This window comes from Zhongshania aliphaticivorans (assembly GCF_902705855.1).
Classification (GTDB): domain Bacteria; phylum Pseudomonadota; class Gammaproteobacteria; order Pseudomonadales; family Spongiibacteraceae; genus Spongiibacter; species Spongiibacter aliphaticivorans_B.
Window position 1 is genome coordinate 287,617 of sequence record NZ_CACSIJ010000013.1, and the last position, 57,671, is coordinate 345,287.

At 47.6% G+C, this 57,671-nt stretch carries 52 protein-coding genes and 1 pseudogene (2 of these 53 only partly in view); 39 read left to right on the forward strand and 14 right to left on the reverse strand.

The window, feature by feature from the left end:
- From GVJ32_RS10960 to GVJ32_RS10975, 4 genes are all read right to left on the reverse strand, one after another.
- Positions 1–346, reverse strand: the 5' portion of a protein-coding gene (locus GVJ32_RS10960) for a DUF6491 family protein (RefSeq protein ID WP_159240099.1). 68 nt of this gene lie to the left of the window's left edge; 346 of the gene's 414 nt are visible here — the first part of the coding sequence; the start codon lies at positions 344–346; its stop codon lies beyond the left edge, outside the window.
- A gap of 139 nt (positions 347–485) precedes the next feature.
- Positions 486–2,222 (reverse strand): potassium/proton antiporter, encoded by a 1,737-nt coding sequence (locus GVJ32_RS10965; RefSeq protein WP_159240100.1) that lies wholly within the window; start codon positions 2,220–2,222, stop codon positions 486–488.
- Positions 2,223–2,376: 154 nt separating this feature from the next.
- Complete coding sequence (locus GVJ32_RS10970) at positions 2,377–3,567, reverse strand: winged helix-turn-helix domain-containing protein (RefSeq protein ID WP_159240101.1); 1,191 nt, start codon at positions 3,565–3,567, stop codon at positions 2,377–2,379.
- A 97-nt stretch (positions 3,568–3,664) separates the two neighbouring features.
- Positions 3,665–3,937: a metal-sensing transcriptional repressor gene (locus tag GVJ32_RS10975; protein ID WP_159240102.1), complete on the reverse strand. Its 273-nt coding sequence runs from the start codon at positions 3,935–3,937 to the stop codon at positions 3,665–3,667.
- Between the two features lie 250 nt (positions 3,938–4,187).
- Between GVJ32_RS10975 and GVJ32_RS10980 the strand changes: the two genes are divergently transcribed.
- Both GVJ32_RS10980 and GVJ32_RS10985 read left to right on the forward strand, forming a co-directional pair.
- Entirely contained in the window at positions 4,188–4,631 is a 444-nt protein-coding gene (locus GVJ32_RS10980; RefSeq protein WP_159240103.1) for a hypothetical protein, read from the forward strand.
- Between the two features lie 128 nt (positions 4,632–4,759).
- On the forward strand, positions 4,760–5,656 hold the full coding sequence (locus tag GVJ32_RS10985) for an alpha/beta hydrolase (protein WP_159240104.1): 897 nt from the start codon (positions 4,760–4,762) through the stop codon (positions 5,654–5,656).
- Here the strand turns inward: GVJ32_RS10985 and GVJ32_RS10990 are convergent.
- A complete protein-coding gene (locus GVJ32_RS10990; protein ID WP_159240105.1) occupies positions 5,653–7,218 on the reverse strand; it encodes a long-chain-fatty-acid--CoA ligase in 1,566 nt (521 codons plus the stop codon). The genes GVJ32_RS10985 and GVJ32_RS10990 overlap by 4 nt on opposite strands.
- Before the next feature lie 192 nt (positions 7,219–7,410).
- Between GVJ32_RS10990 and GVJ32_RS10995 the strand changes: the two genes are divergently transcribed.
- A complete protein-coding gene (locus tag GVJ32_RS10995) occupies positions 7,411–8,439 on the forward strand; it encodes an AraC family transcriptional regulator (RefSeq protein WP_159240106.1) in 1,029 nt (342 codons plus the stop codon).
- 10 nt (positions 8,440–8,449) lie between these two features.
- Here GVJ32_RS10995 and GVJ32_RS11000 read toward each other — a convergent pair whose 3' ends face one another.
- Complete coding sequence (locus tag GVJ32_RS11000; protein ID WP_159240107.1) at positions 8,450–9,337, reverse strand: LysR family transcriptional regulator; 888 nt, start codon at positions 9,335–9,337, stop codon at positions 8,450–8,452.
- 197 nt (positions 9,338–9,534) lie between these two features.
- Here GVJ32_RS11000 and GVJ32_RS11005 point away from each other — a divergent pair, with 197 nt between their 5' ends.
- The 4 genes from GVJ32_RS11005 to GVJ32_RS11020 are packed head-to-tail and all read left to right on the forward strand — an operon-like array spanning position 9,535 to position 13,345.
- Positions 9,535–10,221, forward strand: a complete 687-nt coding sequence (locus GVJ32_RS11005) for a histidine phosphatase family protein (RefSeq protein ID WP_159240108.1) — start codon at positions 9,535–9,537, stop codon at positions 10,219–10,221.
- A gap of 60 nt (positions 10,222–10,281) precedes the next feature.
- Positions 10,282–11,505 carry an acyl-CoA dehydrogenase family protein gene (locus GVJ32_RS11010; RefSeq protein ID WP_123181219.1) on the forward strand — a complete coding sequence of 408 codons (1,224 nt, stop codon included), beginning with the start codon at positions 10,282–10,284 and terminating at the stop codon, positions 11,503–11,505.
- A gap of 12 nt (positions 11,506–11,517) precedes the next feature.
- Positions 11,518–12,546, forward strand: a complete 1,029-nt coding sequence (locus GVJ32_RS11015) for a phosphotransferase (RefSeq protein WP_159240109.1) — start codon at positions 11,518–11,520, stop codon at positions 12,544–12,546.
- A 19-nt stretch (positions 12,547–12,565) separates the two neighbouring features.
- Positions 12,566–13,345 carry an SDR family NAD(P)-dependent oxidoreductase gene (locus GVJ32_RS11020; RefSeq protein ID WP_123181217.1) on the forward strand — a complete coding sequence of 260 codons (780 nt, stop codon included), beginning with the start codon at positions 12,566–12,568 and terminating at the stop codon, positions 13,343–13,345.
- Positions 13,346–13,380: 35 nt separating this feature from the next.
- Here the strand turns inward: GVJ32_RS11020 and GVJ32_RS11025 are convergent, their stop codons facing one another.
- Positions 13,381–14,307 carry a LysR family transcriptional regulator gene (locus GVJ32_RS11025; RefSeq protein ID WP_123181216.1) on the reverse strand — a complete coding sequence of 309 codons (927 nt, stop codon included), beginning with the start codon at positions 14,305–14,307 and terminating at the stop codon, positions 13,381–13,383.
- 90 nt (positions 14,308–14,397) lie between these two features.
- Here GVJ32_RS11025 and GVJ32_RS11030 point away from each other — a divergent pair, with 90 nt between their 5' ends.
- Positions 14,398–14,586 carry an IS3 family transposase gene (locus GVJ32_RS11030; protein ID WP_159240110.1) on the forward strand — a complete coding sequence of 63 codons (189 nt, stop codon included), beginning with the start codon at positions 14,398–14,400 and terminating at the stop codon, positions 14,584–14,586.
- 187 nt (positions 14,587–14,773) lie between these two features.
- On the opposite strand, the pseudogene GVJ32_RS11035 reads toward GVJ32_RS11030, so the two are convergent.
- Positions 14,774–15,188, reverse strand: a pseudogene (locus GVJ32_RS11035) (transposase); the annotation flags it as partial.
- Positions 15,189–15,465: 277 nt separating this feature from the next.
- Entirely contained in the window at positions 15,466–17,766 is a 2,301-nt protein-coding gene (locus tag GVJ32_RS11040) for a TonB-dependent receptor (protein ID WP_159240111.1), read from the reverse strand.
- Between the two features lie 418 nt (positions 17,767–18,184).
- Here GVJ32_RS11040 and GVJ32_RS11045 point away from each other — a divergent pair, with 418 nt between their 5' ends.
- From GVJ32_RS11045 to tadA, 5 genes are all read left to right on the forward strand, one after another.
- Positions 18,185–18,676: a hypothetical protein gene (locus GVJ32_RS11045; protein ID WP_159240112.1), complete on the forward strand. Its 492-nt coding sequence runs from the start codon at positions 18,185–18,187 to the stop codon at positions 18,674–18,676.
- Positions 18,677–19,160: 484 nt separating this feature from the next.
- Positions 19,161–19,907 carry a hypothetical protein gene (locus GVJ32_RS11050; protein WP_159240113.1) on the forward strand — a complete coding sequence of 249 codons (747 nt, stop codon included), beginning with the start codon at positions 19,161–19,163 and terminating at the stop codon, positions 19,905–19,907.
- Positions 19,908–20,560: 653 nt separating this feature from the next.
- Entirely contained in the window at positions 20,561–21,433 is an 873-nt protein-coding gene (locus tag GVJ32_RS11055) for a metal-dependent hydrolase (protein WP_159240114.1), read from the forward strand.
- 75 nt (positions 21,434–21,508) lie between these two features.
- Positions 21,509–22,342, forward strand: coding sequence for a hypothetical protein (locus GVJ32_RS11060; protein WP_159240115.1), 834 nt, complete (start codon positions 21,509–21,511; stop codon positions 22,340–22,342).
- Between the two features lie 259 nt (positions 22,343–22,601).
- Entirely contained in the window at positions 22,602–23,087 is a 486-nt protein-coding gene (gene tadA, locus GVJ32_RS11065) for a tRNA adenosine(34) deaminase TadA (protein WP_159240116.1), read from the forward strand.
- Positions 23,088–23,112: 25 nt separating this feature from the next.
- Here tadA and mltF read toward each other — a convergent pair whose 3' ends face one another.
- Entirely contained in the window at positions 23,113–24,573 is a 1,461-nt protein-coding gene (mltF, locus tag GVJ32_RS11070; RefSeq protein WP_159240117.1) for a membrane-bound lytic murein transglycosylase MltF, read from the reverse strand.
- 141 nt (positions 24,574–24,714) lie between these two features.
- Between mltF and purL the strand changes: the two genes are divergently transcribed.
- The 3 genes from purL (at position 24,715) to secF (ending at position 31,542) form a co-directional block, all read left to right on the forward strand.
- Positions 24,715–28,602 carry a phosphoribosylformylglycinamidine synthase gene (gene purL / locus GVJ32_RS11075; RefSeq protein ID WP_159240118.1) on the forward strand — a complete coding sequence of 1,296 codons (3,888 nt, stop codon included), beginning with the start codon at positions 24,715–24,717 and terminating at the stop codon, positions 28,600–28,602.
- Positions 28,603–28,737: 135 nt separating this feature from the next.
- Positions 28,738–30,609 (forward strand): protein translocase subunit SecD, encoded by a 1,872-nt coding sequence (gene secD / locus GVJ32_RS11080; RefSeq protein WP_159240119.1) that lies wholly within the window; start codon positions 28,738–28,740, stop codon positions 30,607–30,609.
- A gap of 9 nt (positions 30,610–30,618) precedes the next feature.
- Positions 30,619–31,542, forward strand: a complete 924-nt coding sequence (gene secF / locus GVJ32_RS11085; protein ID WP_159240120.1) for a protein translocase subunit SecF — start codon at positions 30,619–30,621, stop codon at positions 31,540–31,542.
- A gap of 81 nt (positions 31,543–31,623) precedes the next feature.
- Here secF and GVJ32_RS11090 read toward each other — a convergent pair whose 3' ends face one another.
- Entirely contained in the window at positions 31,624–32,427 is an 804-nt protein-coding gene (locus GVJ32_RS11090) for an inositol monophosphatase family protein (RefSeq protein ID WP_159240121.1), read from the reverse strand.
- A 188-nt stretch (positions 32,428–32,615) separates the two neighbouring features.
- On the opposite strand from GVJ32_RS11090, the gene GVJ32_RS11095 reads away from it, so the two are divergent.
- The 11 genes from GVJ32_RS11095 to rpoS all read left to right on the forward strand — a co-directional run bounded on the left by GVJ32_RS11095 (position 32,616) and on the right by rpoS (position 42,813).
- Entirely contained in the window at positions 32,616–34,238 is a 1,623-nt protein-coding gene (locus tag GVJ32_RS11095; RefSeq protein WP_159240122.1) for a CTP synthase, read from the forward strand.
- 35 nt (positions 34,239–34,273) lie between these two features.
- Positions 34,274–35,125 (forward strand): 3-deoxy-8-phosphooctulonate synthase, encoded by an 852-nt coding sequence (gene kdsA / locus GVJ32_RS11100; protein WP_159240123.1) that lies wholly within the window; start codon positions 34,274–34,276, stop codon positions 35,123–35,125.
- A gap of 33 nt (positions 35,126–35,158) precedes the next feature.
- Positions 35,159–36,442 (forward strand): phosphopyruvate hydratase, encoded by a 1,284-nt coding sequence (gene eno, locus GVJ32_RS11105; RefSeq protein ID WP_159240124.1) that lies wholly within the window; start codon positions 35,159–35,161, stop codon positions 36,440–36,442.
- 113 nt (positions 36,443–36,555) lie between these two features.
- Complete coding sequence (locus GVJ32_RS11110; RefSeq protein WP_159240125.1) at positions 36,556–36,834, forward strand: septum formation initiator family protein; 279 nt, start codon at positions 36,556–36,558, stop codon at positions 36,832–36,834.
- A gap of 44 nt (positions 36,835–36,878) precedes the next feature.
- Positions 36,879–37,589, forward strand: a complete 711-nt coding sequence (ispD, locus tag GVJ32_RS11115) for a 2-C-methyl-D-erythritol 4-phosphate cytidylyltransferase (protein WP_159240126.1) — start codon at positions 36,879–36,881, stop codon at positions 37,587–37,589.
- Positions 37,590–37,594: 5 nt separating this feature from the next.
- A complete protein-coding gene (ispF, locus tag GVJ32_RS11120; protein WP_159240339.1) occupies positions 37,595–38,077 on the forward strand; it encodes a 2-C-methyl-D-erythritol 2,4-cyclodiphosphate synthase in 483 nt (160 codons plus the stop codon).
- A complete protein-coding gene (gene truD / locus GVJ32_RS11125; RefSeq protein WP_159240127.1) occupies positions 38,067–39,077 on the forward strand; it encodes a tRNA pseudouridine(13) synthase TruD in 1,011 nt (336 codons plus the stop codon). The genes ispF and truD overlap by 11 nt, the downstream gene beginning before the upstream one ends.
- A gap of 67 nt (positions 39,078–39,144) precedes the next feature.
- Positions 39,145–39,786, forward strand: a complete 642-nt coding sequence (locus GVJ32_RS11130) for a protein-L-isoaspartate(D-aspartate) O-methyltransferase (protein ID WP_159240128.1) — start codon at positions 39,145–39,147, stop codon at positions 39,784–39,786.
- Between the two features lie 42 nt (positions 39,787–39,828).
- Positions 39,829–40,731, forward strand: a complete 903-nt coding sequence (locus tag GVJ32_RS11135; protein ID WP_159240129.1) for a DUF368 domain-containing protein — start codon at positions 39,829–39,831, stop codon at positions 40,729–40,731.
- Positions 40,732–40,961: 230 nt separating this feature from the next.
- A complete protein-coding gene (locus GVJ32_RS11140) occupies positions 40,962–41,747 on the forward strand; it encodes a peptidoglycan DD-metalloendopeptidase family protein (protein WP_159240130.1) in 786 nt (261 codons plus the stop codon).
- A gap of 73 nt (positions 41,748–41,820) precedes the next feature.
- On the forward strand, positions 41,821–42,813 hold the full coding sequence (gene rpoS, locus GVJ32_RS11145; RefSeq protein ID WP_159240131.1) for an RNA polymerase sigma factor RpoS: 993 nt from the start codon (positions 41,821–41,823) through the stop codon (positions 42,811–42,813).
- A gap of 71 nt (positions 42,814–42,884) precedes the next feature.
- On the opposite strand, the gene fdxA is transcribed toward rpoS, so the two are convergent.
- Positions 42,885–43,208, reverse strand: coding sequence for a ferredoxin FdxA (gene fdxA / locus GVJ32_RS11150; RefSeq protein WP_159240132.1), 324 nt, complete (start codon positions 43,206–43,208; stop codon positions 42,885–42,887).
- A gap of 322 nt (positions 43,209–43,530) precedes the next feature.
- On the opposite strand from fdxA, the gene GVJ32_RS11155 reads away from it, so the two are divergent.
- The 6 genes from GVJ32_RS11155 (at position 43,531) to GVJ32_RS11180 (ending at position 48,088) form a co-directional block, all read left to right on the forward strand.
- The gene (locus tag GVJ32_RS11155) at positions 43,531–43,890 is read left to right on the forward strand and encodes a response regulator (protein WP_159240133.1); all 360 of its coding nucleotides are present in this window, start codon (positions 43,531–43,533) and stop codon (positions 43,888–43,890) included.
- Between the two features lie 14 nt (positions 43,891–43,904).
- Complete coding sequence (locus tag GVJ32_RS11160; RefSeq protein ID WP_200841405.1) at positions 43,905–45,977, forward strand: chemotaxis protein CheA; 2,073 nt, start codon at positions 43,905–43,907, stop codon at positions 45,975–45,977.
- 18 nt (positions 45,978–45,995) lie between these two features.
- A complete protein-coding gene (locus tag GVJ32_RS11165) occupies positions 45,996–46,508 on the forward strand; it encodes a chemotaxis protein CheW (RefSeq protein WP_159240134.1) in 513 nt (170 codons plus the stop codon).
- A 6-nt stretch (positions 46,509–46,514) separates the two neighbouring features.
- Positions 46,515–46,973, forward strand: a complete 459-nt coding sequence (locus GVJ32_RS11170) for an STAS domain-containing protein (protein ID WP_159240135.1) — start codon at positions 46,515–46,517, stop codon at positions 46,971–46,973.
- Positions 46,974–47,077: 104 nt separating this feature from the next.
- Entirely contained in the window at positions 47,078–47,470 is a 393-nt protein-coding gene (locus tag GVJ32_RS11175) for a hypothetical protein (RefSeq protein WP_159240136.1), read from the forward strand.
- A 30-nt stretch (positions 47,471–47,500) separates the two neighbouring features.
- Entirely contained in the window at positions 47,501–48,088 is a 588-nt protein-coding gene (locus GVJ32_RS11180; RefSeq protein WP_159240137.1) for a chemoreceptor glutamine deamidase CheD, read from the forward strand.
- Between the two features lie 43 nt (positions 48,089–48,131).
- Here the strand turns inward: GVJ32_RS11180 and GVJ32_RS11185 are convergent, their stop codons facing one another.
- Complete coding sequence (locus tag GVJ32_RS11185) at positions 48,132–48,986, reverse strand: HDOD domain-containing protein (protein WP_159240138.1); 855 nt, start codon at positions 48,984–48,986, stop codon at positions 48,132–48,134.
- Between the two features lie 183 nt (positions 48,987–49,169).
- Here GVJ32_RS11185 and GVJ32_RS11190 point away from each other — a divergent pair, with 183 nt between their 5' ends.
- The 5 genes from GVJ32_RS11190 to GVJ32_RS11210 are packed head-to-tail and all read left to right on the forward strand — an operon-like array spanning position 49,170 to position 54,824.
- Positions 49,170–49,529, forward strand: a complete 360-nt coding sequence (locus GVJ32_RS11190; RefSeq protein ID WP_123182284.1) for a response regulator — start codon at positions 49,170–49,172, stop codon at positions 49,527–49,529.
- A 34-nt stretch (positions 49,530–49,563) separates the two neighbouring features.
- Positions 49,564–50,022, forward strand: a complete 459-nt coding sequence (locus GVJ32_RS11195) for a hypothetical protein (RefSeq protein WP_159240139.1) — start codon at positions 49,564–49,566, stop codon at positions 50,020–50,022.
- Between the two features lie 41 nt (positions 50,023–50,063).
- A complete protein-coding gene (locus GVJ32_RS11200; protein ID WP_159240140.1) occupies positions 50,064–50,903 on the forward strand; it encodes a CheR family methyltransferase in 840 nt (279 codons plus the stop codon).
- A gap of 30 nt (positions 50,904–50,933) precedes the next feature.
- Entirely contained in the window at positions 50,934–53,717 is a 2,784-nt protein-coding gene (locus GVJ32_RS11205) for a methyl-accepting chemotaxis protein (protein ID WP_159240141.1), read from the forward strand.
- Between the two features lie 48 nt (positions 53,718–53,765).
- Positions 53,766–54,824 carry a protein-glutamate methylesterase/protein-glutamine glutaminase gene (locus GVJ32_RS11210; protein WP_286187614.1) on the forward strand — a complete coding sequence of 353 codons (1,059 nt, stop codon included), beginning with the start codon at positions 53,766–53,768 and terminating at the stop codon, positions 54,822–54,824.
- A 62-nt stretch (positions 54,825–54,886) separates the two neighbouring features.
- On the opposite strand, the gene GVJ32_RS11215 is transcribed toward GVJ32_RS11210, so the two are convergent.
- The gene (locus tag GVJ32_RS11215) at positions 54,887–55,165 is read right to left on the reverse strand and encodes a late competence development ComFB family protein (RefSeq protein ID WP_159240142.1); all 279 of its coding nucleotides are present in this window, start codon (positions 55,163–55,165) and stop codon (positions 54,887–54,889) included.
- A gap of 296 nt (positions 55,166–55,461) precedes the next feature.
- Between GVJ32_RS11215 and GVJ32_RS11220 the strand changes: the two genes are divergently transcribed.
- On the forward strand, positions 55,462–57,671 hold the 5' portion of the coding sequence (locus GVJ32_RS11220; RefSeq protein ID WP_159240143.1) for a methyl-accepting chemotaxis protein. Its footprint extends 424 nt past the window's final position; the window shows 2,210 of its 2,634 coding nt (coding positions 1–2,210); it begins with the start codon at positions 55,462–55,464; its stop codon lies beyond the right edge, outside the window.

The window sequence follows — 57,671 nt, forward strand, 5'->3', positions numbered from 1 at the left end:
CACAGGATGCACCAGGCAAAAATCCAGAACCGACGCTATTTAACACGGTAATCACATCGACGTTACACAATTCACTAAGTGAGGTGCGGTACATTACTGTTCTGTGTCGAGATAGGCCGTTGCAGGAGTGGGGGAGGTCGTTCAAATAAATTTCTTTGCCGTTCATATAAAACAGAATACTGCGTTTGTCGACGACATCCATGCGCTCTATTCGGCGCAGATTTACACAGCGCTCCGGGTCGCCAGATACCAGTTGTCTATATGGGTTTTCCGGTGTTTCCTCGGCGTGTGTGAACGTGGCTAAACACAGGCTCAGGAGTAGGCTAATTAGAGGTAGTGTTTTCATCGGTATTCCCCTATGTCTTACTTGTGGGTGAGTGGCCATGATTTCTGAAATGGGCGAAAAATGCGAGCAGTGCCTAGCGGCTGTTTGTCACTACTTTTCGTAATAGGCGTTTTGTAGATGATAGACACTATATGGTTACTCACTCAGAAGCTTGTAGTTTTAAGCCCACGGATACAATTCGCTCGCCCTCTATATTTTTAACGATGAGTTTTATCGCTCCCAGCCGAACATGGTCGCCCACAACCGGTTTGCCGTGAAATTGATGAATAATAAATTCTGCGACTGATTTGTTTTCTACCTCAGGGTCTACCGCAAAACCATAGGCTTGGGCGATATCGGATAATTTTGCGTCTGGGTTCAGGGCAAATTCGCCAAAGAAATAGCTGGTTTCAATCGGTGGGGTAGGAAGCTGTTTCGCGAATACGCGACTCAGTGCCGATTTCGCATTGGTCGACGACAGCAGCACAACCTGATCGTCGTCCGCCAGCATTGTTTCCGTAGTTTGGCCTATTAGGATTCCTTTGCGAATAATACCAACAAGTTGGCTGCCTTCTTTTGTGGGTAAATTTTTTGCCGCTAATCCGGCTGCGCGACTGTCTGGGACGACGCTGTATACCAGCAACTCTTTGTCTTCATCATGCTTTAATTTTAGATGCTGATGTTCTGGTTCTTTGTCTGATGGAGGTAGCTCAATCTGCATCCATTTTGCCATCGGCGCAATGGTCCAACCCTGTAATACAAGGGAAATTAGCACGACGAAAAATACCAATTCAAAATAGGTCTGGGTGTGCTCAAGTCCGGCCAATGAGGGGAACAGGGCGAGAATGATAGGAACCGCGCCCCGCAAGCCGCACCAGCCAATGAAAACCTGCTCTCGCCATGGAAAATGGAACGGCAGTAAAGACAGCCAAACCGCGATAGGTCGTGCCACGAAGATAAGTACAAAGGCGATGCCAAGGGCGGGCAAAATGATAGGGATTAGATTGCTTGGCGTGATAAGCAAACCCAGCATGAGGAACATGCCAATCTGGCTCAACCAGGCCATGCCGTCGTGAAAGCGGTGAACGTCGTTGCTAAAGGGCAGCGAGGCATTGCCAATCATGGCGCCAGCAATAAATATGGCGAGAAAGCCGCTGCCGTCAATTATTGTGGTTGCGCCGAATATACTCAGTCCGCCAGCAAGGCTAAGCAGGGGGTAAAGCGATGGCGTGAGCTGCAGGTTCTTTAGCAGTCGAGTCAGTAAGTAGCCACCGGCAAGGCCAATGATGATGCCTAATCCCAATTGGCTGACTAATTCTTGGGCTACCGTCCAGCCTGGGCTCGCGTCACTATTATTAATTTGCAGTATTTGCACCATTGTAATGGTGAGGAATATCGCCATTGGGTCGTTTGATCCCGACTCTATTTCCAGTGTTGCGCCGGTGCGTTCCTTTAGCTCTAAGCCTGCTGTTCTTAGTAGCCCAAACACGGCTGCGGCATCGGTGGAGCCGACAATAGCACCTATTAAAAGACCTTCCTGCCAAGATAAGTCTAATATCCAGTGCGCTGCAAAGCCGGTAATCGCGGCAGTTGCAAATACGCCGACGGTGGCGAGGGAAAGCGCTGGTTTTAGGCTGACCCTAAAGCTGTCTTTGCGTGTGCCTAGTCCACCGTCAAATATAATGACGGCCAGTGCAAGGTTGCCGAATAAAAAGGCGAGGCTGAAGTCATCAAATTTGATCCCTCCAAAGCCATCTTCGCCGGCAAGCATCCCAAGTAAGAGAAATACCAATAATAATGGCGCGCCGACGCGGCGTGAAAAAACGCTCGCAATGACACATAAAAAGGCGAGTAGCGCGCCTCCGAAGATATATTGGTAAATTAACTCTATAGTCACTCAGTAATCCTAGTTGGTGTTCTTCGTCTTCGAAGGATGTTGGTACAGGTGCTTTATACTGCAGAAGGGGCTCTATTTTTCTCCTTGGAGTGGCTTAGCGCTATATTGTAATGCAAATACAGGGCGCGTAGATGCGCTAGAAAAATTATTCGTTTTAGAGGCTGGTAATATAAGCCGCTAGCGATGGAAAATTTTTCGGTGTGGTTTTATGAAGAGTTAGTTGCTCGCAATTATTGAACTTCATAAAGGCAGGGAGCGTTTTGCTGAGTGCCTGTGAGAAATCGTCGGTATTTTTTAGTGATGATTCCAAGGCCAAATGATGGATGTGCAAATGTGACTCTCGTCGATCTGCCTTGCAATCCATTCTCGCCACTAGCCGGCCATCCCATAAAATAGGGAGTGAGAAATAGCCGAACTGGCGCTTTTTCTCTGGTACATAGCATTCAATCAAATAGTCGAAATCGAATAGGGCCTGCATGCGCTTGCGCTGGATGAGCAGATTGTCGAAAGGCGATAATATGGCGAGCTTATTGCGAGCCAAAGGCTTATTTAGGAGGTCGAGTGAGGTGGGCAGGCTATAGAGCTTTTTCCCCGCCACATTAATCTCTAGTAGCTCACCGCTAGCTGTCATGTCTTGCGCCGTAGCGGCGAGTAATGGTTTGATGTTTTTAAGTAAATAGCTCATTTCTGCGAGTTGCCCAAGACCATTTGCTTGCAGATAGCGGGTGATGAGAAAGCGGGCGTACTCCTCTGGTGATGGCGTCGTCGTGTTGATGTCGGGCGGCAGCACCCGCTCAGTTAGGTCGTATACCTTATGAAAATTTATCCTGTTTGAAATCATCAGCTCGCCCTGCATAAACAAACTTTCCAGTGCGCGCTTTGCTGGCTTAGTATTCCACTCGTCGAGTTTTTTACCGCTATGCTCAAAGTCTTTTGCCATTAATGGGCCTTCGAGGGTGATGCGCTTGAGTACAGCGTTCATCAGCTTTTTGTCTGGTGCATACCAGTGGCGTTGCTCGCCACTTGCGATGGCTTTTTTGCGAGGTAAGCTGTAGCGATAGTCACGCATTGGTAAATAAGCTGCCGCGTGTGACCAGTATTCAAACACTTTTTTGTCGGTGACTAGCTGTTCTAATTGCGTAGTGTCGTAGCGAGGATTGCGATTCCACAAAGTATGGTGGTGTGCGCGTTGAATAGCGGAGATGGTGTCTATTTGAATATAGCCAAGGTGTTCAATCGCCTGAAGCGTGATAGCCGTGGCGTTGCCGATTTGTTTTAGCGCGGGCAGGAGCTGGGAATGTAATATCAACTTTCGAGCTTGTTCAAGAGAGAGCGAAGGAGTCATATTGAAAGGCTTGCTTTGGTGTATTAGGTGTTGGCTTATTGATAAACCACGATTCTAGCGATCTGAGGTATTGATCTACAGTTGGCTATCACTGGGTTTAAGCGTACTTCGCTAGTATTCGGGTGATGTCTTCGACGCCGCTTTCCATGTCTTCAGTTAGCGCAGTATGTCTTTCTAATTCTTGAGTGACCGCACAAGACATCATAGTAAAAAAGGCCTTGTCCATGGCCTTGCGGGCGGCGGACATTTGCGCTGCCACGGCTTCGCACTCCTCACCGTTTTCGAGCTGGCGCTGAATGCCCCGAATTTGCCCTTCAATGCGGCGTAGGCGATTATTCAGATCTTTGCGTTTTTTGTCCCACTTATCCATAGCTGGCTCCGAGTTTTGCTCGTGATTGGCTGGCGTAGTCATTGCCGTCGCGGCGAAAACATAGCGAATATGATAACTGGTGATTATACGCCTATGGGTATATTAGTCAGATCTTATTTTTGGGGGTTAGCGAATTATCGATGTCCGCAATTCGTATTGTTTACCCGCTGAGGAATGGTACTATGCCAGCGATAGAATGTGTATTTGGTGAGCTTATAGTTGCCGCCGTTGATGTTGAGAACAAATATTTATGCGTTTGCCCGCTTTTTTATTGCGTCGCCTGCAGGCGAAAGCTGAAGAGATTACCCGCCGCACGCCTAGCAAAGTAATCGGCACAGATTATCTGACTCGTTGGTATGTTATTCCACGCAATCGGGTTTTTAATATGTATCTTCACCATGTCACCGGTGATGATCCAGACATCAATTTGCACGACCATCCGTGGGTGTTTAATTCGTCGGTGGTGTTGCGCGGCAGAATATTAGAAGAAATGCCTGCCAAGAATAGAATTCTAGAAACCGGAAGTTTTACAACGCGGTTGGGGCGGGCGCCACACCGCTTGGTTTTACATACACCCGACAGTTTGACCTTGTTTATTACTGGCCCAAAAATTCGGAAATGGGGCTTTTATACGCCTGCAGGATGGGTGAAAGTAAGGCGTATTTACGGGCAGATGGCAATGGTCGTAATGTGACTACGCTGTATGCTGTGCCAACAAATAATGAGCTTGTATCGCAAGCAAGTGTTGAGAAAAAGTCAGCCTAAGGGCTTGTCGAGTGTAGTTGGAAAAGAAGAATATATTTTTAATAATAAGAATATTATATGAAATCAAAACTTAAAGCCGTCGCGATACGGAATGTCATAAAAGTAGATGTTTGGATGCGCTGGTTGGGTAAAACCGTCAAGCATATTACTGTTCGCAAATCGAGTATCGAAACCGCCCACGGCGATATCCCTCTTCGTATTTATCAACCGCCAGGTGAGGGCCCCTTTCCGGTGGTAATGTATTACCACGGCGGTGGCTGGGTGATTGGTGATTTGGACGTTTACGATCCTCTGTGTAGAGACTTGTGCAATCGCAGTGATTGTATCGTGGTGGCGGTGGATTATCGCTTAGCTCCCGAACATCCGTTTCCCGCTGCGCCGGAGGATTGTTTGGCCGCTCTTAAATGGACCTACGAGCATATCGCCTTGTATGGCGGCATGCCGAGCTCGATTGCCGTGGCGGGCGATAGCGCCGGTGGTAATCTCGCAGCGGTGACGAGCTTGCAAGCGCGGGAGTGTTTGCCAGGGGTGGTAAAAGGACAGGTATTAATTTATCCAGCTACCGACCACTACGAGCCAGGTACGCCGTCGTATACAGAAAATGCGAATGGCCCAGTGCTGACACGCAAATTAATGATGTGGTTCTGGGATACTTATTTGCAAAACAGTCCGCTGTTGGAGGTAGGGCAGACGCGGCATCCCCGCGCTACGCCGTTGATGCGAAGTGATTTAGATAATTTACCCCCGACCTTGCTTATTACTGCAGAGCGCGATCCGCTACGTGATGAAGGTGCTAATTACGCCGCGCGTCTGAGCCAGCATGACAATACGGTGCAATACAGTTTATACGCCGGTGCTTGTCATGGCTTTGTGGGCTTGCAGGGCCCGAATCGGCATCACAACAAAGCCGTAGATGAAATCAGCGCGTGGTTGACGGCCTTATTCGGTGTTTAATTAATATTGCGTTCACGGTCTTTCCAATAAGGTTCACGCAGGGTTTTCTTCAGAATTTTCCCTGAGGGGTTGCGAGGCAGCACCTCGTAAAGTTCTAGACGGCGCGGTATTTTGAAACCGGCGAGTTTGTCTCGGCAAAACGCAATTAACTCTTCAATAGTGATGGTTTGATCCGCCGCACAAACAATGCAGGCAAGTGGTGTTTCACCGTATTTGTCATCGGGAATGCCAATCACCGCAACGTCGGAAACGGCTGCGTGCGTACTCAATACGTTTTCAATTTCGATGGGGTAAATATTTTCCCCGCCGCTGACAACCATGTCTTTCATTCTGTCGCGCAGAAATATATAGCCGTTTTCATCGATCATGGCTGAGTCGCCAGTGTGTACCCAACCGTCTACGACAGTGTCGCGGTTGGCTTGCTCTAAATTGAAATAACCTTGCATATTAGATTCTGAGCGAATCAATAACTCACCGGTAACGCCGCTAGGCAATATTTCGCCCTGTTTGTTTATTACTTTTACTTCAACGCCGGCTAGTGGGCGACCGCAGGATTGTAATAACTCTGGTCTGCCTTTAAGAGCCAGCGCGTGGTCGGCGGGGGAAAGTGATACCACGGTACCCGTGGTTTCTGTCATGCCGTAGCATTGATAAAAATCACATTTGAAGATACGTGTCGCTTTTTCGAGTAGACCGGTGCTGATTGGTGAAGCGCCGTACAGGAGTTGTTTTAGGTGACTAAAATCCCGTTGCTCAATATTCGGCACGTATTCAAGAATGGCCATGATCATGGCTGGCACAATAAACATATTGTCTATTTGCAGCTGTTCTAGATCGTCGACGATGGCGAGGGGGTTAAAGCTGCTATGTAAAACTACACTGGCTCCAGCCAGAATGGGTAGCAATAAAGTGCCTGAGCCACCGATGTGAAAATTGGGTGCGCAGACCAAGTCACGGGTGCCGATACCCGATTTCACCGGCAGCGAGGTTTGGCTCATGGTGTATAAGGCAACAATATTGTGATGACTGATAACAACGCCTTTAGGATTGCCTGTGGTGCCGCTGGTATATAACTGTAGAAAGGCGGAGTAGGTGTTGGATTCAGAGTTGCTGCTAGTTGTATGGTGTTCGATGTCTTGCTGTAGCCAGTGCTGCCAGTTGTGTTTACCTTGCTCCGTGCTAGAAATAATTGTTAATTCGTTAATCAATGGTCGTAGACCATCGACTAATTCGCTGAGCTTGCCGTCCGGTGCGAGCAGCAATTTGGCTTGAGCATCACGTATAACATACAGCACCTCTGCGGGTGCAAGCCGATAATTGATAGGTACTAGCACTGCGCCAATACGGCTACAGGCCATCATTAAACTTAAATATTCAGGGCAATTCTCGCATAGCACCGCCACTCGATCGCCGTGGCTTACTCCTTCAGCAAGCAGAGCTTGCGCCAGTTGCTGTGATTGTTTTGCGATATCTTGGTAACTGTAATGCTGTCCTGCAAATATCAAGCATATATTGTCGGGATTACGCTGGCAGTGAAAATCAAAGAACTGATGAATTAGCATTTAGAAACCTTCTCGCGGTGTTTTATTTTTATGGTTTGTTTGATTGTACTGCAATTATTTGCGTCGACAAGCTCAGCATAGATTATTGCGCTCTGCGTTCCGGTTTTATTGTTTGCGCTGTGGCATGCTGGCATAGTTATCTGGCTATGCTGGATGTCTTTTATATAAAGTTAAACAGGTGAGGGTTGTGTCGTGCGTACACCGACGGTGTGTTCTGAATATCTGGTGGATTTACTCCAGTACATAGAAAATCACGGTATTGATGCCAAGAGCCTGATTTCTGCCGTGGGGTTCACGCCAGAGCAGCACCTGACTGTGCAGGGGCGATTTCCGCTGCGTCTATTTGAAGTCATTTTAGATGTGGCGAGTGTCATGTTGGATGACACATTTTTGGGCGCCCACGCAGGGGCGGATTCGTCGCCGACGGCGTGGGGAATGGTGAGCTATATCGGAATGAGCGCGCCAAATTCTAGGGCGGCATTTGATGCGGTGGCGAATTTTTCGCGCTTGTTAATCGATCACGGCGATGTGATGTATAGCGAGACAGAAGATGAATGGACCTGTTTAACCTGGGTGGTGCCCGAGCGTAAGCCGGTGTCGCGACAGTTGACGGAGTTCTTTTTTACAAGTTGGTATCGCGCGAATAAGGTGATTTTAGATCGCTGGTGTAATCAGCGTGAAGTGTATTTCAGTCATTCTGGGCCGGCCGCAAAGGGTGAGATTGAACGTATTTTAGAGGCGCCGGTAAAATATGACAGCGACACCAATGTGGTGAAATTTGATAGCCATTTTCTTGAGCGGCCAACACGCTTCCCTCATACCGGCATTTATAATTCCTTGGTGCAGACAGCGCGTTCCGAACTGGCAAAGCTGCAAATGGAAGATCGCATCGTCAAAGATGTTATTGCCTGTGTTGTGCGGCAGCTACCTAATGGCGTACCTAAATTAGATGATGTTGCCGCTGAGCTGGGTATGGCGCCGCGCACTCTGCAGCGGCGTTTAAATAATACTGATACCAATTTTAAAAGTCTTGTTGACGATGCTCGCAAGCAGCGTTCAAAACAGTTGGTGAATGAGGGGGAGTTGGCGCTGCTGGAAATTTCGGCGGAGCTGGGGTTCAGTGATCAAAGCTCGTTTCAAAAAGCCTTTAAACGCTGGTTTGGATTGGCGCCTGGGCGGTATCGAATGAATCAGCAGCTATCAAATAATTCTATAAGCTAAGCTTAAATTGCTACTGGCCCACGGTCATAGTGAACTTCCGTAACCATAATACTGCAGGGTCGTATTCTACGCTTTTATGCCAAAACAATTGCAGTTCCAATTTTGGCGTTTCGAAGGGCAGAGGGCGGCTCGCTAATTGCCAATGCTTGGCGACAGTTGCAGGTACTGCGGCAATAAAATCAGACTGCGCTAGCAGTGCTGGCAGCGCGGCATAGTGCTGCAGCCGCAGGGCGATGCGGCGCTTTTGGCCAATAGATCGCAGTGCTAGATCAATATGCCCCGAGCCTTTCATGCGGCTGGAAACATGAATGTGCTCATGCTCTAAAAAGTCGTCTAGATTTAAGTGGGTGGCGTTTAGCGGATGGTTTTCGCGCATTACGCATACATAGTCGTCTGCCTGCAGGGGCTGGCTAATTAATTCTGGATGACTGAGCAGTGGCGCGTCGACGGCGAGGTGTATATTACCGCTGGCCATTTCATAGGCAACCTCTCTCCGGTCTATAAATACAACCTCTAAATCTATTTGCGGTGCGCTCTGCTTAAGTTGTTTAAGTAATGCAGGCAGTAAAATTAGTTCGGCATTTTCGGTGGCGTGTAATCGGAAGGTGCGGCTTGCGGTGCTAGCCTCGAAGGGAATGCGCGTGGCAATGCAATTATCTAAACTCTTTAAGGATTCCCGTACTGTGGTGACGAGTTGTCGCGCGAGTGGTGTTGGTGTCATGCCGGAGCTCGTGCGGACAAACAGTGGGTCGTCGAAAATGCTGCGCAATTTCGCAAGCGAACTGCTGACGGCGGGCTGGCTGACATGCAGAACACCTGCGGCGCGGGTCAGGCTTTGCTGTGAGTAGATGGCGTCAAAGACAGTAAACAGATTTAGGTCTATCTTTGAGGTGTTCATAAAATCCGCCTTAATACGTGATACATCTGATTCTTAATAAGTGTAGCTTATTATGCTTGATAAAAATAATAAATTTCAATAATGATGCTGCGGCCGTTATGATGTTGCCTGTATGGAATTATTCACGCCGATAGCCGAATTTGTGGCAAAGGTGACGCGGGCGACAAGATAGCGCGCACTTATAGCAGGAGACAGCTGTGGCTGAAGTGATAGTAGTTCGGCACGGGCAAGCCGCCTTTGGTACGGATGATTACGATCGTCTAACGGAAGTGGGCTGGGAGCAGTCGCGTTTGCTAGGGGAGCATTTTGCTAGTGCAGGGCAGTGTTTCGATGCGGTATTTACCGGCACGATGCGGCGTCATCGCGAAACCTTGGCGGGAATTCGCGATGTTTTAGCGCAAGCAGATATTGTTACGCCTAATGCCGTCGAGCTGGCGGGGTTGAACGAGTATGACTTTCATAGTTTGGTAGATGCATATATTGCACTGAATGGCGGTGCCCTAGACGGTGTAAAGATCGATCTGTCTGATTCGAAGATGTTTTATCGCATTTTACGGCTAGCGCTGATGGCGTGGAGTCGTGATGAATTGATAAATGTTGCGGAGCCTTGGCAGGAATTTGAACAGCGAGTGCGTAGCACCTTGGCGGCATTGTCCGCGGGGTCTGGCCGGGTGTTAGTCGTTACATCTGGTGGCCCGGTAAGTGCCATGCTTCGAGAGGTATTACATCTCGACGTAGAAACTATGGTGAATACCAATCTGCAGGCTAAAAATACCGGTGTGACGCGTTATTTCACCCGTGGCGATTATTTTAATTTGAATATGTTTAATGCGGTGCCGCATTTAGAAGGCGCCGCGTATCGACATTTAATTACTTACACTTAAATAACACTTTTCACTTGAATCGGCACTTTGTCGCCGCGTAACGCTAATGAGGATTTAATCATGGATCTTACTCCCAGCCCGAAAGGACAAGCGCTTTTAAAGAAACTCAGCGTGTTTATGGATGAGCATATTTATCCAAACGAAAAAGCCTACGCTGAACAATTGCACGGCGCTAAAGACCGTTTTGCAATTCTGCCACTAATGGATGAATTAAAAGATAAGGCGAAACAGGCTGGTTTGTGGAATTTGTTTTGCCCAGAAGAATACCCCCAGTACTGTGAGCATGGCGGATTAAGTTTTGTTGACTACGCGCCGTTAGCCGAATTGATGGGCCGCGTGTTGTGGGCACCTGAGGTGTTTAACTGCAATGCACCTGACACTGGGAATATGGAAGTATTCATGAAATACGCCACTGACGCCCAGCGCGAAAAGTGGTTAACCCCGTTGTTGAATGGCGATATTCGCTCGTCCTATGCGATGACCGAGCCTCAAGTTGCGTCTAGCGATGCCACCAATATTGAATTGAGCATTGTTAAAGAAGGCGACGAATGGGTACTAAATGGTCGCAAGTGGTTTATTACCGGCGCGATGAACGAGCGCACCAAAATCTTTATTGTGATGGGTAAGTCTGATCCTGAAAATCCAAGCCGCCATAAGCAGCAGACGCAGGTTTTAGTACCCAAAGACACGGCAGGTTTATCTATCATTCGGCCCTTAACTACCCTCGGCTATGATGACGCGCCTATCGGTCACGCTGAAATTGTATTCGACAATGTGCGGGTGCCATTAGAAAACGTATTGTTAGGTGAAGGTCGCGGTTTTGAAATCGCCCAAGGCCGTTTGGCTCCCGGACGTATGCATCACTGTATGCGTTTGATTGGCGCTGCGCAGCGTTCCCTTGAATTAGCCTGCAAGCGTGCTGTGTCACGTACTACGTTTGGTAAACCGCTGAGCAAGCACCAGTCAGTGCGCGAAGAAATTTCTCGCAGTTTTTCTGAAATTGAAATGGCGCGTTTGTTGGTCATGAAAACCTGTAAGCAAATTGACGAGCAGGGCCCCATGCAAACCACCGACATGATTGCGGCGACGAAAACGACGGTTCCGCTGCTTGTGCAGAACGTGATTGATCGCTGCATGCAATTGCATGGTGCGGGCGGTTTGACTGAAGATTATTTCATGGCAGAAGCCTTTAACTATGCGCGCTGGTGCCGTCAGGCCGATGGCCCAGACCAAGTGCATCAGATGGCGCTGGGCAAACAAATTATTGACCGCTACGCGGGTTAAGGGAGGAGCACGATGGCAAACGAATTTGAGCTCGATATTGCCTCATTGACGGTGTATTTCGAAGCGAATGTCGACGGATTTAAAGGGCCACTCACCGCAGAGAAATTTGCGGGCGGGCAGTCTAATCCAACCTATTTGATAGAGGCTGCCAGTGGCAAATATGTGTTGCGTCGCAAGCCACCAGGTGAATTGCTTAAATCGGCTCATGCGGTAGACAGAGAGTTTCGGGTAATGCAGGCATTGGCGTCAACCGAGGTGCCCGTGCCTAAAATGCGCGTCTTGTGTGATGACGACAGCGTAATTGGCTCGATGTTTTACCTCATGGATTTTTTAGATGGTCGCATCATGTGGGACGCGGCTTTGCCAGAGCAAACACCCGCTGAGCGCACCGCCATTTACGACGCCATGAATAAGGTGTTAGCTGATCTGCATAATGTTGATATCGAAAAAGCAGGTTTAAGTGATTACGGCAAGCCCGGCAATTATTTTGAACGTCAGCTAAGCCGCTGGACAAAGCAGTACCGCGCGAGTGAAACCGAAACCGTCCCATCTATGGAAAAAATGATGGTATGGCTAAGTGACAATCTACCTGAAGATGATGGTTTGGTATGCATCAATCACGGTGACTTCAGACTAGACAATATGATGTTCGCCCACGACAGCAGTGAGGTTTTGGCATTGCTTGATTGGGAGTTGTCTACCCTTGGTCATCCTTATGCGGATCTGGCATACCAGTGTATGCAACTGCGTATTCCTAGCGATGCGGCCATTCCTGGCTTGGGTGATGTCGATCGCGAAGCCTTGGGTATCCCGTCTGAGAAAGCCTATGTTCAGCAGTATTGTCAGCGTCGCGGCATTGCCGAAATCGACAATTGGATATTCTATTTGGCATTTTCTTTTTTCCGTTTGAGTGCCATTTTGCAAGGCGTTTATAAGCGTGCTTTAGATGGTAATGCGTCCAGCAAAAAAGCGATGGATTATGGTGCACTAGCCGCGCCATTGGCTGATTTAGGTTGGGCCTTGATCGAAAAGGGCGAATAGTAATTTAGAGAATTGATGTATGAATGAAGCAGTGTTGAAAAGTCTCGATTTGTCTGGGCAAATTGCCTTGGTCACGGGAGCCTCTAGTGGTTTAGGGGCACATTTTGCCAAGGTATTGGCGCAGGCTGGGGCGACTGTTGTGGCAGCCGCTCGTCGCGTTGATCGACTTGAAACCCTCGTGTCTGATATTGATGCGGCGGGGGGCAAGGCGATGGCGGTGGCAATGGATGTAAATGACAACAGCTCTGTCGTTGCCGCATTTTCGCAAGTTCAAGCTAGCCTTGGCACGGTGACTATTCTTGTTAATAATGCGGGCGTTGCCGACCCTAGCCGCTTTGTCGACAGTACCGAGGAAAAGTGGGACTTTACCGTCGATACTAATTTAAAAGCGGTGTGGCGGGTGTCGCGGGAAGCGTCGGAGCGAATGATTCAAGCAGGCGCTGCCGGCAGCATTATTAATATTTCATCGATTCTTGGCTTGCAGCCAAGTTCAAATAATACCTTGTATGCAACCGCCAAGGCGGGTGTTATTCAGCTTACGAAAAACAGTGCTCAAGAATTGTGGCGACATAATATTCGGGTCAATGCCTTGTGTCCCGGATATTTTGAAACTGAAATTAATTCTGATTTTTTTAAGTCTGAAAAAGGTGAGCAGTACTTAAGCAAAATACAGCCGCGTCGCTTGGGGCAAATGGACGAATTGAGCATGCCTTTGCTGATGCTTGCGAGTTCGGCTGGGTCGTTTATCAGTGGTGTCGCACTGCCGGTAGATGGCGGTCATTTGGTGCAATCGCTGTAATGAAAATACTGAACCCTGAAACACTGCTTTAGGGTTCAGTCTAATCCCGTTTGTTTTCGCAGTTTGTTTATCTCATCTTGACTCATCCGTCCCTCAATAAGTGGGATATACGGTTGGATTGCCTCAAGCATAAAATCTCTAAAAATTCGGATTCGCGCAGTGGTACGCAGGTCTATATGAGACAGCAACCAGAAGTCTAAACCTGGCTCGATGTAGTCACTCTCAATTCGCGTCAGCTTGGGATCTGAATCCCCTAGGCCACAGGGCAGCAATGCAAAACCAAAACCCTGTGCAACCAAATCGTAGGCGATGCTTAGGGAGTTTACACGGTAGCGAACCAGCATATTTGGAAAGGTCTTTTGCATCCACGCCGGTACGGTGTGGCCGTCGCCCATCCAGGTGATTCCGCATATGCCTTGCTCGCCGTTCAAATAGCGTTCATAAAGTGCTTTGTTGCCGTATATGGCATAGGCAAATTTAGTGATCTTGGTGCCAAGTACATTTGGCGGTGGCTCATTCGTCGTCCGAAAGGCGATATCTGCTTCGTGGCCGGCCAGATTAAAGGTGTTCTCAGAAGCGATAAGCTCTATGTTGATGTCGGGATAGCGCTCTGAAAATGCCTTGAGCCCAGGCATTAATATGCGTTGTATGCACACATCTAAGGCTGTGACCCTGAGCTTGCCACTCAATTCCTGACGGTCAACTTGCACCGTGCGCTGAATGCCGAGCACCTGTTCATTTATCTGCTCAGCGGATTTTAGTACCGCTTCTCCCACTGGGGTAATCAACCAGCCGCTGGTAGAGCGATCAAACAAGATTGCGCCCAAGGCCGCCTCGAGCCCGCTAATACGCCGTGACACCGTGGCGTGATTCACGTCTAGCTTCTTAGCGGCTGCGGTAACCGAGCCTTCGGTGACTACCGCAAGGCAAAAGCGAATATCGTCCCAGTTGATGGAGTCCATGACAGATAGCCTATTTTAGGGTGAGTATTTTTGCACGAGAGGTGGATTCTTATATTTCTGTACGCAGATATAAATAATAGACGTCGTGCTATGTGTGAGCAAGTCACCAAAAAGGTATATTCTGATATTGATGAGTTACAAAAAGATCTGGGCGAATGGATTGAATATTACAACTATGAGCGAGCTCATCAGGGCAAAGTGTGTCGTAGTAAAACACTATTGGCAATTTTACTTGAGGGTAAAAAGATCTGGGATGAGAATAATTTAGCTCAGATCTAAATTGACAGACACGGGATTGAAAACAGGTAACTGTCAGATCGAGCCTGAGTTATTGCAGCCGTGACAGAGCTAACTCGTAGTCATAGGTTTTGTTGGGCCTGTAGATAATTCTGTGTAACTGCCGAGGTTAAATATAATCCGCTAAGCGGTCTTCAAATTCAATCATAAATCGATTGAGTGCTGGCTTTCAATTCCTGATCGGCATCGTCCATTTTTTGAGGCCTCTGTATTGTCAGATAAATAACTTTCTTCGCCACATCGTCCGTAGGAAACAGCTTACGCTTTTTAATTGCCTTGCGGATAACACTGTTTAACGACTTAATTGCGTTGGTGGTGTAGATGACTTTCCTGGTGCCAGCAGGATAATTAAACAAGGTATTGAGGTTATGCCAGTGTGCTAGCCACGACTTACTGATCTGGGGGTACAGATTATCCCAGTGCTCGGTAAATTGATTCAGCGCAATTAGGGCAACTGATTGATATATCTGCTTTAAATTAGCCGTGACAGCCTTGTAGCCCTTCCAAGGTATATATTTGACCGAGTTGCGAACCATGTGAACGATACAGAGTTGAATCTGCGCGGCAGGGAAGGCAGTGCTGACGTGTGGCGTATGTTTGAATTCACCCCATACTCTTTGTTTGCATAAAGGCGATTAAGTTGGCCGTTTTGTTTTGGTTTCTAGTATCAGTTGAGAAATTAACTTATCTTTTTGATTTCTGGCGTATGAAATTCGTATTTCTGATGTTGTCAAAACTGTGTTGTGGCGGTGTGTTTGAGTTTTTAAAAGTGCGGTAGGGTGGCGTCTATCTGATGAAAATTGAGATATAAAAAAGCCCGCAATTGCGGGCAAAAAATCAGATTAATTTAATTGAATGAGATTAGTATTCCCATTCAAGGCCTACACCCCACATCCGTGGGCGGGCGTAGGATTCGCCAACACCAAAGTCTTGGCGGAAACGTTGCATGTGGCTAACTTCGTTGGTTAGGTTTGAACCCCAACCATATAGCTTCATGTTCGTCTTGGTGTCTCTAACACTAAACCTTGCGTTAATTTTTGTGTATGCCTCTTCAGGAACATTATTGGTTGGGTCAAACCAGAAACCTGAGTTGTGGTAAGCGCCTAATCCAAGTTCATTTTCTAGACGGCCTATATCAAAGCGATAGCTTACATCCACTACGCCAGCGAAATCGGCAGTTCGAATAGTGGTATTTCCAGAGCAGTCGAATGTCGCTTCTAATCCAGTATCTGGATCGAAGTTAGTACACTCATAGTCGTCATATGAACCGTCAAGCCAAGTGCCAGAGAAGGTAACTATTAGGCCTTCAATAGGGGTGTTGTAAGTCATCTCCAATTCGCCACCAGCAATGGTGTATTCTGCCGCGTTTTCGAGGCGAGTTACACCGCCGCTTGTTAGCGACAGAATCTGAGCATGACCATTTTCAACAGTAGTTGAGAATAGGGCGGCATTTACCCGAAGGCTACCGTCTAGCCAATCAGACTTGATACCAATTTCGTGTGACTCGGCTTCTTCTGGCTCGATTCTAGATGGGGGCGCATTAATGTTAAGTCCGTTGAAGTTACCACTCTTAAATGCAGTGGTGTAGCTGTAGTAGACCATAGCATCATCAGATAGGTCGAAGTCTATGCCAAAGCTAGGGGTGAAGTCAGTCCACGTGGCGCTATCTTCCTCATAATCAAATGCCCTTACCCAATCGGTGGTGCCTAGGATTGGTAGGTTTTGAATTCGCGCGTCTACTGTAGAAGTCGGAATTACTCGGGTTTCGTCAGAGTAACGGCCACCAAACTTAATAGATAGGTAATCGGTAATATCTATGTCAAATTCAGCAAAAGCTGCTTTTGCGTCGGTATCTACACCTCCATATAGTAAAAGGTGAACAGGATTTTCTGGCAGCCCAGTAAGCCCAAGCGCTCCCAACCCTAACGACTCAACTAAACCGTTAAGGAGGTTAGGGTCGAGTCCGATAAGCTGTTGGCCTAGTGTTAGGGCATCAACGTAAATCGGTGTTGTTTGATCTTTGTAAGTGTCTTCAATATAGATACCGGCAATCCAGCTTAACCACGATGGTCCCCAGTCAGAGCTGGTGAACGAGATGTCGATGGAGTCGGTTTCAGATGTATTTGGGATCGCCTCGATGATCAGTAATTTTTCATAGGCCATATCGTAATCCCAGTAAGTGCCGCTCGTGGCTTCTGAGTGTCCGAAAATTGCCTTTGTATTGAAGTACTGATTTGAAATATCGAATTCAAGCTTAGACGCCTGAGATTCCATCTCTGTATAGACTTCTGTTCCCACGCCAGTTTCCCAGGGGTCGGGATTCCCAGTGATTACTGATGCGAACAGGGGCGAGGGGGTGTCGTTGGTTAACGGGGCAGAGTCGCCAGAACTATGGCGGATCTTATAATGGCTTGCGTTTACTTCAAGCCAGTCGGTTGGGGCTAAGCGAGCTTCAAATTTAACGCCGCGATCATCGTAATCTAAGTGCTTTTGCGATGGGTCGGGCGTATAAATCATATACGTTTCTCGGTTTGTGTACAGTCCGGAAATACCTAAAGCGAAATTATCACCTACAGGGCCAGATAAATGAACTTTACCTTTTAGAAGGTTGTAATTCCCGCCTTCAACGGTGATGTTTGCTTGTACTTCTTCAAAGCTGGGTTTCTTTGTTTCGACTACAATCGCACCACCTACCGCATTACGACCATAGAGAGTACCTTGGGGGCCTTTTAGCACTGTAACTGATTGCACATTACCTAAAGATTGGGCTTGGTTCGATGTCAGTGTTATATATAAGCCATCTATATATGTTGCGACACTTGAGTCTATTGGCCCCTGAAATGAGTCGGAGCCTACACCACGAATGAATATTAAGCTATATGCCGCCATCTCCGTAACGGTTAGGGCGGGTGTTACATTCATTAAATCCTTGATGTCGGCAACACCCATAGCGTCTAGGGCTGCGCCTGTATGTGCGGTCAAACTTGCAGAAATATCTTGCAAATTTTCCGTTTTTTTACGGGCCGTAACTACAACCTCCTCAAGTTGGTTACTGCTCCTTTTTGATTTATTAGTAGGGGTAATGTCGTCTTGCGCGTACGCCATTCCCCCTAGAACAAAGGGTAACGTCGATAACAACGTTATTATGTAGTTGTTTTTCATTGCTTAAAAATCCCCGCTTAATGAGGTTGTTATATAGTAAATACAAGAATTCTGCATAGTTGCATTACTCCTGTGTATGCCTTCTGACATGCGGTAGACACCGATTCAATGAGAGCATTTATTGATCTTAGAGTCAATAGAAGGGTGTGTCAAATCAAAAGAGTAAGTTCCATATTTTATGAAGAAATAAGAGGGATTTATTTTAACTCTTTATTTATCAGTGGGTTGGGTGTTTATTTTGTGTAATGACTTAAATTTTCCGTCTTGAAATTACTATTGAGTGGTACTTAGATAGCGGTGTGGTGCGAACAGGGTCACAATTATTACCAGTTATTCGCAACAAATATTATTCGTTATTGACTTGTAGGTCAGTTGGTGGGTAGACTGAATTGGTAATCAAATTTTTGGAGTGGTTGTTATGAAGAAAAATAAAATGTTAACGAGATTGGCTGCGTCAGCTATTTTGAGTGGCATGGTTGGTATGGCTAGTGCCCAAGATTTGCCTATTATTGGCGGTTTACTGGGTGGTGGTCTTCCTTCAACGGGTGGTTTAGGTGGTGGCGGCTCCCTTCCGTTGGTTGGCGGTTTGCCGGTTTTGGGTACCTTTTTGCCATTTGTTTTGGGTGAGTTGCCTATGAGTTTGACGGCAATTGATTTGCCTATTGAGAAAACTTTGGCGGGTCTTGGGCAGGTTGGCGGTTTGGTGGGGCCAATTTCTGGAAACCCTGAGTCACTTATACGTCCAGTTCAGCACCTGGCGCTTCCCGTAGCTTTTGATGTTATTCCTTTAACAGAGGTTTTGTTTAGTAATCCAGCTGGGCTACTTGACTTTCTAACAAGTGGGGGTGTGCTGCTTATGCCTGATATATCGCTGGTACCACGCACCCCCTTGGTAAATCAGCCGTTGTAAGAGATGTTTTGTGTTGGCTAGCTTGGGGTATTCTGAGCTAGCTAATGTTGGTTGGTGTGTCTTAAATGCCTGTATTTCTGATTTTATAGGGGATTTGGTTTTTTTGTTGTGTTGCTTGAAAACCCTGCTGGAATTATAGACTTTTTCATGGGTGGGGGGACGATCTTGACTCAGGCCCTTAATGGCTCGGGTGGTAATTCTGTCGTTCCAGGAATACCACTTTTAACTCAGCCTTTGGATTTGTAAGAGTTTAGGTTGTTAGTGTTACAGGGCGACAAGCTTTTGCTTGTCGCCTTTTTTGTATTTAGTGCAGGCAATTGAAAGCAAATTTAAAGATATTTCAAGCGCTTAAATATTTACGTATATTTATCTGAATTAGCAATCTATCTTCATTTGACAGCGGCCTTTTATTGGTGGATTATAGGTATTGATTTTAAGGTCAATATAGATATATAACCATAAGATATTAATTGAGGTAAAAAACATGCATCTTGGATATTTAGAAGAAGGTCATAAGCTCGCTGAGCAGGCGAAAGAAGATAATGAAAAGGCAGGTCGCCGTTCATTTCTTAAAAAAGCCGGTGCGGCCATCATGGTGGGTGGTGTTGCTCCCTCTGTGGCATTTGGTATGTCGTCTGCTGCAGAGGCAAGTGACTCTGTGAAGGGGTTTAAAGGACAGGGACGTATGGGTATGTCCACGGGTGAGGACTGGATTGACACATTCTTCAACGAGGGCGCTGCGGGAATTATTCACTACTACGCAGATGATTTTGTTTTTGAAGATATTACCCTTTTCCAAACCATTACCGATAAAGAAGAGTTGTATAACGCGTTTTTACCGTTTAACAAAGATTCAAATGTAGGTAAACATTACTTTGATGTGGTTCGTTACGATGGCGGTTTGGCCGGTGATAGAACTGCTCAATTGCGTTTGCAAATGCCGCCCCAATACCAGCCTGCTGAGTGGGATATGTGGACAAAAGATACGCTAGAGGGCGCTGATCATTCTTATGATGAGTGGGGCGTTATGCAGTGGGTATGGAAGTCTGAGCACTATGTCGATTTCTTGGGTTTACCTGCTACAGGAAAGACAACACACACGCGCGGCATGACTTTCCATTGCTATAAGGACCGCAAGGTTGTTAGAGAGTATACGTATTGGAATTTCCGTGACGTGGCCATCCAGTTGGGCGTACTTCCAGCACCAAATAAGTTCTGGAAGAAAAAGTAATTGACTAGGTGCTCTATGAGCAGTTTGCCCAGCTTGTGCTGGGCTTTTTTTTGTCCAGGAAATTGCTTCAAGCGATCTTTGCGCAATTTTATTTCATCCTCTGCCGGTGTCGCCTATAGCGCTTATTTTGGGCAAAATTGTAGCCAAAGCACTCGCTAACGTACCCACGGGGAATAAATACCCGCAGGGCATAAATACCCACTGGGCATAAATACCCGCGGGCATAAAGGGCAGGATCTACTCAATCGTTCCTTTATGCGTAAAACTCGCTCATTTACGATTCCTGTTGGTCGCACGCACAAGTGCGTGATCTCCGCCGCGCTGCGGTTCGTTCGATTATTTCTTGCCAGAGAATAAAATTCCGGCTCGTGCAAAGCGCTCTTTAATTTTGTATTGATACTAAATATGAGTATTTATTGTTAATATTGTCAATATAGTTAAATTGAGGGTTGGGGTGGTGTTATTGGCGTTGAATATCAAGCATTTAGCGATTCATGTACCGAGCGGTATTTTGAGTTTCTTATATTGACCTGTAGGTCAATATGTGTTTGAATACAATCAAGAGGCCGAACACGTTTGTCGACCACGCAGTAAGTGCAATCAGACTCCGTACCTAAGACTAATGCATAGGGGTCGAAATAGAGGGCAGGGCAATGAATATTAAACCAGAAGCGCGCAAAATCGAGTGTGATTTTTCGAAAGCAAGGATTGATTGGATACCTAAGGATCCTGAACTGGCACAGTTTTGGAACGCCGTGAGTATTGGTCTTCCGTTATTGGAAGGGTATTTAATACGTGCATTAGCTAAGTCTAAAAAATTGCTTCCTGAGGATAGAGAAGACCTCTACGCAGATTGTGAATTATTTTGTAAGCAGGAAGCTAACCATTCTAAAACCCATATGGCGTTTAACGATATGGTGAGAGGCTTGGGTTACTACCCAGAAATGGATAAGTACACCGATAAACTGCGTGCAGATTATGAGCGTTTTGATCGTGAATACGGCCTGCGTCACGCGATGCTTTATGCAGAGGGTTTTGAGACTGCAGGGCCAATATTTGCCACATATTTCCTTGTGCAAGCGAATAAGCGTTTAAAAGACAATGATGTTGATTTAATTACCTTGTCGCTATGGCGTTGGCATCTTTCAGAAGAATTCGAACACCGCAGCTGTGCTTTCAATGTTGTAGAGGCATTGTACGGAACCTACTGGGGGCGTGTCGGTGGAATAATGAAGGCAACTTTCCACTTGTTGGGTTTTGCTGTTCCGCTAAGTGAGTATATGCAGCGGGAAGATAAAAAAGCAGGCCGTATGGAGCGTGGGCCGAAGGCGATGTTGCGCAAATTAAGCTCGTACTCCGGTATGTTCTTCTTTATCACCCCTAGAATTTTGCGGGCTTGTACGCCTTGGTACAACCCTAAAAATCTCAAAGCACCGGCAGGTTGCGAGGAAGTGTTGACTATCGCTTCAGAAACCTTGGATCTGAATAAAATGGCTGAGCGGGCACGGGAAACTATCCCTGCTTAAGGGTTGAGCATTGCGTCGTTCTAAACGACGCAAATCGTTCTAATAGATTTTAAAAAGCGTATAAGGAGAATAATAATGAGTCTTGTACCTCCAGAGGTCATGGCCGGCGAGCTAAATTTGTTTTGGCAAAGTATTTTTACGTGGGCAAGCTGGGGCATTGTTCTCATTATGCTCATTATTGCTGCGCGCATGGGTTTGCGGCAGCGCACACCATTTTATTTTATTGCAGTACTGGCGGCGGGGGTTGGGGCGTATATCGAACCATTGTATGACGTTGCTTTTGATCTGTGGTTTTACGATGTTTCCAATGGGCTTCCCGGTGCGATGTGGTCTCACTTTACGGCATTTGGGATTGTGCAGCCGAATTGGACTCACAGCGGTTACATGATTCTATACTCCTCTGCCTGCTTATACGCGGGGAAGATGTTATACGAAGGCCGCGCAACTAAATCTACCTTGTTTTTGATTTGGTTGGCGGAAATTACCGCGTCTTGTGTTTTTGAAATGATTGGGACCGGTACGGGCGTTTACACCTATTACGGCCCATACGTAATGCGTATTTGGAATTACCCTTTGGTGATCGGCATTTTAGAGGGTACACAAGTTATCTTATATACCGTGCTTGCGGTTCAACTTTGGCGGCGTGTATCGAGTTCGTTTGGTCTACTTGGTTTATTCGCAATTTTCCCCGTTACAATGATGGGTGCGAATTGCGGATTAGGCGCACCTATTATTGTCGCCTTGCATCTATCTGATGCTGAATTCAGCCAGGGTATGATTTGGGCGGCGACCTTGCTGACGATGGGCCTCTGTGTAATAGCTGTTAACGGAGCCGCTAGGTTTATTCCTGAGCCATTGACGAAGACAAGAGAGGACTTTTCGGTTTCGTCTAAATTAGTTCACGCTTGATTTCTTTCACCGTGCTCTGCTTGGCAGGGCACGGTGAAAGTCCTTCGCTATTGCTTTTTCCCTAGTTTTATTTTCTATGCGCGATTCTTGTTGCGTACACCGGCTCGTTATTTTCACACGCCCTTTTTGGGTGTCGTGAAAAACTTCCTTAAAACTCCCCAGCTGAATAGCTTAGAATGGCCTTTTGGATTGCATGCCATTAGGCGTTTTTGGCTGATGGTAATATTTCGCTTAACGAAATAGTTAATAGGGATTGGCTTTGGACACTTTCGGCGATGAGTACTGGATGCGCAGGGCGCTTGCATTAGCCTTAGACGCTGATGCGCGTAATGAGGTACCAGTAGGGGCGCTTATCGTACGTGATGGTGCGGTTATTGGGGAAGGTTTTAATCAACCGATAAGCGAGTCTGACCCTACTGCCCATGCCGAAATTGTCGCGCTTCGTCGCGCTGCGCAAGAGCTCAATAATTATCGGCTTCCCCGTGCCACTATGTATGTCACCGTTGAGCCCTGTGCTATGTGCGCAGGTGCCATCATTCATGCTCGGCTTGCACGTTTGGTGTATGCCGCGGCAGAGCCAAAAGCGGGTGCGGTATGTAGTCATTTGCAATTATTTGATCAAGCTCAAATGAATCACAAAGTGGCTTGGCAGGGTGGGGTGTTGGCTGAGGAGTCTTCGGCGGTTGTGCAGGCATTTTTTGCCCGTCGGCGAGAAGAGAAAAAACGCGCGAAGTCGGCGACCTAATGTTTTAGTCTAGCAAGTACTAAGTTCAGAGCGCATCAAAGCCGCGTTTAAGTTCCGGCGGTAGGTAGTCAGACACTATGCGGNGCGGGGGAACGCGATAGCGATTAAGCTCGTCCCAGGTCAATAGCGAATAGTAGTCGCGGATATTGCGGACATAGCGTGCAGCTTCATCTCCCCGAGCGTAACCGTATTTCGATGGTTTATACCATTTTTGCTGGCGTAATAGCGGCAGGTTTTCTCGAACGTCATTCCACAGATTAGGATTTCCGCCGCGCTTCTGGGTAATGATTCGAGCGTCTTCTACATGGCCTAGGCCGATATTGTAAGCGGCAAGTGCAAACCAACTTCGCTCGGGGGGCTCTATGCCTGCAGGGAGGCGGCTATATAATTTTTTATAGTAGCGGGCGCCACCCCGAAGGCTTTGTAAGGGGTCTAAGCGGTCCTCGACATTTAGCTCTTCTGCGGTGGCTCGCGTCAGCATCATCATTCCGCGCACGCCGGTCGGGGAGCGGGCATCTGCGTCCCAGTGTGACTCCTGATAGCTGATTGCCGCGAGTAAGCGCCAGTCTAGGTCGTATTCTATCGCCACTTGCTCAATCATGCCCTTTACGTCGGGTAGGCGATCTTGCTTCATTTGCAGAAATGTTTGGGTGCTAACAAAGGTCTGCCGTTCATTAAAGGTGAAGTTGCGGTCTATCAGTCGCGCTAACTTCCCGCTGTCAGTATAGGTTTTGAAAAAGTTTGTCATTTCCTTTATCAGGCTGGCATTGTTTGGTGTAGCCGTCATTGCCCACGCCAGTTTGCGGGGGCTGCCGGTGCTGAAGGCAATGCGGAAGCTGGGGTAAAAGGCGCGGTTGGCGTAGTATTCGGTCGAATTTACAATTGTGACATCAATTTGCCCGTCAACGAGCTGCTCTAGTAAGTCGATGGTTTCGAGGTCGCGACTTTCAATCCACTGCAACTCTGGGTGGTCTTTTTGTAGGGCTAAGAGCTGCTCTACATGGGCGCTGTTGCCGATAACGTGAATTTGTTTACCGATTAAGTCTGTTGCCGAACTTATTTTTGGGTTGACGTCGCGGTTATATATAAACAGTTGCTTTACGCTGAGATAGCTTGGGCCAAATAATAAGGTTTCTTGGCGAGTTGGCGTGATACTGAGCCCCGCTGCGGCGAAGTCGGCACGATCTTCCATTAGGCCGCTAAACACCTCGTCTAGGCCGACTACGGGGATCATTTCTAATTTCACATTGAGGTGGTTGGCAAAGGCGAGGGCGAGTTGGTACTCAAACCCTGCAGGAGAGCCTTGAATTTCGTAATATGTGGTTGAACCATTGCGGGTAAGCACCCGTAAAACCCCATCTTCACGAATTCTTTGTAGATTATCGCTATTGTTTTTGCAGCCGCTGAGTAGGCTCGCGGTGAATATCACGGACGCCGCGCACAGCCAAATCGCTAGTAATCTCTGGGTTTTGTGGCTTGCGGGCAAGTTTGATGCTCCAATGAATAAGGCTTCAATTGTATCGGTATGGGGCTGATCGCACCATAAAGACTATTTGGGATAAAATTTCCCGCGTAAATCCTTTACAATGGCCGGCTTCAATCCATTCGATCGAGGTTGTCGCCCCGAATGCTTATTCTTCCTGGTGCTCCGGCGCTTTCAGATTTCCGTTTAGAAAAATTAAAGGCCGCGTTGGCTACGTCAATTCCCAGCTTGCGGGATGTTAGCGCGCAATATATCCACTTGGTCGATACGGCGGTTGATCTCGATCCCGAGCGCAGTGCGGTCTTAAGTCAGCTGCTGCAATACGGCCCTCGCGCAGAGTTTGTAGCCAGTCAAGGCTTGCAGTTTTTTGTGGTGCCTAGACCAGGCACTATTTCGCCTTGGTCAAGCAAAGCCAGTGATATCGCCCATAACTGCGGTTTGGATATGATCGAGCGGATAGAGCGCGGTGTGCAGTACAGCTTCGATATCGACGGTGAGCTTAACGACGATCAGCGCGCAGCTTTACTGGCTGCCATTCACGACCGCATGGTGGAGTCGGTGCTGGCTGATCCTGCTGAGGCCACAGTGCTGTTTAGCCGCCAAAGCCCCAAGCCCATGCAGGCGGTAGATGTGCTGGCCAACGGTCGCGCAGCCTTGGTGACGGCCAATAGTGGGCTCGGTTTGGCGCTGGCTGATGATGAGATCGACTATTTGCTTGAAAGCTTTACTCAGCTTGGACGCAACCCGAGCGATGTTGAGTTAATGATGTTTGCTCAGGCGAACTCAGAGCATTGCCGCCATAAAATCTTTAACGCCAGCTGGACTATCGACGGCGAAGCGCAAACCCACTCTCTGTTCGGCATGATCAAAAATACCAATGAGCTGGGTGGTGAAGATGTTTTGAGCGCCTATTCCGATAATGCAGCGGTGGTGCGCGGACACCGAGCGGGGCGTTTTTATCCTGCGCCGGATACCGCTGAATACCAATATCATCAGGAAGATATTCACTTGCTGATGAAGGTAGAAACCCACAATCACCCAACCGCAATTTCGCCCTTTTCTGGCGCGGGTACAGGATCCGGTGGTGAAATTCGTGATGAAGGCGCTGTTGGTCGCGGTTCTAAGCCCAAGGTTGGCTTGAGCGGTTTTAGCGTATCTAATCTGCGGGTTCCTGGATTTGAGCAGCCTTGGGAAGCTGATTACGGCAAGCCCGGGCGGATTGTGTCTGCCTTAGATATTATGCTGGACGGCCCTATCGGTGGCGCGGCATTTAATAATGAGTTTGGTCGCCCCAATTTATGTGGTTACTTCCGCAGCTTTGAAGAAAACGCGATGGGAGCGAACGGTGATGAGCGGCGTGGCTATCATAAGCCAATAATGATTGCCGGCGGTTACGGCAATATAAAAGAAGAACATGTAATTAAAACCGAGTTTCCCGCCGGTCATAAACTGGTCGCACTGGGTGGCCCCGCTATGTTGATTGGTTTGGGCGGTGGCGCGGCTTCTTCTATGAGTAGCGGGGCCTCTACCGAGGACTTGGACTTTGCCTCGGTGCAGCGTCAGAACCCTGAAATTGAACGTCGTTGCCAAGAAGTTATCGACCGCTGCTGGGCGATGGCGGATAAAAACCCTATCGCTTTTATTCATGATGTAGGCGCGGGCGGTCTGTCTAATGCCTTTCCAGAGCTGGTGAAAGACGGCGGCTGCGGCGGCGAATTTGATTTGCGCAAAGTGCCGAATGACGAGCCGGGAATGTCGCCGCTAGAAATTTGGTGTAATGAGTCGCAAGAGCGCTACGTTATCGCAATTGCACCGGACGATCTCGCCGTATTTGAAGCTATTTGTGCTCGCGAGCGCGCACCATATGCGGTGGTTGGTGAGTCGACAACAGATAAGCGGCTGCGGGTTGGTGATACCCACTTCGACAATAACCCGGTTGATTTGCCGATGTCGGTGCTATTTGGCAAACCGCCAAAGATGCACAGGGAAATTACTCGTCAACACTTAGTGCTGCCAAGCTTTGATCCGTCGGCTATTAATATTGATGAAGCGCTTGAGCGCTTATTGGCATTGCCAACCATTGCGGCTAAAAACTTTTTGATTACCATCGGCGACCGTTCTATTACTGGGCAAGTACACCGAGATCAAATGGTTGGCCCGTGGCAGGTTCCAGTGGCGGATTGCGCGGTGACTACCGTTAGCTACGATTCTTATGCCGGTGAAGCCATGTCTATGGGTGAGCGAACGCCGCTGGCCTTGATTGACGGCCCGGCCTCCGGTCGCATGGCGGTCGCAGAAGCGATAAGCAATATTGCGGCAACGCGCATTGCCAAAATATCTGACATAAAATTGTCTGCAAACTGGATGTGTGCGGCGGGTTATGCCGGTGAAGATGAAAAGTTATTTGATACCGTCAAAGCGGTTGGCTTGGAGTTTTGCCCAGCCTTGGGAATAACCATTCCCGTTGGCAAGGACTCGATGTCTATGCGCACAACATGGCAGGACGGCGAGCAGAGCAAGGCGATTACCGCGCCGATGTCGCTGATTATTTCGGCATTCAGTCCGGTTGTTGATGTACGCAAAACAGTAACGCCACAGCTGCGTACAGACTTGGCCGACAATGCGTTATTGTTGGTTGATCTCGGTGCTGGCAAGCAGCGTTTGGGTGGATCATGTTTGGCACAGGTGTATCAGCAGGTCGGCAACACCGCGCCAGATATTGACGACCCTGCCTTGTTGCTAGGCTTTTTTAATACGGTTCAGCAGCTTTTAGAAGATCAAAAAATTATTGCCTATCACGATCGTTCAGACGGCGGCTTGGCTATTACCTTATTGGAAATGGCGTTTGCTGGGCACTGTGGTCTTGAGGTGGAACTGAGCGCCGAAGGCAAGGTACACGGCGCCTTGTTTGCTGAAGAGGCGGGCGCGGTATTACAGCTTAGCTGTGCTGATGTCGAGTTTGTGCTGGAACAGTTTGCCGCCAATGGTTTGTCTAACTGCGTCCATGAGATTGGCCGAGCGGTTGCGGGCAGTGACATTTCCATAAGCTATGGTGGTGTAGAGGTAATACGCGAAGATCGTTTGGTTTTACAGCGCAAGTGGCAACAGCTGAGCTACCAGATGCAAGCTCTGCGCGATAACCCAGAATGTGCGCAACAAGAATTTGAGTCGATTACAGAATCAGATCTAGGCCTAAGTCAATCGCTAAGCTTTGACGCGCAAAATAATATAGCTGCGCCATATATCAATTCAGGTGTGCGTCCCCGCATGGCAATTTTGCGTGAGCAGGGCGTTAATGGTCAGATGGAAATGGCGGCTGCCTTTGATCGCGCCGGCTTTACTGCCGTTGATGTTCACATGAGTGATATTTTGAGCGGCCGTATTAGCCTGCAGGACTTTAAAGGATTGGCTGCCTGTGGTGGTTTCTCCTACGGCGACGTATTGGGTGCTGGTGAGGGCTGGGCGAAAACAATTTTGTTTAATGGCCTTGCTAGGGATGAATTCGCCGCTTTCTTTACGCGTAGCGACACCTTCTCGCTGGGTGTGTGTAATGGCTGCCAGATGATGTCTAATCTGCATTCATTGATTCCAGGTGCAGAACATTGGCCGCGTTTTGTGCGCAACCGCTCAGAACAGTTCGAGGCACGCTTTTCTTTGGTTGAAATTCCAGAATCACCCTCCATATTATTATCTGGTATGGCTGGCTCACATTTGCCAGTAGCGGTTGCCCATGGTGAGGGTCGTGCAGAGTTTGCCGATGCCGTACAGTTGCAGAATTTGCAGCAGAGTGGAAAAGTGGCTTTGCAGTTTATTGATAATCAATTAAGCGTGACCGAGCGTTATCCTGCTAACCCCAATGGTTCGCCATTTGGCATAGCGGGTGCCAGCAGTGCTGATGGCCGCGTTACCATTATGATGCCGCATCCCGAGCGGGTTTTCCGCACCGTGCAAAACTCATGGGTGGCGGACAACTCAGTTGAAGACAGTGGTTGGATGCGCCTATTCCGCAATGCGCGGGTTTGGGTGAATTAGTAAAGTCAGAGAACGCCGGCTAATGCCGGCGCTTTTACAAGGGCGGGTCAGGGGTGTCCCGTCTGTTATTTACGTCGATTGCGGCGTTCCTTACAAATAGACACCGTCGCAACAGGCGGTTTTGGTGGAAATACAATGCTAAATAAATATCCGCTCTGGAAAAATCTGCTGATTATTGCGGTACTGGGGATAGGTTTGTTATATGCAGTACCAAACCTGTACCGGCCTGACCCGGCATTGCAGGTGTCTGGCGAAAGCAGTGGTGTGGTAATCGATCAAGCACTGATGACGCGTCTGTCGGCGGCATTAGATGCTGGTGGCATTGAGCATTTTGGCGAGAAGGCGAATGAAACCGGCAAGTCAGGTTTGATTCGCCTCTACGAAACCGACGTGCAATTGCGCGCGCAGCGAATTGTGCAGCGCACCTTGGGTGATGGTTATGTGGTTGCTCTGAATCTCGCTTCAAACACGCCGGCATGGCTCAGTAATTTAGGCGCTCAGGCAATGAAGCTGGGGCTGGATTTGAGCGGCGGTGTTCATTTTTTGCTTGAGGTTGATACCGATTCTGCAATTGCCACACGCTTGGAGCATTACAGCTCTGGTATAAAGAAAAAGCTGCGTGAAGAGCGTATTCGTGGTTTTGTTAGCTTAGACAACGGCATTATTTCGGGGAAATTTGCCAGCGCAGAGTTGCGTGATACAGCGCTGGGATTGATTCGTAAAGAATTTACCGAGCTGACTGGCGAGCGGCTAGATTCTGCCGATGGCGATGACTCGTTCTATTTGCGGGCGATTATCGGCGAAGCGAAGCGTAAAGAAATTGAAGATTACGCGGTGAGTCAAAATTTGACGACCCTGCGTAACCGTGTCAATGAGCTGGGTGTGTCAGAACCGTTGGTTCAGCGTCAGGGCCGCAATCGTATTGTGGTTGAATTGCCCGGTATTCAAGACACCGCCGAAGCAAAGCGTATTTTAGGTAAAACCGCTAACCTTGATTTCCGTTTAGAAGCGAAATACGACGCACCTATATCAGAGCGTGAGCAATTTGAGTTTCGCAATCCAGGACGCGGTGAGCCAAGTGCTTGGTTGGAGCGCGACGTGGTGATTACGGGTGAGCGGGTCGCTAATGCGCAGGCCAGTTTTGATCAAAATGGGATGCCACAGGTAAATATCACCCTGGATAGTCAGGGTGGCACCCTGATGCACCGCATGACTCGACACAATATAAACCGTCGTCTTGGGGTGCTATTCATTGAGCGTAAAAGCCGTACCCACTACGAGCGTGACGCAGAGGGCGTAGAGCATGCGGTTAAGGTGCCCTACGACGAGAAGAAAATTATTAGCTTAGCAACCATTAAAGACGCCTTGGGTGTGCAGTTCCGTATTACCGGCTTAGATGCGCCTGGTGAGGCGGCAGAGCTTTCACTGTTGCTCCGCGCGGGTGCCTTGGCGGCGCCAATTGACTTTGTTGAAGAGCGCACTGTCGGGCCGTCGCTCGGTGCAGAGAATATTGAGAAAGGTCTTAACGCAGTGAAGATCGGTTTGGGGATGGTTGCGCTGTTTATGCTTGTGTATTACCGCGTGTTTGGCGTGATTGCGGTAGTAGCGCTCGGTGCCAACATCATTTTATTAACTGCCTGTATGTCCTTGCTGGGGGCGACTTTAACCTTGCCGGGTATCGCCGGTATTGTACTTACGGTCGGTATGGCGGTTGATGCCAACGTGCTAATTTTCTCGCGAATACGGGAGGAGCTGCGAGCTGGTCTGTCGGTGCAGCACGCGATAGAAGCGGGATATGGGCGCGCCTTTGTCACCATTATGGACTCGAATATAACCACCTTATTGGTTGCAGTGATTCTGTACGCGGTAGGCACTGGCCCTGTTCGCGGTTTTGCGGTGACCTTGTCGCTAGGTATTTTAACGTCGATGTTCACTGCGATCATGGGCACCCGCGCAATAGTGAATTTCGTTTACGGCGGTCGTCGTATCACTAAGCTGGCGATCTAGGGGAAACGTATGTCTGATAATGTAAAAATGATTAACTTTATGGGTGGGCGCCGCATTGCGATGTTCATTTCTATCGCAGTGATGCTTGCGTCGGTGGCGGTCTTAGCTGTGAAGGGCCTGAATTTTGGTCTGGATTTTACCGGCGGCACTCTCATAGAGGTTATATATGAAGAGTCTGTGCCGCTAGAGCAGGTGCGTGAAGAATTAAGCGCTGCCGGTTATGAAAGTGCCATCGTCGTGAATTTTGGTTCAGATACCGATGTCTTGGTGAGAATGCCTCAGGGTATGAGTCCAACATTGGGTGAAGAGGTTCTGGCTGTCCTGCAGGCCGGTACTGAGGCCGAGGTTGAATTGCGTCGTATTGAGTTTGTTGGTCCGCAGGTTGGTGAAGAGCTTCGGGAGCAAGGCGGTTTGGCGGTGCTATTGGCGCTTGTTGTAGTGTTGATCTACGTCGCCATGCGTTTCCAAATTAAATTTTCAGTGGGTGCTGTTGCCGCTCTGGGGCATGACGTACTGATTACCCTTGGTGTGTTTGCTGTTGTGGGATGGGATTTTGATCTCACCGTATTGGCAGCCATTCTAGCTGTAATTGGTTACTCGCTTAATGACTCGATTGTTGTCGCCGACCGTATTCGAGAAAACCTCCGAAAACTGCGTAAGCACGAGGCGGTAGAGGTGGTGAATATCTCCTTAACTGAGACCCTGGATCGTACCTTGGTTACCTCGGGAACCACCTTGCTGGTGCTGCTAGCGCTGGCTTTTGTTGGCGGTGAAATGATTCATAGCTTTGCCTTGGCACTGCTAATCGGTATCGGTGTGGGTACGTATTCTTCGATCTATATTGTGGCCAGCTTACTGGTGACCATGAATATCAGTCAGGACGACTTGATGGTGGTGGAGAAAGAGGGCGCACAGATTGATGATTTGCCCTAGGGCCCTAGATGCTTGACGGGAGAAGGGAGACGCAGGTGTTAGTGTTTAAGCGTCTCCCGTTCACCGTCAAGCGTCTCCCGATTAACGAATATTTTCTAAATGTGGGCGAATCGCCTGCAAAATACCTTTCAAGCATTTCGGATTCGCTGCGACAATGTTGCCGCTTTCGTAGTAATTGCCACCACCTTTAAAGTCGCTGACTAAACCGCCTGCTTCACGAACTAGCAAAATACCCGCCGCAATGTCCCATTTGTTTAATCCGATCTCCCAAAAACCATCTAGGCGTCCGGCCGCGACATAGGCTAAATCTAGCGATGCTGCGCCAGCGCGACGGATGCCGGCGGTTTCGCCAGCAATGGCTTCGAGGCTGCGCATATAGGCGGGAATGTGTTCCTCGCAGCGCGCTTTAAAGGGAATGCCAGTGCCGATCAGCGCGCCTTCGAGGCTGGCGTTCATGGTGACGCGAACTCGGCGACCATTTACTTGAGCGCCACGGCCGCGGCTGGCAGTAAATTCCTCGCGGCGGATGGGGTCGAGAATAACAGCGTGTTCAATTTGGCCTTGGTGCATACAGGCAATGGAAACGGCGAAGTGCGGAATACCGCGAATGAAGTTGGTGGTGCCGTCAATCGGGTCGATAATCCATTGGTAGGGGCTATCTGCGTTTCCAGTTTGGCCAGATTCCTCGCCTAAAAAGCCGTGGTCTGGATAGGCTTTCTGCAGGTGGTAGATGATTTCCTGCTCAGCTTTGCGGTCGATTTCGGTAACAAAATTATTCTCGCCCTTGGTTTCGATCTGAACGCGGTCGAGTTGTTCAGAGGCACGCGCGATAAGGTCGCCGGCTTTACGGGCGGCGCGTAATGCGATATTCAGCATGGGTTGCATAGTACTAAGGCCTTGATGTTGCAAGCAATTGGACGCGCATTATAACAGAGAGTCGGCGGCCTACAGAGGCCTAATTTCATTGTTTCGATATGGCCTTCCTGTTAGACTGACGTCCCATCTCGTGGGGGCGAATAAGCGCAGCTTTTTCAGACCCTATTATCTCTTCGTACTATCTAAAAAGGCATTACATGGCGCGTTTTATATTCGTCACCGGCGGTGTTGTTTCGTCCTTGGGTAAGGGCATTGCGTCAGCATCCTTAGGTGCCATTCTTGAGGCGCGTGGTCTCAAAGTAACAATGCTCAAGCTGGATCCATATATCAATGTCGATCCAGGTACCATGAGCCCGTTTCAACACGGCGAGGTGTTTGTTACTGAAGACGGGGCAGAAACCGACCTCGATTTAGGTCATTACGAGCGTTTTATTCGCGCCAAAATGGCCAAAGGCAATAATTTTACGGCAGGACGAGTGTATGAAACCGTTCTCCGTAAAGAGCGCCGTGGCGACTACTTGGGCGGTACAGTTCAAGTTATTCCTCATATAACAGATGAAATTAAGCGCCGTGTTATGGCGGGCGCGGGCGATGCTGATATCGCCATTGTTGAGATCGGTGGCACCGTGGGTGACATCGAGGGGCTACCGTTTTTTGAGGCGGCCCGTCAGCTAAAAGTCGAGCTTGGTGCCAAGCGCGCAATGCTAATGCACTTAACACTGGTGCCCTATATCGCCACCGCCGGTGAAACGAAAACCAAGCCAACCCAGCACTCCGTTAAAGAGCTTCGCTCTATCGGTTTGCAACCTGATATTTTGTTATGCCGCTCAGATCACGAAATTGACCAAAGCAGCCGCCATAAAATTGCGCTGTTTACCAACGTTGAGTCGCGTGCGGTTATCCCACTGCGTGACGTCGATTCTATTTATAGAATTCCATCGCTATTGGCGGCGGAGGGCTTGGACGAGCTGGTTGTTGAGCGGTTTGGCCTAGATTGTCCCGCAGCGGATCTAACCGAATGGGACTCCGTGATCGAGGGCGATTTACATCAGGATAAGGCTGTGACCATTGCAATGGTCGGCAAATACATGGAGTTGCTAGATGCCTATAAGTCGCTGAATGAAGCCTTAAAACATGCCGGAATTCACAGCCGTACCAAGGTGCAGGTGCGTTACATCGATTCTGAGCTTATCGAAAAAGACGGTATTGAAATACTAGACGGCGTAGACGGTATTTTGGTCCCCGGTGGATTCGGCAGCCGCGGTGTAGAAGGCAAAATTCGCACCGTGCAGTACGCCCGCGAAAATAAAATTCCCTACTTAGGTATTTGCCTGGGTATGCAGGTTGCCGTCATTGAGTTCGCGCGTAATGTGCTGGGCTTGGGCGATGCAAACAGTAGCGAATTTAATGACAACGGCAAAAATCCCGTTGTCGGTTTGATTACCGAGTGGGTAACGGCTGATGGTGAGGTTGAGCAACGTGCCCACGATGACGACCTTGGCGGCACCATGCGCTTAGGCGCGCAGCTTTGTCATTTGGTTGATGGCTCGGTGGTTGCCGGTGTTTACGGCAGCGAGACTATTACGGAGCGCCACCGTCACCGCTACGAGGTAAATAACACCTACGTAGAGCGTTTGCAGGCGGCGGGTTTGAGTGTTGGCGGTTGGTCTGCTGATAAGAGCCTCGTTGAGGTGGTAGAAATTGCAGACCATCCTTGGTTTATTGCCTGTCAGTTCCATCCCGAATTTACCTCTACACCGCGTGATGGCCACCCTTTATTTACTGGCTTTGTTAACGCTGCAATCGCGCACAGCGAATAGCATTGTTGATCTGAGCGAGTTGAAGGAGTCGATTTATGAAAGATAAAGTGGTTAATGTTGCCGGCATCGACGTGGCAAATGACAAACCCTTTGTATTGTTTGGTGGCATGAACGTACTTGAGTCCCGTGATCTGGCAATGCAGATTGCCGAGCACTACGTTGAAGTGTGTGGAAAGATGGGCATTCCCTATGTTTTCAAGGCCTCCTTCGATAAAGCTAATCGTTCCTCGGTACATTCTTACCGCGGCCCCGGCATGGAAGAAGGTCTGAAGATATTTCAGGAAATAAAGCAAACCTTCAATGTGCCAGTGATAACCGATGTGCATGAAGTACATCAAGCTGGCCCTGTTGCAGAAGTGTGTGACGTTATCCAGCTACCCGCATTTTTGGCGCGTCAAACAGATTTGGTTGCGGCAATGGCGGCGACCGATGCGGTTATTAATATTAAAAAGCCGCAGTTTTTAAGCCCTGGCCAAATGAAAAATATTGTTGAGAAATTTGCAGAGTGCGGCAATGAGAAAATCATGCTGTGCGAGCGCGGCAGTAATTTTGGCTATGATAATTTAGTGGTAGATATGTTGGGTTTTCGGGTGATGCGTGAAGCTAGTGGCGGCGCCCCGATTATTTTTGATGTTACCCATGCTTTACAGTGCCGTGACCCGATGGGCGCAGCATCTGGTGGTCGTCGCAATCAAGTCGTTGAATTGGGTCGCGCCGGTATGGCACTGGGTATTGCCGGTTTGTTTCTAGAGGCCCACCCAGATCCGGATCGCGCAAAATGCGACGGCCCGAGCGCCTTGCCATTGTCTGCCTTGGCAGCCTTTTTAGAGCATATGAAAGCAGTGGACGAGACCGTGAAGTCTTTGCCAGTGCTAGATATTACATAATTTTATTTTTGATTTAAGACGGAGAAAACTCGCATGGCAGAGATTGTCGATATTAAGGCCTTTGAAGTGTTGGACTCACGGGGTAACCCCACGGTTGAGGCAGATGTGGTATTAGCATCTGGCGCTGTAGGTAGTGCTTGTGCTCCTTCCGGCGCGTCGACAGGGTCGCGTGAAGCTTTANAACTGCGTGATGGCGATAAGTCGCGCTATTTGGGTAAGGGCGTATTAAAAGCTGTTGCTAATATCAATACCACTATTCGTGATTTATTGATGGGTATGGACGCTGAAGATCAGCGTGCCATCGACAATGCCATGATCGAGGCAGACGGCACCGAGAGTAAATCTGTGTTGGGTGCGAACGCTATTTTAGCCGTGTCATTGGCGGCGGCAAAGGCTGTTGCTATTGAGAAGGGCATCCCGCTTTATCAGCGTATCGCCCAGATTAACGGCACGGAAGGTCAGTACACTATGCCGGTACCGATGATGAATATCATCAATGGCGGTGAACACGCTGACAATAATGTTGATATTCAAGAATTTATGATTCAGCCAGTTGGTGCAGAAACCTTTGCTGAAGCATTGCGCCAAGGCGCTGAAATATTCCATGCTTTGAAGAAAGTATTGGTTGCTCGCGGTTTGAACACCGCCGTTGGTGATGAAGGTGGTTTTGCGCCGAACTTGCCTTCAAATGAGGCTGCACTTGAAGCTATTGCTGAAGCCGTTGCCAATGCCGGCTACGAGTTAGGTAAAGATATCACCTTGGCTCTAGATTGCGCTTCGTCGGAGTTTTACAAAGACGGTAAGTACGCATTAAGCGGTGAGGGCAAAGAGTTTGACGCCGAAGGTTTTGCTGAGTATTTAGATGAGTTAAGTCAGAAATACCCCATCATCTCAATTGAAGACGGTATGGACGAAAGCGATTGGGACGGCTGGGCAGCATTGACTCGCCGTGTTGGTGATCGTGTGCAGTTGGTGGGCGATGATTTGTTTGTTACCAATACTAAAATCCTAAAACGTGGTATTGATAACAAAATTGCTAACTCAATTCTGATTAAATTCAATCAGATTGGCTCGCTGACCGAAACACTAGACGCGATCAAAATGGCAAAAGATGCCGGTTATACAGCGGTTATTTCGCATCGCTCGGGTGAGACCGAAGATACAACGATTGCAGACCTAGCGGTGGCAACATCAGCGGGTCAGATTAAAACGGGCTCTTTATGTCGCTCAGACCGTGTTGCTAAGTATAATCGTCTGCTGCGTATTGAGGCTGAGCTTGGCGCCGCTTATCGCGGTCGGGATGAATTCCGAGCGTAATAAAAGAGGCGGCTATGGCCGCCTTCTTTGTTTTGGGTGTATTTTAAAATGGGCTTTCTAGGATTTAATTCTGGAATAATAATGAACAACAAGACCATCTTACAGGGCGAGCTATGACTCGCCGTCGGCTGCTTTTTATACTGCTCGCGATCTTGCTGATGTTGCAGCTGCGTTTGTGGACGGGTACCGGCAGCTGGGAACAAATTGCCAGCCTGCGCCGAGATATTGCCGTTCAAAAAGTCACGAATAGTGATCTTCAAAAACGGAATGAGCGGCTGTATGGCGAAGTTCGCAGTTTAAAACACGATTTAGACAGTATTGAAGAGCGTGCCCGTAACGATATGGGGCTCATTAAATCTGGCGAAACCTTTTATTTAATTGTTGATGAATAACAATACTACACAGCAGAATAATAGCTTGATTCAAAACAGGCAGAATGACTTTGGTAAATAATGTGCGGCTATGGGCCGTTATTCCCGCAGCGGGAACAGGGTCGCGTTTTGGCGCTGCCACCGCAAAGCAATATCTTTCCCTTGGTGATAAAACCGTCATCGAACACAGCATGAGCAAACTCTTGGCCCGCGATGATATCGCCGCCGTAGTCGTTGCATTACACCCTGAAGATAGCCATTTTTCATTATTGCCTGTTGCGAATGATCCACGGGTTCGCCCTGTAAATGGCGGGGCTGAACGCTCAGACTCCGTTGAACTGGCATTAAATGGTTTAGCGGGGGAAGCGGCTGACACAGATTGGGTGCTGGTACACGATGCTGCGCGCCCCTGCGTGTCGCAGCGAGATATTCACACTTTAATAGAGCTTGGCTGTGCTCATGCGGTCGGAGCAATATTGGCTTCGCCGGTGGTTGATACGGTAAAGCGTAGTAATACTGACGGCGAGATTGTAGAAACTGTAGACCGCAATAATATGTGGCGGGCCTTAACGCCGCAGCTATTCCGCTATGGGCAGTTGCGTGATGCTTTGGCGTATTGCCGAGAAAGGCAATTAAGCGTTACAGATGAAGCTTCAGCGCTGGAGCATTGTGGTCAGCAGCCATTGTTGGTGGCGGCTAGTCATCGCAACATTAAAATTACCTACCCTGATGATCTCGCGATTGCGGCGGTATTTCTTGAGGGAGAGCAGCAGTGAGCGCCATTCGGATTGGTCATGGCTACGATGTTCATCGTCTTATAGAGGGCGACGGAATAAAGCTGTGTGGTGTGAAAATTCCGTGTCAGTGGGGTTTGCTCGCGCACTCTGATGGGGACGTCGCTCTGCATGCACTCTGCGACGCCATGCTCGGCGCTTTAGCTCTGGGTGATATTGGTAAGCATTTTCCAGATAACGATCCGCAATATGCTGGTGCCGACAGCCTAATACTATTGCAGCGGGTTTATGCCTTGGTGCTTGATCAAGGTTATCGACTTGGCAACGCCGATTTAACCATCTCGGCACAACAGCCAAAATTGGCCCCCTATATTGTTGCCATGCGCGAGGCCATTGCTGCAGCGTTAACCGTGTCGAGTAGCAGTATCAGCGTGAAAGCGACAACGACAGAGAAACTCGGCTTTGTGGGGCGAAGTGAAGGCATCGCCGTCGACGCAGTGGTATTGCTGGAGCGAATTGATGTTGCCTGATTGGCCGAGAGCACTGGGCCAGCCTTTAGTGTCTGGTCTATTAAAAGCGGAGCCTAAGGACTTTGTTGTTGAGGAGGTGTTTGATGTTGAATTCAGCAATGACGGCGAGTTTGATTGGCTGTGGATCGAGAAGTGCGGTGACAACACCGAGTACCTAGCGAAGCAATTGGCGCGTCTGGCGGGTGTGCAGCCTCGTGCGGTGACATATTCTGGGCAGAAAGACCGGCACGCAGTAACGCGGCAGTGGTTTTGCGTTCACTTACCTGGTAAGCACAAACCGGAGTGGGTTGTTCCTGAAAATGAAACCTGGCGGATTTTACGCCAAGGCCGTCATCGGCAGAAGTTGCGTTTAGGCAGTCATCGCTATAACCGTTTTATTCTCCGGTTAACAGCGTTACATGGTGATCTTACCGACTTAGAAACTCGCTTGCAGTCAATCAGTCAGGGCTTTCCTAATTACTTTGGTGAACAGCGTTTTGGTCATGGCGGCGGCAATATTGAGGCGTGCAGACAGTGGTTTGCTGGTGAGCTAAGCCCTGGGCGTTTTGATCGTGGCATGTATTTATCTGCAGCGCGATCCCTGATTTTTAATACGGTGCTCGCTCAGCGACTTAGCGACGTTAGCTGGAATCAAGGCTTAGATGGTGACGTGTTTTCATTGCGTGATAGCGGTAGTGTGTTTTTGGCAGAGGTAGACGCGGACATTGTATCGCGCTTAACGGCAGGCGATATTCATCCCACTGGGCCGTTGTATGGCAAGGTGGGTAAGTTGGGGGTGGGCGCAGTGGTGGCGGAGCTTGAAGAGCAAGTTTATACCGGCTTTTCTGATTTATGCGCAGGTTTGATGAAGAACAATCTGACGATGGAGCGCCGCGCATTACGTGTTGTACCTAAAGATTTACAGTGGCAGAAATTGGAGGACGGCTCGCTGTCGCTCGCATTTTCATTGCCTAGGGGCTGTTTCGCCACGGCGCTTGTGCGAGAATTGATCAATTACTAAGGGCTTGATCAGCCTTGAAGTTTACTGAGACGACACGGTGACAATTTTAAATTTGCAAGGCATAGGGATGACGTCCCAGCGGACGAGAGATCGTTTGATCGAACGTTTGACTGAACAGGGAATCACCGATAAAGCGGTGCTGAACGTTATTAGAGGCACGCCGCGACATATTTTTCTTGATGAAGCGCTGTCACATCGCGCTTATGAGGATAGTTCGCTGCCAATTGGTTTTCAGCAAACGCTATCGCAACCCTATATTGTTGCTCGTATGACCGAACTGCTATTGGCAAATGGGCCTCGTACGCGAGTATTGGAAGTCGGTACCGGATCAGGCTATCAAACGGCGATTTTAGCGCAGATGGTTGAGCGTGTGTTTAGCGTTGAACGGATTCGTCCCCTGCAAGAAAAAGCGCGCCAGCGTCTTCGGCAACTGGGTTTGCATAATGTGCATTTACGACATGCGGATGGCGGCATGGGTTGGAAAGAGCGTGGGCCATTTGACGCCATTTTATCCGCCGCTGCGCCAGAAGTTGTCCCCGCTGAATTATTAGAGCAGCTTGCTGTCGGTGGACGCCTTGTTATTCCCGTTGGGCCAGTCGGTAAGCAGCAGTCCCTCTATGTTTACGACAAGACTGACGAAGGCATTCAAGAGCAGCTCATCGAACCTGTTTTATTCGTGCCGATGGTCGCTGGTGTCATAGTCGCTTAAAAACACACTATTAAGAGCGCCGAAAAGGTAATGGGAATAGTAATGAAGGGGTTTTCTCCGGCGGTATTTGTTCGTGGTATGGCCATGGGCGCAGCAGATGTAGTACCTGGCGTGTCTGGTGGCACGGTCGCTTTTATTACCGGTATTTACGACGAGTTAATAGAAAGTCTTAAGTCAGTGAATTTACAGGCGCTGAAAACGCTCACTAAATCAGGGCCTGCCGCCTTTTGGCAATACATTAATGGCTGGTTCTTGTTGAGTTTAATGTCAGGGGTGGTTGTCAGTGTTTTGTCGCTCGCTCGTATAATTTCTTATGGTTTACAAGAATACCCACTGCCACTGGCGGCCTTGTTTTTTGGCTTGATACTGGCGTCTGCCCTGATTGTTTTTCGGCAAATCCCGCAGAGTAGACGTCAGTTGGTTTGGCTGATATTTGGCGTTGTCTTCGCTGTGGCGATAGGCGAATTGCGTCCCGCAGAGCTCAGCGCTACACCGCTTACTCTATTTTTGTCGGGTGCATTAGCGATATGCGCAATGATATTGCCGGGTATATCCGGCAGTTTTATATTGCTACTGCTGGGGATGTATAAACCGGTGATTGATGCGGTCAAACATATTGAGCTTGTATCGCTCTTATGTTTTGTGGCGGGTTGTGGTGTTGGATTAATGTTGTTTGTTCGAGTGTTGTCTTGGTTGATGCATCATCATCGGCCGCCTTTACTGGCGGTATTGACAGGTATTTTGCTGGGATCACTGACGATTATTTGGCCGTGGAAGTTTGACGCTCATGGCCATTTATTGTCTGAATCATTGGCGCCAGGGTGGCAGAATGTGATGCCCTGGGAATATGCTCAGCAAGCCGATTCTCAGTTACTGTTGTCTTTAATAATAGCAGCGTTGGGTGTGTTGTTAGTATTGTTGCTTGAGCGAATGGCTAAGACTTAGACCGGCTCTGATGAAATTAGTGACACCGTTTGGGTATAGACGAATTAGTCAAAGATACCCTGATGTTTTTAAGAATGTTTTTTTCTATTGCTAGCTTTTTAAAGTACATATAGTAATTAGAATGAGCTTAGTAGTTGCGGTGATTTTGATAGTTTTTGTATCGATGATGTAAGTTAAATATAACTTCTTTAGCAAAAAAGGCTTGTTTTTGTGCTTATCGGAATGCTGACATGAAGGCGACGCTGAAACGACTGTTCAGTATTGTTGTCTTTGCTATTAGCTTTTCAGCATGTACCACAAGTGGTGGCTCTGCGCCTGTTTCTGATCGTTATAATCCATCTGAAAGTCCACCTTCGTATTATGTCGTCAGTGCCGGAGATACGCTTTTTTCTATTGCGTGGCGTTATGGCTTCAATGTTAAAGGGTTAGCGACCGCTAACAGTTTGGCAGCCCCTTATACCATTTACCCAGGGCAGGCACTGGTACTGCAAGAGAGCACTCGCGCTATTGCGTCCGTATCTAAACCCGCTGCTACCGTGCATAAACCTTCGCGTAGCTCCTCAGGCAAGAGCGTTAAAAATGCTGCTGCGTCGGTTAATGCGCCCAAGCCCGCTGTGAAGCCGTTGCCCAGTGTTTCAAATTCAGCTGGCGTATGGCGCTGGCCGGTAGAGGGCCCTTTAGTGCGGCGCTTTGTTGCCACCGGTCAAGCTCATAAAGGTATTGATATTAAAGGTAAAATGGGTGAGCCTGTACGTGCGTCAAAGGCTGGCGTAGTGGTGTATTCAGGAAGCGGCTTAGTAGGTTATGGAAATTTACTAATTCTTAAACACTCGGATCGCTACTTAAGCGCCTACGGGCACAACAGACGATTACTGGTTAAGGAGGGAGATAGCGTAAAGGCGGGCACGGTTATCGCAGAGCTAGGTGACAGCGGTACCGATTCGCCTAAGGTACATTTTGAAGTTCGTATAGACGGAAAACCGGTTGATCCTTTAAGGCTGCTTCCTCGGCGCTGAACGCCATTACGATCAGGAGATTGTCTAAAGTATCNCCCAAGTCGAGCAATAAAACGAAAATAAGGATTCGACGATGCGGGTATATGAAGAAAGTAATAATTATCGTTCAACTGTAGTTCAAGTTCATGCAGATGAGCATCGTGAGAACGATGAACACAATGCTGAACGTCCTCGTAAACTAGCCAAGCCTATTAGAACAACAGGCTCTCGACGGCAGGGCAGTGATCTCGATGCAACCCAGATGTACTTGAGCGAAATTGGTTTTTCGCCGTTATTAAGTGCAGAGGAAGAGGTCCATTTTGCTCGTCTTGCTCGAAAAGGCGATGAGGCAGGGCGAAAGCGCATGATTGAAAGCAATCTGCGCTTGGTTGTTAAAATTTCCCGACGTTATTTAAACCGTGGTTTGAGTCTTCTTGATTTAGTCGAAGAGGGCAATCTTGGTCTGATTCGCGCGGTAGAGAAGTTTGATCCTGAGCGTGGTTTTCGTTTTTCTACCTATGCTACATGGTGGATTAGGCAGACTATCGAACGGGCGATCATGAACCAAACTCGTACGATCCGCTTACCCATTCATGTGGTGAAAGAGTTAAATAGTTATTTGCGGGCAGAGCGTGAGCTGACTCAAAAACTCGATCACATGCCATCGCCAGAAGAAATGGCTGTCGCGCTAGATCGTCCAGTATCCGAGGCGAAGCGATTATGTGGTCTTAAAGATAGGGTGGCGTCGGTAGATGTGCCGCTTGCACAGGATTCTGATCAGGTTTTACTAGATACCATCGCCGACACTCAGGCCTTGAACCCTAGTGACATACTGCAGAACGAAGATTTATCCAGCAGTATTGATGAGTGGCTAGATGAGCTGAGTGTGAAACAGAGAGAGGTAGTGGTGCGCCGCTTTGGCTTGCGTGGCCATGAGTCGGCAACCTTAGAAGAGGTTGGTCGTGAAATAGGCTTGACTCGCGAGCGAGTTCGGCAAATTCAGGTTGAGGCTTTAAAGAGTATGCGGGTTTTATTTGAAGCGAATGGCTTAAGTGCCGCAGCCTTATTTTCCGAAGACTTTAATTAGGGGTGATATATAGTCGTAAAAAAGCCCGCAAATGCGGGCTTTTTTACGACTATAACTTCATTTTTAGAAGTTTAGCGCTCTAGATACTGTAGTTTATTCGGCTTTCCAGCCCATTCTTCAGCATCGGCAGGGCCATCTTTCATCTCTGTGATATTGGGCCACACTTCTGCGAGCTCTGCATTTAATTCAAGGAATACTTGCTGGTCATCTGGCAGCTCATCTTCCGAGAATATTGCATTTACTGGGCATTCTGGCTCGCACAAGGCGCAGTCAATACACTCATCAGGATGGATAACAAGGAAGTTCGGACCTTCGTAAAAACAGTCTACCGGACAAACCTCAACACAATCTGTATGTTTGCACTTGATGCAATCTTCGCCTACAACAAAAGTCATTTCTGGTCAGCCCCTTTTAATCCTGACTTGGGTGGTAATTCTTTGAGGGGCGTATTGTAACACCAGTGAAAAAAATCGGTATAGCCTTAGTCTTAACAATAATTTAGCTGTCAGTAGCTTTTCCTCATGTTCGAGGTTGTTATTACGCATTAGATGGGGCAGTGCTCTGCTCATAGTGCATGAGATACAACTCCTGTCCGTACTTCTACGAATACACTTAGATGGTGCGTAAAGTTCTACTAGCTAGGGCATATTTAAACTAGATATTTCTCTTCACCCATCCCGTGTCGCCAGTAGCGGGGAAAATAAAAGGGCTTCCTGCATGGCTACTATTCTCGCAGTTGATGATTCGCCTTCTATTCGCCAGCTTGTTGCGATGACCTTAGAGGGCGGCGGTCACACGGTGAAGTTGGCCGAAAATGGTATAGGGGCGCTAGATATTGCAAAGCAGTGCACGGCTGATTTGGTAATTACGGATGTTCATATGCCCAATATGGATGGTATTACTTTGACAAGTGAGTTGCGCGGCATACCGGAGTATCGATACAAGCCGATTTTGATACTAACGACCGAGTCGTCACCGGAGTTTAAGGCGAGAGGTAAGGCCGCTGGTGCTACGGGATGGATTGTAAAACCGTTCGACCCCAGTGCTTTGCTGTCGTTACTAGATAAAGTTTTGTGAGTTGAGGAACTGATATGTCTGACGATATGGATATGAGTGAAATTCATGACATCTTCTATGAGGAAAGTTATGAAGGGCTCGATGTCATGGAGTCTGGGCTGTTGGGGCTCGGCATTGGTCAGCCAGATTTAGAGATTGTTAATAATATCTTCCGTGCAGCCCACTCCATTAAGGGCGGCGCAGCTACTTTCGGCTTTCTGCCGATATCGAAATTTACACATGGCGTCGAAACCTTATTAGACCAAATACGGGCTCAGGAACGCAGTGTAAGCGAAGATGTTATCGAGGTTTTACTTGAGTCCGTAGACAGTATTAGGTGCATGCTGGATATGTTCAAAGCTGGCAATACGCCGGATGAAGCGAGTTCAATTGAGCTTAAGCAGCGTATAGATACTATTTTAGCGCTGCCGTCAGGTGTGGCGATGATTTCTGCAAGTGACGGCGAAGTAAGCGAGCTTGCGGAGACAAAGCAATGGACAATTCAATTTTTTCCCTCAGTTGATATCTTAAAAACAGGGAATGAGCCGCTTCGTATCTTTAACGAATTGCGGGCCTTGGGTGAGCTGAAAATAGTATCCGATATATCCAAATTACCAGACATTCGCAATATGGAGGCGGATAGCTGCTATACACATTGGATTCTAATTTTAGATACCGATGCCGAGCGTAAACGCATTGAAGAAGTGTTTGATTGGGTGAGTGATCAAGCCGACATAATCATCGAGTGCAAAGAGTCTGGCATTGCCAACTCCCAAGCCCAAGCAGCGCCGGTTGCAGCTGCATTGGGCTTACCTAGCAGTGAAGCGGAGTCCGGCGTCACCGCTGGAGTTTCATCCAGCAACGGAAAAAAAACCTCATCTACTAAGGAATCAGGCTCCATTCGAGTAAGTATCGATAAAATTGATGCGCTACTTAATCTTGTGGGTGAGCTGGTCATCACCCAGTCAATGTTGGCGCGTCATGCCGACGGAGCGGTCGCGGGCAACGAGGCACAGGGCTTAAAAGATGGGCTTTTGGTGCTTGAACGTCACACGAGAGAGTTACAAGAGAGCGCCATGCAGATTCGCATGTTGCCGATTGGTGCGAGTTTTAGTCGCTTTAAGCGTCTGGTGCGTGACCTGTCCCAGAAGACAGGTAAAAAAGTCGAATTAAAATTGTCAGGCGAAAATACCGAGCTAGATAAAACTGTATTAGAAAAAATGAGCGATCCACTTGTTCACCTAGTGAGAAACTCATTGGATCACGGTATTGAAAAGCCGGAAGATCGCCTAGCAGCAGGAAAGCCCGAGACCGGCACTCTGCATCTAAGTGCCTACCACGAAGGCGGCAATATCGTTATCCAGGTAGACGACGATGGTGCAGGCCTAAATCGGCAACGGATATTAGCAAAGGCGATCGAGAAAGGTATCGTCAGTCCCTCTGAGCAGCTTTCCGATGATCAAATTAACAACTTAATCTTCCAAGCAGGATTTTCCACCGCCGAAGCCGTCAGCGATCTTTCTGGTCGCGGTGTTGGGATGGATGTTGTGCGGCGTAATATTAATGATCTAGGTGGCCGCATAGAAGTGAGCTCACGAGAAGGGGTGGGTTCACGTTTCAAAATTCGGCTGCCGCTTACCTTGGCGATACTCGACGGCCAATTGGTGAAGTTGGGTAGCGACGTTTATATATTCTCACTCTTATCGATTGTAGAAACGGTGCTTGTGTCGCCGGGTGAAGTCCGAAAAGTGGTTGGCAATGGCAATGTGTATCGCCTGCGGGATGACTATATTCCGGTCGTGCGCCTAAGGGATGCGTTTAAATTGCGTTGCAATGATTCAATCAAGACCTATTTAGAGCGCGATGGCGAGTTGCTTGTGGTGGTTGAAAGCGACGGTCAGCGGATTGGCTTATTTGTCGATGAATTACTCGATCAGCAGCAAGTTGTAATTAAAAGCCTTGAGGAAAACTATAAGCCGGTGGCTGGCCTTGCTGGGGCGACGATTTTGGGTGACGGCAATGTCGCAATGATAATCGATGTACCGAGTTTGATAAAAACATTAGATATCGCAGCAATCACCTCAAAAATTGAAGATTTCGCTGCCTAATATAAAGAGGAGAATACTATGTCTCACGCGGACATTATGGCTGGAAGCAATGCAGAGGCCGACAGCAAGCAATATCTGACTTTTTATCTTAACGGTGAGGAGTATGGTGTAGAGATTTTGCGTGTTCAGGGTATACAGGGCTGGGACACCGTTACTCCTATTCCTCACTCTCCGGAATATATTCTCGGTGTGATGAATTTACGCGGTGCTATTGTTCCCATAATTGACCTGCGCAAGCGCTTTAATATGCCAGATATGGATATTGGTAAGACGACGGTGATCATCGTTGTTAAAACCCACAATGACGACGAATCGCGCACCATTGGTATGGTGACCGATGCTGTATCCGAAGTGTATAGCATTGATGAAAACGCGCTTCAGCCGCTGCCAGATTTTGGCGGTTCGGTAAGTAGTGAGTTTGTGAAGGGCCTGTCTACCATTGAAGATAAAATGCTCATTTTGCTCGACATAGATAGGCTTCTCGATATTCGTGACAAGCTTGCTCCCAACTCCCAATCTAGTGCAGCGTGAGATCTTATGAGTGACGAATTTATTATTTTACTGAATGATCCCGAGCCGGATAAAACCTGTGACAAAGGCGGGGAGAAAGAGGAGTTTACTATACTTCTTGATCCTCCTAAATCATCTGAGAAAGATGATGGCTTTGTTATCTTGCTAGGTGACAACGAAGCGCGGGATACGGATGACAGTAAGGGCAAGCAAAAACTGAGTTTGGGTGAAAAAGCAGGGGTAGACTCAGCTGCAGATTTACACAAAAAATTAGTGGCGGCCTTAGATGGCGGGGAAGATATAGGTATTGATGCCAGTTTAGTTAGCGTGATTGACACCCCGGCTTTGCAATTATTAATTTCGGCTCAGGAAGCTGCGGCGATTGCGGAACAAAAATTTTTAATTCAAAAGCCTAGCAATGCCTTTAAAGAGGCGGCAAGAAACCTAGATTATGAACGAATACTGCGAAGCTCATATAGTGTATGACTTGGTCGTAAGAATGATTCCCTTTAGGCTGCGTTGATAAATGAATTTTACTGTAAGAGGAGCACTATGTCGGGTTTAGTACACTTGACCTTGTGAGGTGAAAAATGTCGGAAAGTCATGATCAACTATTGATAGCTACTTCTTCAGTGCATTTGGCGCGCCTGCAGTTGGCAGATGCCCTGTCTGAGTCTGGAACCGACACAGACGCTATTTTGTGTACGCTTTCTCAAATGCAGAAAGCACTGCAAGCAAACGAGAAGGGTCGATCGCAGCAGTTGTTGAACCATTTGATTAGAGATTTTCAGTACTTGGATCGCTTGAATCAACGAGTAGAACACGTTGTTAATTTTTTAGCAGATATAGAGCGCAGAACAAGTAATACAATAAGTAGTGAAACAGATAAGCAGCTTGCTGTGCCCAACCTAGAATGCAGTACCGAACGCGAACGCACACTTAATCAACGCTTTCGTTCAGCCAATAATGTCACTTTATTCTAATGATATGTGAATCTATTAGGATGTTATTCTTTGACGGCGATTGATGAAATTCATAAACATTGGGACCCTGTCATTGGGGCTTACACCGCACGAGTACTGCCTGGCCAATATTATGTTAGCGCAGGTGGTGACGAGTGTATCGGCACCGTTTTAGGATCATGCGTTGCGGCCTGCGTGCGGGACTCTCGATTAAATATAGGCGGTTTAAATCATTTTATGCTCCCGGGTGACGAAGGGGGTGGCAGTGGCTTATCCCTTAACCGATTTGGTGCGTTTGCGATGGAGAACCTTATCAACGATATTATAAAGTTGGGGGGCAGTAAGACACGCTTGGAAATTAAATTGTTTGGCGGCGGGAAAATCATGCGAGGACTTAGTGATATCGGGCAAAAAAACATCGATTTCGTTAAGTCTTTCCTTAGTTTAGAAGGGTATCAAATTGCTGCTGAAGACTTGGGCGGCGAGTTTTCGAGAAAGATTCTTTATTTTCCCGCAACGGGAAAGGTAAAGGTAAAACGCCTGCGCTCAGTTCACGCAGCAACCGTTGCTCAGCAAGAAGCCAGCTATGAGAGCAAAATGCGTAATAGTGCTGCTGGCAGTATCGAGTTATTTGATTAGTGTCGGCTAATGCTTTTGGCTACTAAGCTAATAGCGCTGTATATCACTCATTAAACAAACTACTTAGAGATTGTATTTCGCTTCGTGCAGAAGCGATCACTTCTTGTATTAATTCAGTATTCAGCCCTAACTCATCATATACCTTGCGGTTTATTGCAGGTGCATCCTCAATGTCATCGGAATCCAGTTCAATCAGCACGGATAGTGAATTGGCGACATGAATGATTTTTGTGAGCATGTGAGTGCCGACCTCGCTAGAGGGTGTGTGATGATGCAGAATACAGTCAATTAAACTATCAGGTAAGCTCCAATCTTTAGCCAAAGCGCCACCTACGTCCGCGTGTGAAAAGCCCAGTAGCCTCGTTTCAATTTCAAATAACTCTTCATGATTGGTGGGCAGCAGTGAAGTTTGCAGGCAAGCAGTAGATTCTTCTGGCAGCTGGCTAAACAGTATGAGTTCGCCAATATCATGTAATAGGCCGCCGGTAAATGCGGTGTCAGGAGCTGAAATAGATAAGGTCTTGGCTAGTATCTTTGCTAATACCGCACAGCTAATACTGTGCTGCCAAAAGTCGGTGATATTCCATAAGTCATTGTGAAGTTTGCTGAAGCTGCGAGCCGCATCAACGGCGGTAACGATTTCACCGACCTGCTTTTGTCCTAATTTAGAGACAGCCTTTGTAATCGAACTGATTTCAATGCCGGTATTGAGTGCGGCGCTATTGCTGGTTCTGATCACCGCTAAGGCAAGGGCCGGATCTAATTCTATTAATCGTACAATATCAGCCATCGTGGACTCGTCGTCATTTATTACCCGCTGTATTTCAAGTGCAGCCTTGGGATAACTGATGAGGATACTCGTTTTAGCAATAATGACATTAACGTCGTTCTGGCTCACGGCTATACCTCGGTCCAATGTGGTGTGACGGTTAGAGCTATGGGTAGTTTAATGATATTAGCGAAAGTGGCGCGACTAATCCTATAGGTAAGATCACTAACTACGACTTTAAGTTGCACTGTGCTGTAATTATCTGGCGGTGATTTTTTATTCTTAATATGGATTATGTTGTAGGGCAAAACTATGAAAATAATGGTCGTGGACGATAGTACTGCAATGCGAAATATGGTGATTCGTACAATTCGTCAAGCGGGTTTTGATACTGGTGACGTCGTGCAGGCTGAGAATGGTCTAGTGGCCCTCGATAAAATCCGCAAAGATATGCCAGATCTTATACTTGCAGATTGGAATATGCCAGAAATGACGGGTATCGAATTGCTGCAAGCCATGAATGATGAAGGTTTAAAAACAAAATTTGGATTTATAACAACAGAGGCTACCGCTGTAATGCGAGAGCAGGCGACGGCTGGGGGGGCTCGATTTCTAATATCTAAACCTTTCTCGGTCGAAAGCTTTGAAAAAGTCCTTGGCGCCGTCATGTAGTCATAGTAGTCCCGCCTGATTTGGAGTTAGTGTGATGAAATACCTTAAGCCATCGGCCGACCATGTGTCTGAAATGTTAGGCATGTTATATGACGGTGATGTCGATCCCGTTGAAGTAAACGATGTTGGTGATGCCGCTTATGCAGCGATATTTGTTAACCCTGAAGGAGAGGTCGTAGCGGCCTGCCTTAGCGATGCTGGTATGACTATATTTTCTGGTGCAGCGCTAAGTATGCTGCCACCAGGCGGTGCCAAAGATATGGTGTCAGACAAAGAGTTTACGAAAAGTGTATTAGATAATTTTTACGAAGTAATGAATATCTGTAGCCGTTTGCTTATGTCGAATAGCACACCACACCTTAAATTGGCAGAGCTTATACCTATGTCGACTGCTGCTCAAAGTTTGGAATCTCTGAGTAATGCGGTATCGATATGCTATGAGTTGGGTGTTCCAAAGTATGGGAAAGGTCGAGTCCAATTTTTTGTTAGCTAAATGTTTAATCATATTTTTGTATTATGTAACGGTATTAGTCTATGAATATGATTAGCAGCAATCCGAACGAAGATTTTCAGTATGGGTATTCTGACAAAGAATTTTCTCGGATTATTGAGCTGGTTAATCAATGGACTGGTATCCATTTAAGCCGCGAGAAGAAGCCACTTACATATAGTCGTTATTCGAAGATAATAAGACGGCGTCGGCTTCAGGGGTTCTCTGATTATATTGCCTTAGTAGAGGCAGGTGATGACGAGGTTACTCGAGAGTTCATTAATTCGATTACTACTAATTTCACAAGTTTCTATCGTGAAGATCATCATTTCACATTCCTTCAAAATTACCTTTTGTCACCAACGAATAAACGCCTTGTGAAAATTTGGTCGGCAGGTTGTTCCACAGGAGAAGAGCCTTATACGATCGCGATGACTATTAAAGAGGCTCAGACGAAAAATGGTGGCGTAGAAGCGCACTTGCTTGCGACTGACTTAGATCGCGATGTACTCGCTAGGGCTGAGGCGGGAGTGTACACCGCTGATCGAATCGAAGGTTTAACGAAAGAGCGAAAGACAAATTTCTTTTTAAAAGGCTGTAGGAATAAGGTAGGTATGGTCCGAGTAAAGCCCGAGGTCCGAAACCTAATTGACTTTGCCCAGTTGAATCTTATGGATAACTGGAGTCTACCGCACAATATGGACATTATTTTTTGTCGTAATGTGATGATTTATTTTAATAAAACGACACAAAAGATGCTCATTGATAAATTTGCGAAGGTTCAAAGTGTTGGCTCTAAGTTGGTGATAGGGCATTCAGAGAATATTGGTGTTGAAAATTCTCAATACAAATTAATTGGTAAGACGATATATGAAAGAGTTTGAGTTCGTATCTTATGTTGTTAAGGGGGCGTAATGACGGCAGCTAAGCGGAAATCTCCAGTGAGAAATGCAGCTGCGGAACTAACAGGTTTACGTTCTGCTTTTGATAAATTCCTAACACCAATCGCGCTATTGGATTCAGAGTTTTTCGTCGTTTATGCGAATTCTGAAGCTGTTAGCTTAGGAGCTGAGTTAGGACGTGTGCTTGACGGTGGAAGTACAGAACGAATTATCTTTGATAAGCGCAAAGAGGCTGAAGCAGCAAAGTCTGATCACAGCCCATTATCTGAAGCGGATGCGTTTCCAAACACTCGCTATCTTACTAATGATGGTAGGTATTACGTGTTAACACTGTCTACGTACTCTGGTGCGAATGGCCATTCCGGCTATATTGCTGAGTGGGCTGATGAGACAAAGAAGGTTTGCGCCGAAATGGATGCAGGCCATTTGCAGGGCGTTTTAGATAAGGCAACAACTGCAATTCTATTACTGGATTTAGATTTTAATGTCACTTATGCCAATCCGGCAATTGCAAAATTATTTGCTGATAAAGAATCTGAGATAAAGTCTAGCTACCCAAGCTTCAATGTCGATCAATTAAATCAAGGGCAGTGCATAATTTTAAATGCCTTAAGCGATCAGCAGCGAGCCTTGATATCAGATGTTGATAATTTACCTCTCGCAATAGATTTAGTTGTAGGCGAGCTTGTATTTAGTCTTAATGTGACGGCGCAGTTAGACTCGCGCGGTAGTCATCGGGGCTATACCTTTGAATGGAGTGATACGACAGCACAGCGCCTTGAACAGCTAGAAGTTGCAAGAATGAAGGCGGGTGTTGATGGGGCAGAGGCAAATTTGATGATGTGTGATTCTGATTTGCGCATCACTTATGCAAACCCCGCCGTTGTCGCGATGTTTAAATATCGCGAGGATATCTTACGTCGTCATTTTCCCGCGTTTGACGTTAATAACCTAGTTGGCCAGTCTATTGACCAATTCCACAAAAATCCCAGTCATCAGCGTCATATTTTATCGAATATAGCCGCATTGCCAGCGAAAGCGGAGATCAAGCTTGGTGATTTAGAGTTTGAAGTAAATGCGACGGCGGTGCTCGATGCAGATGGCTGCTATATGGGAAATATGGTGGAGTGGAAGGATATAACCGAGCAAAAAGATGCCGAACGAAAAATTGCCGATATTATTTCCGCTGCGGTTGATGGTCGGCTAGATCAACGGCTTGATAGCGATAAGTACGAAGGATTTATGAAACGGCTTAGTCAGGCCGTAAACGGTTTGATGGATGCCATTGTTGCTGAACAAAATTTTGCAGAAGAGCAGATCAAGCAACTTATTAATGGTGCCATTGCCGGAGATTTGGCTAAACGTATAGATAATGCAAATACCTCTGGTTTTCTTCATCGAGTTTCAGATGGCTTAAATTCTCTGATGGACGCAATTGCTAACCCTTTAGAAGAAAGTGTGCGAGTGATGTCGAGCTTAGCCGAAGGGGATTTGTCAGAGGTCATGAGCGGCGAGTATCAGGGTCAGTTTGAAACAATGCAGAATGCTGTGAATACCTCGATTACTAATTTGCGCGGCATGGTTGATCAGATACGAGATGCAGCGACAAGTATTCGCAATTCTTCATCAGAGATTGCCCAGGGTAATCTCGATTTGTCGAATCGAACTGAAAATCAGGCCGCTTCATTGGAGAAAACGTCAGCAAGCGTGGTTCAGTTTACTGCGACGGTTAAGCAAAATGCTGACAATGCAGCTAAGGCAAATAATCTAGCCAGTAGCGCCCGTAGTGAGGCGGAGTTAGGCGGCAAAGTTGTCGGTGAGGCGGTTAGTGCGATGCGCGAAATTAATGCCTCGTCTAAGCGTATAGCAGACATTATTGGTGTAATTGATGAAATTGCTTTTCAGACAAATTTGCTTGCATTGAATGCTGCGGTGGAAGCCGCGAGAGCGGGTGAGCAGGGTCGAGGTTTTGCGGTTGTTGCATCTGAGGTTAGGAACTTGGCGCAGCGCAGTGCCGAGGCGGCTAAAGAAATTAAGGTGTTGATTAAAGATAGTGTTAGTAAAGTTTCCGAAGGCTCCAAACTCATAGATGAGTCCGGTACACGTTTAGATGGGATTATGTCTAGTGTAAATCGGGTGTCCGATATTATCGGTGAGATTGCGATGTCGAGTCAGGAGCAATCGTTGGATATCGAGCAAGTTAGTAAAGCCGTCCGCGATATGGACCGTGTGACTCAGGAAAATGCAGCTTTAGTCGAGCAGGCTGCGGCAGCAAGTCAATCGATGGACGATCAATCTCAAGTATTAACGCAGCGGATTACGTTTTTTAAAACTGAGGGTGACAAGCAAGCCTTGCATAGTCGTCGTACTCCGCAGCGAGGTCGAGTGCGGGAATCTGGAGATGCATTAACGCGTCCAGTTTCTACACGACGTCCTTCCGCAGCCAGACCTATTACGCGACATAAAGCAGAAATAGCTGATGAAAAAAGAGCGCCGATAATTCGGACGGGGCCAGCCAGTGCACCATCACCTACTGCACGGCCGCGGCCAGAACGGGCGATGGGTAGACAGGTTCCGTTATCGCGTCCTACCTCTACTGTGTTACCCACAAAGTCGGCGACTGTGGCACGGCCTAGGCCCGAACGAGAAGAAAAAGTAGGCGCTTCGGTAGCGGTCAAATCATCCATTTCACGTAGTTCCGCCTCTGGCTTGTCTGAGGCTGTCGCGATGGGTTCTAGCGCGGTTAAGCTCGTTCCTGCGTCGTCTCAAGATGAAGATGACTGGATCGAATTCTAGCCTAGGGGTATTGATGTCTGGAGTATCACTTACATTGGTATTTACAGAATGATGATAGAAAATAATATTATTCGCGTTGTGGTTGTTGATGACTCGGCGCTAATGAGACGAGTATTATCTGATATTCTTAATAGCGATACAAATATTAAGGTGGTAGCGACAGCAAGAGATCCATTTGACGCCCGCGAAAAAATTAAATTACATAATCCCGACGTAATTACACTTGATGTCGAAATGCCGCGTATGGATGGCTTGCAATTTTTAAAAAACTTGATGCGCTTGCGTCCGATGCCCGTTGTCATGGTGTCTTCTTTAACGACGCGACACGCCAGTGTTACCTTAGAAGCAATACAGATGGGTGCTTTTGATTTTGTCGCCAAACCAGAAATTGATATTGCGAGGGGACTCGCTGATTCCGGTCGGGATATCATCGAAAAAGTTAAAGCGGCTGCCCAGGCAAACGTCACCCATTTAGCTACTTTGGCCCAGGCACGAATTCCGCTTGCGACGCCCAAGATTAGTAGTTATCGAACAACGGATCAGCTCATAGCGATTGGTGCGTCTACCGGAGGTACCGAGGCAATACGCGTGGTCTTGCAAGGTATGCCAGCAGACTCTCCGGGTATTGTCATCGTTCAGCATATTCCAGGCATGTTCAGTAGCTCATTCGCAGAGCGCTTAAACTCCCTGTGCGGCGTCACTGTAAAGGAGGCTGAGGATGGCGATAGAATTTTAAGTGGTCACGCTTATATTGCGCCGGGAGAAAAGCATCTCAGTGTCGTGCGTGACGGTGCTCAGTATCGTTGTCGGGTGTCTGATGAAGACCCTGTCAATCGACATCGCCCTTCGGTAGATGTGTTATTTCATTCTGTAGCGAAGGCGGCGGGGAGAAACGCGACCGGTGTTATATTAACTGGTATGGGGAAAGATGGGGCGATTGGTATGAAGGCGATGCATGATAAAGGTGCATACACTATTGCCCAGTCTGAGCGGTCATCGGTGGTGTGGGGTATGCCTGGTTCTGCCGTGCGTTTAGAGGCCGTTGATCGTGTAGTGGAGCTTGTTGATATAGCCGAATTGCTCGCAAACAGTACAGCTCACGCCTAAGTTTTTTGTTTAATTGTAGTGCCTCAACTATCTATCTTGTTTTTTTGAGCGAACTGTTGTGCTCAATCTCGCATAGCCTCACGCCTGCCTGACTTAACAATATTAATTGCCTTTTCTAGCGCGGTGTCTATACCGCGCAGTGCGGATTGATACTCCTCTGGGGAGAGGTTAATGCGCATATCCATTGTGCTTTTAACATACTGGGGCCTAAGTTGATTTAAAGTTAGGCAGATTACATCTTGAAGGTGTTCATCGCTCATGGACTTTTCTAGTTGTCTTTTAGTTATCGCATCTTCTAATAATATTTCGGAAAAATTGGTGATTCTGTCAGATATAAGCACGGTGAGTCCCTATAAAAATACCTTATTTTCTTGACGGTACGCTGCCTAGTGCGTGCATAAAATAAGGGCTTACCGAAGAGGCGTTATTTAAACGCTAAATTTTTTAAAGAAGTGTATTTCTAGAAATGTAAATGGATGTTGCTTGATGTGGCTTTTAATATCTAATACCGCTTATGCGTATTTTCCACAGTTTCATATATTGCGCTGACATGCAAAATAGGAAGTCAATAATTCTGTCACTTGCGTCGTTAACGCAATGGCCTGTCCCCGTCCGAAAGGCGAGCAAGGAGTTTTAAATGGCGACCAGAGCTAAGAGCGCAACCTCAACTGCAAAGAGCCGGGCGGTAAGTGCGGCGCCAACGAGGGCTAGAAGCGCCAACACCGTTGAGTGTAGCCAAATACTTAAAGCAATAGGTGAGTCGCAGGCGATAATTGAATTTAATTTAGATGGCACGATACTCACCGCAAATCAAAATTTTCTAGATGTTATGAAGTATGGGGAATCCGAATTAAAAGGACTTCACCACCGTATTTTCGTATCCGAAGAATATGCTGGCTCGTCAAAATATATGGATTTTTGGGAATCACTAGCTCGCGGTGAGTCTCAGTCGGGGGAGTTTGAGCGGTTTGATAAAAGTGGCAATGTAGTCTGGATTCAAGCGTCGTATAACCCCGTTTTTAATAAAGCGGGAAAACCTGTCCGCGTAATCAAAGTGGCCAGCGATATTACTCAGAATAAACTACTTAATGCCGATTTTGAGGGGCAAATTCGCGCGATTGGAAAAAACCAAGCGGTGATTCATTTCAGCCCCGATGGCAAAATTCTCCATGCTAATGATAATTTTGTTAATGCATTGGGTTATTCTCTAGATGAAATTCGTGGCAATCATCACTCCATGTTTGTGCCTTTAGACGAGCGATCTTCTGAGTTGTATCGACTTTTTTGGCAGCAGTTAGCTGAAGGCCAAGCGCATGTGGGTGAATTCAGGCNAATTAAAAAGGATGGTTCGGATATCTGGATTCAGGCATCGTATACACCGATAAAAGATTTATCTGGCCGCGTTATTAAAGTGGTTAAATACGCTAGCGATATAACCGAACAGAAACTTGCTAACGCAGATTTTAAAGGCCAGATAGATGGGATTAGCGCAACGCAAGCGGTGATATCGTTTAAGCCCGATGGCACTATTTTACATGCCAATAATAATTTTCTTTCCGCCTTGGGTTACAAGCTCGAGGAAGTACAAAATCAGCATCACCGTATGTTTGTTGATCTTAGCTACGGACGCTCAGCCGAGTATGACGCCTTTTGGGATCGCTTAGCGCATGGCGAGGCGCAAATTGGTGAGTTTCGGCGAATCCGCAAAGACGGAAAAGATATCTGGATTCAAGCCTCGTACACTCCTATTAAAGATATGAGTGGTAAGGTATTCAAGGTGGTTAAATACGCTACAGATGTTACGGAACAGAAATTACGTAATGCAGATTTCGAAGGGCAGATTGCAGGTATTCGGTCTTCGCAAGCAGTTATCCAGTTTGAAGTTGATGGCACAATTATAGAGGCAAATGATAATTTCCTTAATGCTCTGCAATATCGCCGTGAAGAAATTGAGGGGCAGCATCATAGTAAATTTGTCGATCCTCAATATGCACAGTCGCCAGAGTATCGCGATTTTTGGGTGGCCCTTGCTCGAGGCGAAGCACAGGTCGGCGAGTTTAGACGAATTAAACGTGATGGCTCAGACATTTGGATTCAGGCTTCGTATACGCCAGTAAAGGACGCTAACGGCCGAGTATTCAAAGTCGTTAAGTACGCCAGCGATATTACTGAGCAGAAGCAGACCGTTGTTGAGGTGGGTAAACTAATTGACGCCGCGAAGCGTGGCGAGCTAGATGATCGTGCGTCGGTGGAGGGCACTAGCGGCGACAGTCGCATTTTGCGAGAAAATATTAATGCGATGCTCGACGCGATTACCGCTCCCATAAATGAAGTAGCTGAGGTAATGCAGGCGGTAGCAGAAAAGGATTTAACCTACTACGTTCAAGGCGAGTACCACGGTAAATTTGAGGAGCTTCAAAATAATACTAATTCGGCAATCGGCCAGTTAGCTGATTTTATGGCGCTTGTTATGAACTCGTCGGGCGAGGTGTCGTCAGCGTCAGCGCTGATAGCCTCTAGTAGTCATTCAGTGGCGACCGGCGCGGCACAACAGGCGAGCGCCTTAGAAGAAACCGGCGCGTCCTTAGAGCAAATTTCGGCGCAGACCAAACAGAATGCAGAGAACACGAAAACCGCGAAGGGGCTTGCAGAGTCTACTCAAGGAATGGCGCAAAACGGTAGTGAAACCGTAGATCGCATGGTTGGTGCGATGGATAAAATTAAAGCGGCGGCGGTCAATACCAGCGCCATTATTGGTGATATCAATGAGATCGCTTTTCAAACGAATTTGTTGGCGCTTAATGCAGCGGTTGAAGCGGCTAGAGCTGGAGAAGCGGGACGGAGTTT

Coding starts and splice junctions, on each gene's coding strand:
- GVJ32_RS11030 (WP_159240110.1), top strand. CDS start 14,398: ATGTGTGAGCAAGTCACCAAAAAGGTATATTCTGATATTGATGAGTTA.
- GVJ32_RS10970 (WP_159240101.1), bottom strand. CDS start 3,567: ATGACTCCTTCGCTCTCTCTTGAACAAGCTCGAAAGTTGATATTACAT.
- GVJ32_RS11000 (WP_159240107.1), bottom strand. CDS start 9,337: ATGAACACCTCAAAGATAGACCTAAATCTGTTTACTGTCTTTGACGCC.
- GVJ32_RS11090 (WP_159240121.1), bottom strand. CDS start 32,427: ATGCAACCCATGCTGAATATCGCATTACGCGCCGCCCGTAAAGCCGGC.
- GVJ32_RS11015 (WP_159240109.1), top strand. CDS start 11,518: ATGGCAAACGAATTTGAGCTCGATATTGCCTCATTGACGGTGTATTTC.
- GVJ32_RS11020 (WP_123181217.1), top strand. CDS start 12,566: ATGAATGAAGCAGTGTTGAAAAGTCTCGATTTGTCTGGGCAAATTGCC.
- GVJ32_RS11160 (WP_200841405.1), top strand. CDS start 43,905: ATGTCTGACGATATGGATATGAGTGAAATTCATGACATCTTCTATGAG.
- GVJ32_RS11110 (WP_159240125.1), top strand. CDS start 36,556: ATGACTCGCCGTCGGCTGCTTTTTATACTGCTCGCGATCTTGCTGATG.
- rpoS (WP_159240131.1), top strand. CDS start 41,821: ATGCGGGTATATGAAGAAAGTAATAATTATCGTTCAACTGTAGTTCAA.
- GVJ32_RS10985 (WP_159240104.1), top strand. CDS start 4,760: ATGAAATCAAAACTTAAAGCCGTCGCGATACGGAATGTCATAAAAGTA.
- GVJ32_RS11130 (WP_159240128.1), top strand. CDS start 39,145: ATGACGTCCCAGCGGACGAGAGATCGTTTGATCGAACGTTTGACTGAA.
- GVJ32_RS11205 (WP_159240141.1), top strand. CDS start 50,934: ATGACGGCAGCTAAGCGGAAATCTCCAGTGAGAAATGCAGCTGCGGAA.
- GVJ32_RS10975 (WP_159240102.1), bottom strand. CDS start 3,937: ATGGATAAGTGGGACAAAAAACGCAAAGATCTGAATAATCGCCTACGC.
- GVJ32_RS11040 (WP_159240111.1), bottom strand. CDS start 17,766: ATGAAAAACAACTACATAATAACGTTGTTATCGACGTTACCCTTTGTT.
- GVJ32_RS11095 (WP_159240122.1), top strand. CDS start 32,616: ATGGCGCGTTTTATATTCGTCACCGGCGGTGTTGTTTCGTCCTTGGGT.
- GVJ32_RS11050 (WP_159240113.1), top strand. CDS start 19,161: ATGCATCTTGGATATTTAGAAGAAGGTCATAAGCTCGCTGAGCAGGCG.
- purL (WP_159240118.1), top strand. CDS start 24,715: ATGCTTATTCTTCCTGGTGCTCCGGCGCTTTCAGATTTCCGTTTAGAA.
- GVJ32_RS11155 (WP_159240133.1), top strand. CDS start 43,531: ATGGCTACTATTCTCGCAGTTGATGATTCGCCTTCTATTCGCCAGCTT.
- GVJ32_RS11060 (WP_159240115.1), top strand. CDS start 21,509: ATGAGTCTTGTACCTCCAGAGGTCATGGCCGGCGAGCTAAATTTGTTT.
- secF (WP_159240120.1), top strand. CDS start 30,619: ATGTCTGATAATGTAAAAATGATTAACTTTATGGGTGGGCGCCGCATT.
- GVJ32_RS11170 (WP_159240135.1), top strand. CDS start 46,515: ATGAGTGACGAATTTATTATTTTACTGAATGATCCCGAGCCGGATAAA.
- secD (WP_159240119.1), top strand. CDS start 28,738: ATGCTAAATAAATATCCGCTCTGGAAAAATCTGCTGATTATTGCGGTA.
- GVJ32_RS11190 (WP_123182284.1), top strand. CDS start 49,170: ATGAAAATAATGGTCGTGGACGATAGTACTGCAATGCGAAATATGGTG.
- GVJ32_RS11195 (WP_159240139.1), top strand. CDS start 49,564: ATGAAATACCTTAAGCCATCGGCCGACCATGTGTCTGAAATGTTAGGC.
- GVJ32_RS10980 (WP_159240103.1), top strand. CDS start 4,188: ATGCGTTTGCCCGCTTTTTTATTGCGTCGCCTGCAGGCGAAAGCTGAA.
- GVJ32_RS11210 (WP_286187614.1), top strand. CDS start 53,766: ATGATGATAGAAAATAATATTATTCGCGTTGTGGTTGTTGATGACTCG.
- GVJ32_RS11165 (WP_159240134.1), top strand. CDS start 45,996: ATGTCTCACGCGGACATTATGGCTGGAAGCAATGCAGAGGCCGACAGC.
- truD (WP_159240127.1), top strand. CDS start 38,067: ATGTTGCCTGATTGGCCGAGAGCACTGGGCCAGCCTTTAGTGTCTGGT.
- fdxA (WP_159240132.1), bottom strand. CDS start 43,208: ATGACTTTTGTTGTAGGCGAAGATTGCATCAAGTGCAAACATACAGAT.
- GVJ32_RS11045 (WP_159240112.1), top strand. CDS start 18,185: ATGAAGAAAAATAAAATGTTAACGAGATTGGCTGCGTCAGCTATTTTG.
- GVJ32_RS11135 (WP_159240129.1), top strand. CDS start 39,829: ATGAAGGGGTTTTCTCCGGCGGTATTTGTTCGTGGTATGGCCATGGGC.
- GVJ32_RS11175 (WP_159240136.1), top strand. CDS start 47,078: ATGTCGGAAAGTCATGATCAACTATTGATAGCTACTTCTTCAGTGCAT.
- GVJ32_RS11055 (WP_159240114.1), top strand. CDS start 20,561: ATGAATATTAAACCAGAAGCGCGCAAAATCGAGTGTGATTTTTCGAAA.
- GVJ32_RS11140 (WP_159240130.1), top strand. CDS start 40,962: ATGAAGGCGACGCTGAAACGACTGTTCAGTATTGTTGTCTTTGCTATT.
- GVJ32_RS10990 (WP_159240105.1), bottom strand. CDS start 7,218: ATGCTAATTCATCAGTTCTTTGATTTTCACTGCCAGCGTAATCCCGAC.
- GVJ32_RS11025 (WP_123181216.1), bottom strand. CDS start 14,307: ATGGACTCCATCAACTGGGACGATATTCGCTTTTGCCTTGCGGTAGTC.
- kdsA (WP_159240123.1), top strand. CDS start 34,274: ATGAAAGATAAAGTGGTTAATGTTGCCGGCATCGACGTGGCAAATGAC.
- GVJ32_RS11200 (WP_159240140.1), top strand. CDS start 50,064: ATGAATATGATTAGCAGCAATCCGAACGAAGATTTTCAGTATGGGTAT.
- GVJ32_RS11010 (WP_123181219.1), top strand. CDS start 10,282: ATGGATCTTACTCCCAGCCCGAAAGGACAAGCGCTTTTAAAGAAACTC.
- ispD (WP_159240126.1), top strand. CDS start 36,879: ATGACTTTGGTAAATAATGTGCGGCTATGGGCCGTTATTCCCGCAGCG.